This is a genomic window from Bradyrhizobium sp. CCGUVB4N, from assembly GCF_024199945.1.
Taxonomy (GTDB): Bacteria; Pseudomonadota; Alphaproteobacteria; order Rhizobiales; family Xanthobacteraceae; genus Bradyrhizobium.
Map to the genome: position 1 here is coordinate 1 of NZ_JANADP010000001.1, position 57,671 is coordinate 57,671.

Consider the following 57,671-nt stretch of genomic DNA (forward strand, 5'->3'; position numbering starts at 1 on the left):
ATGACGACATCGGAACAGGATCGCTGGTCACGCGTGAAGAGCCGGCTGCGCTCGAACGTCGGCGAAGACGTCTACACGAGCTGGTTTGCGCGCATGGATCTCGAAGGCGTGCAGGAAGAGAGCGTGCGTCTCTCGGTGCCGACCCGCTTCCTGAAGAGCTGGATCCAGGCCCATTATGCCGAGCGCGTGCTGTCGTGTTGGCAGGCCGAGATGCCGGAGGTGCATCGCATCGATCTCACCGTTCGCTCCGCGGTGCGCCCCGTGGTGCAGCCGAAGGAAGCGCCCGCGCCGGTCGAAGCACGCCGCGCGCCGGCACCCGAGCTGCGCTCGACCGCGACCGCGCCGGTCTCGGCCAATCATGATGCGCTCGGCGGCTCGCCGCTCGATCCGCGCCTGACCTTTGCGAGCTTCGTCGTCGGCCGCTCCAACACGCTGGCGCATGCCGCCGCGCGTCAGGTCGCCGAAGGTCGCCGCGGCGACCCCGTGATGTTCAACCCGCTCTACATCCATGCCGGCGTCGGCCTCGGCAAGACGCATCTCCTGCAGGCCGTGACCTGGGCCGGCAATTCCGGCAACGAGCGCAAGGTGCTCTATCTCACTGCGGAAAAATTCATGTACGGCTTCGTCGCCGCGCTGAAGACGCAGACGGCACTCGCCTTCAAGGAAGCGCTGCGCGGCATCGACGTGCTGGTCATCGACGACCTGCAGTTCCTGCAGGGCAAGTCGACGCAGGCCGAGTTCTGTCACACGCTGAATGCGCTGATCGATGCCGGCCGTCAGGTCGTGATCGCGGCCGACCGTCCGCCGTCCGATCTGGAAAGCCTGGATGACCGCGTCCGCTCGCGCCTGGCCGGCGGTCTCGTGGTCGAGATGGCCTCGCTCGGCGAAGAGCTGCGCCACGGCATTCTCAAGTCGCGCGTCGCAGCCGCCCGCGCCCATCATGCGACCTTCGACGTGCCGGAAGAGGTGCTGCACTATCTGGCGCGCACCATCACCCATAACGGCCGCGACCTCGAAGGCGCGATCAACCGCCTGCTGGCGCACTCGAAGCTCAACAACCAGCCGGTGACGCTGGAGATGGCCGAGCGCGAGGTGCGCGACCTGATCCGGCCGCAGGAGCCGAAGCGGATCAAGATCGAGGACATCCAGCGCGTGGTGGCACGGCAGTATAATGTCAGCCGCTCCGACCTCCTGTCGTCGCGCCGGACCGCCAATGTGGTGCGTCCGCGCCAGGTGGCGATGTACCTCGCCAAGACGCTGACCCTGCGCTCGCTGCCCGAGATCGGCCGGCGCTTCGGGGGCCGCGACCACACCACGGTGCTGCATGCCGTGCGCAAGATCGAGGCACTGGTTTCCAAGGACAATGCGCTGTCCGAGGAGGTCGAGTCGCTCAAACGCCAGCTTCAGGAATAAACGCCTAGGCGACCTCCTGCCATTCTCCCGCCGCCCCGGCCCCGCCCGGGCGGCGGTCGCGTTTCTGCGGGTAAATCGTGGGGAACTGGCTCCCGATCCCTTGAATCCCCCGTCCATCCGCGCCACCTTGCGCGACCCTGACGGCTTTGGTCATATCGGCTGGATGATCCGGCTTTCCGGGGTCTTCGGTGCCGCGGCGCACTTTCCTCCGCCCGGCTTTTTCCATCTTTTGGGGATCGGGCGAGTAGTGCAATGAAGGTTACGGTCGAACGCGCGCAACTCCTGAAGTCGCTGGGCCATGTCCACCGCGTGGTCGAGCGCCGCAACACGATTCCGATCCTGGGCAACGTGCTGGTGCGCGCCGAGAACGCGAAATTGTCGCTGAAGGCGACCGACCTCGACCTCGAGGTGACCGAGACGCTGCCGGCGGAAACCGCCACGGCAGGCTCCACCACCGTGCCGGCGCACATGTTCTACGACATCGTGCGCAAGCTGCCGGACGGATCGCAGATCGTGCTGGAAGCCGACGGCGACCGCGCCGTGCTGGCGATCCGCGCCGGCCGTTCGCGCTTCACGCTGCAGACCCTGCCCGAGAACGATTTCCCGGATCTCGCCGCCGGCGATTTGTCGCATTCGTTCTCGCTGGCCGCCAAGGACGTCAAGCGGCTGATCGACCGCACCCAGTTCGCGATCTCGACCGAAGAGACCCGCTATTACCTCAACGGCATCTATCTGCATGCGGCCGGCACGGCGAAGGCCGCGACCCTGCGCGGCGTCGCCACCGACGGCCACCGCCTCGCCCAGCTCGACCTGGTCCAGCCCAAGGGTGCCGAGGGCATGCCCGGCGTGATCGTGCCGCGCAAGACCGTCGGCGAGGTGCAGCGCCTGATCGAGGACAACGAGGCCGAGGTCACGATCGAGCTGTCGCAGGCCAAGATCCGCTTCACCCTCGGCAATGTGGTGCTGACCTCGAAGCTGATCGACGGCACCTTCCCCGATTACGGCCGCGTCATTCCGCAAGGCAACGACAAGGAGCTCGTCGTCGACAAGAAGGATTTTGAGAACGCGGTCGACCGCGTCTCGACGATTTCGAGCGAACGCGGCCGCGCGGTCAAACTGTCGCTGTCGCCGGGCAAGCTGGTGCTGTCGGTGACCAATCCGGATTCCGGCAGCGCCACCGAAGAGATCGAGGTCGAGTACGCCTCCGACGCGCTCGATATCGGCTTCAACTCCCGCTACCTGCTCGACATCGCCGCCCAGATCGAAGGCGACGTCGCGACGTTGAAGCTCGCCGACCCCGGCTCGCCGACCCTGGTGCAGGACAAGGACGACAAGAGCGCGCTCTACGTGCTGATGCCGATGCGGGTGTGAGGGGCTACCGGCGTTCCTCCGCATCGACTACATCCGTCCTTGCCGGGCGCAGAGGCCCGGCGATGACAAAGACAGCATGACCCCCTCCCGCATTCACCGCCTGACGCTGACGCATTTTCGGAACTATCGGGCGGCGGGGCTCGAGACGGCGGCTGACATGGTGGCGCTGGTCGGGCCGAACGGGGCGGGCAAGACCAATTGCATCGAGGCGATCTCGTTCCTGTCGCCCGGACGCGGCTTGCGGCGCGCCACGCTGGAGGACGTCGCCGACAACCAGGGCGACGGCTCCTGGGCCGTGTCCGCGCAGGTCGAGGGCGCTTTGGGCTTGGCCACGCTCGGCACCGGCATCGAGCCGCCGCGCGCGGATACCGCCGTCAACCGCCGCTGCCGCATCGACCGCGAGCCGGTGACTTCCGCGGCGGCCTTCGGCGATCACATCCGCATGGTGTGGCTGACGCCGGCGATGGACGGGCTGTTCATGGGCGCGGCTTCCGAGCGGCGGCGCTTCTTCGACCGCCTGGTGCTCGCGATCGACAGCGAGCATTCCAGCCGCATCAACGCGCTCGAACGTTCGCTGCGCTCGCGCAACCGCCTGCTCGAGACGCGCAATTACGACGACCATTGGTGCGACGCGATCGAGCGCGAGACCGCCGAGCTCGCGGTCGCCGTCGCCGCCACGCGCGGCCAGACCGCGGCGCGCCTCACCGGCATGCTCAACACGCGCGCACAGCAGTCCGCATTTCCCTCGGCGCAGATCGCGCTCGACGGCTGGATGGAGAACGCGCTGCTGACCGAGACCGCGACCTCGGTCGAGGATCGCTACCGCCAGATCCTGCGTGACAACCGCCCGCGCGATGCCATTGCCGGCCGCACCACCGACGGCCCGCATCTCACCGACCTGCAGGTGGTCTACGCGCCGAAGAGCATGCCCGCGCGCGATGCCTCGACCGGCGAGCAGAAGGCGCTCCTGATCGGTCTCGTGCTGGCGCATGCGACGCTGGTCGCCGAGATGACCGGCATCGTGCCGCTGCTGCTGCTCGACGAGGTCGTCGCGCATCTCGATCCGAACAGGCGCGCCGCGTTGTTCGACGAGCTGCGCAAGCTCGGCGCGCAGGTGTGGCTGACCGGCGCGGACCCGGCCGCGTTTGCCGAGATCGGCGCGGGCGGCGAAGTCTTTGACGTCGAGAGCGGACGCGTTTCCGCCCGGCGATAGAGCCGTCGTTGAACCCGGTCATTTCCAGTCGCGACTAGCTCCCTGAGGCCGCGCCGACGGTGTCGCAGCCGTTGCAATCGCGGCGATCTCACATCGCGCGATGTCCTGAGGAGTGACCATGCGGACGGTAAGGCTCGGAGCGAAAGCTCCGGCACGATGGCGAGCGTTTGTGTGCGGCCTCGCCCTCCTCGCAGGCTGCACGCTCGCGGCCACTGCCGGCGTCTGGATGCCGCATCTCGCGACGCTGGTCTCGCCTACGCTGACACCGGATCCGGAGGCAACTCTGCCCGCGCCAACCCGGTACAGCTTCAGAGGGATCCACACCACCATCATCCGCGGCGTTGAAGCGCCGCTCCGCACCACGCTGGAGGCCACCATTCCCGCGGAGCTCAGCGACGTCCTCGCTTTCTATCGCACCGAGCTCGGAAAGCGCGGCTGGCAGGAGACGCCGGATGGTCGCGTGGTCGCCGCCGACCATGCCCACGTCGCCTTCGTCTCCCCGCTGGGGCCGGGAATGCTCGAGCTCGGCCGCAGGAACAGCAGCACCATCGTCAATCTCGTCCAGCGCAACCGCGATGTCGCGATCCAGGGCAACGTCCTGCCCGAGCCCGGCCAGGCGATGCTGGTGTTCTCCAATATCAGCGAGACCGACGCCGCGCTCACGATCAACGATCGAACCATCAAGCGCGCCGCCGGCACCCGTGCCGTGTCGCTGGATCTGCCACCCGGCAAATATTCCTACGAGCTGAGCGTGCCGGGCCATCCGGCCACCACCCATGTCCTTGAGTTCGCCGCCGGCGATACCTGGGAGCTCACGGTCGGGCGCGACGGCGAGGCCTGGTCGCCCCTCCTGCTGTACTGAGCCGATTTGAACCTCACGGGTTCCCGCCGCGACTAGTCGTCTGAGGCCGCGTCGACGGTGTCGCAGCCTGCAATTGCGCGATGGATCAAGGCCCGCGCAAAACCCAGGAGTTTTCACGATGTCGACGATCAAGCGCGGGGCGCAGGTCCCGGCCCGCTGGCGGCTGCTTGCCTGCGGCCTTCTGCTGATGGCGAGCGCTTCGTTGCCCGCGCGCGCCGATGATGGCTACGTCGACGTTCACACCCTGCCGCAGCTCGAGGGCGCGGTGGACGATCCGTCACTCAAAAATCGCGACCGCGTCGAATATCGTATGCCGACGCCGGAAACCGTGACCGCGCCGGCCGTGAAGAAACTCCTCAGCGCGGACGGCTGGGTGCCCTATGTGCGACCGCTGGAGGAAAAGAGCGACACGCTGAATTTCAAGAAGGGCCGGCAAGGCCTGTCCGTCCATTTCACGCAGGCCCTCGGCCGGCCCGACCAATCCGTGGTGTACTACACGCCCGACCGGATCTATGGAAACGTGCCGTTCCCCGACGGCGCGCTCGGCATCGTGTTCGATGGCACCAGGCCCTATCTCGGCTGCATCGCGCCGACGGTGCTCGAGGCGACGCTTGATTTCTACACCAGAGAAATGGCCGCAATCGGCTGGCAGAAGCTCACGCCGGAAACGGCCGCGCGCTGGACCAATGCCGGCCTCGACGATGCCGTTCCGAACGGCGTGCGCGTCTACTACGAGCATCCCGACAGCGAAGTGACCGGCTTCTACAGGCAGAAGCCCGTGATGCTGACGATGACACGCCGCGACGACGGCAAGACCAATGTCGAGATCCGGACGGCCGTCTTCGCCCTGCCCGCCGAGCTCAAGCTCGACGGCGATTCCGCAGGCTTTCCACGACCGGACGCGACAAAGACGTCCATGGGCAAGGGCAACGCCACCACCGCCAAGCGCGAAATGTCGGCCGCCGTGATGGCTAATCTGCCTGCCGTGCTCGCCTTCTACCATCGCGAGCTCGCCGCACGCGGCTGGCGCGAGGATGGCAACGCGCCGCTCGCCCCCGGCGACGAGGTTGCGATCAAGGTTTCCACGGCGGAGGAGACCGGCGTGCTGCGGCTCGGCCGCAAATATGATTTCACCATGGTCAGCCTGGCCACGCAGCTGACGGACACGGCGATCGCGGCACGGATCAAGGCCAAGAAGGATGCCGACGACAAGTTCATGAAGGACGCCGAGGCGATGGCAAAACAGGTCATCGCCGCCGACGAAGCCCGGCGCAAGGTGCAGGCCGCCGCGCTCTCCGATGCGCCGCTGCAGGCGCTCGCCGACAGCAAGACGCCGGTGCCGCTGCCCGAGAACGCGCAGGAGGTGACGTTCAACGGCGACGACGGCCGGCTCGAATTCAATGCAGCCTCCAGCGTCAAGGCGCTGACGGCTTTCTACCGGGCCTCGCTGAAGCCCGCAGGCTGGAAGGAGCAGCCCTCGGTGATCAACCAGCCGAACATGGCGGTGATGGAGTTTTCGAAGGGCGGCAAGTCGATCTCGATGACCGTGATGCAGATGGGTCCGAAGGTGAATGTCAGCGCCGATGGCTCGGGCCTCAAGATGGCTGCGGCCAATCCTGCGTCCAAAGCCAGGCCGGCGGGCAGCGATCCTGCCGTCGCCCAGGCCAAAGCGTCCGCCCCGCTGGAAGCGGATCCGGACTCTGCGCTGCCCGTGCCGAAGCAGCGCACATCGACCTCACTCGGCACGGCAAAACTGCCCGGAATCGAGGTGCCGTTCCGCCGCGAGCTCGAGGCCAGCGTACCTGCCGCACTCAGCGACGTGCTGGCGTTCTATCGCAGCGAGCTGACAAAGCTCGGCTGGCAGGAGAAGCCGGACGGCGCGGCCGTCAGTGCCGATCGCGTCCAGCTCGCCTTCACGTCCGCTCAGGGACCAGCCGTGTTGAAGCTCGGCCGCGCCAATGGCGAGACGTCGGTCAATCTGGTGCAGAAGAACCCGGATGCCGCGACCAAGGCGGACATCATGCCCAAGCCCGGCCAGGCCAAGCTGCTGTTCGGCAACATGGGCTCCCAGGACGCGCAGCTCACGATCAACAAGCAGACCATCAAGGTTGCGGCCGGTGCCGGTGGCCCTCAATCGCCGAAGGGGCCGATGCTCGATCTGCCGCCGGGCAAATACCAGTACTCGCTTAAAATGGCAGGTCGCCCGGCCCGCAACGACACCCTGGACATCGCCGCGGGCGATGCCTGGGGCCTGATGGTGGGGCCGACCGGCGAAGTGCTGCCGCTGCAAATGTATTGATCCGATCGCCAAACCCTTGATGCGGAGAGCAAGCATGACGACGGTCAGGCGCAGGACGAAGGTCCCGGCACGGTGGTGGCTGCTGGTGTGCGGCCTCACGCTTCTTGCGGGCTGTTCGCAGGAGCCGCTGACCGCAGCGGATCCCCACGCCGACATGCCCGTGCCGACGCGAGCCAGCCACTCGAGCTTCAGCACCTCGCACGCGTCCGGCATCGAAGTCCCGTTCCGGGTCGAGCTCGAAGCCCAGGTGCCCGCAGAGCTCAACGACGTCTTGGCCTTCTACCGTGCGGAACTCGGAAAGCGCGGCTGGCAGGAAAAGGCGGAGGGCGCGACGGTCGCCGCCGATCGCGCGCGGCTCGTGTTCGCTTCCCCGAAGGGACCGGGCACGCTGACGCTCGACCGTGCCAAGGGCGAGACCACGATCGACCTGGTCCAGCGAAATACGGAGGTCGCGGCCAAGGCCAACTTCCTGCCCGCATCAGGACAGGCGCGGCTGATCTTCGGCTATCTCGTACCTGATGTGGCCTCGCTCGCGATCAACGATCAGATCATCGAGATCGCGGGCGGCGTCAACCATCCACAAATGCTCGATCTGCCGCCCGGCACGTATCCCTACACGCTGCTCGTATCGGGCCGTCGGGTCCGCACCGATAGCATCACCGTGGCCGCCGGCGAGACCTGGGGCCTGAGGTTGGATGACGGCGACAGGAAGTCGGACCGGATTTACTGAACTCCGGAGGGCCGCCCCGCGGCCCCGCGGCCCCACGGCGCCTTCCGAACAGGCCGCTGCAACCCCGCAAAATCCACGCCTTCAGGGGTCAAAAACAGGGCCTCGAATCGGGCTTTTCGAGGAGCCCTGAATCGGCCCTCAAAAGCCTTGAAAACTCGTTGAAAAACCCTATGTGCTCAAAGGGTTGCCGGAGGATACTTTGCGCTAGGCGCAAGCGGTCTTTCATGGCACAAATAGCCTGCAAATCAGCGCCTTTTGCGCCGCTGATTCGGGCGACATTTCGAAGGCCTCTCATGACAGAACCTGCTCGGCAGACGCCTGCCGAAAACGAGCCCTCAAATCCGAGCGATTACGGGGCGGAATCGATCCGCGTGCTCAAGGGGCTCGATGCCGTTCGCAAGCGTCCGGGCATGTATATCGGCGACACCGATGACGGCTCGGGCTTACACCACATGGTGTACGAAGTCGTCGACAACGCGATCGACGAAGCGCTGGCAGGGCACGCCTCGCGCGTCGACGTCGTGCTCAACGCCGACAATTCAGTCACGGTGCGCGACGACGGCCGCGGCATCCCCGTCGACATCCACAAGGGCGAAGGCATTTCGGCGGCCGAGGTCATCATGACCCAGCTGCACGCCGGCGGAAAGTTCGACCAGAACTCCTACAAGGTCTCCGGCGGCCTGCACGGTGTCGGCGTCTCCGTCGTCAACGCGCTGTCGAGCAAGCTCGGCTTGCGCATCTGGCGCGACGACAAGGAACATTACATCGAGTTCGCCCATGGCGATGCGGTCGCACCGCTCAAGGTCGTCGGCGATGCGCCGGGCCGGCGCGGCACCGAGGTGACGTTCATGGCGTCCACCGAGACCTTCAAGAACGTCGAATATGATTTCGCCACGCTCGAGCATCGCCTGCGCGAGCTCGCTTTCCTCAATTCTGGCGTCAACATCGCGCTCTCCGACATGCGTCACGCGGTCGAGAAGCGCGAGGAGATGCACTATTCCGGCGGCGTCGAGGAGTTCGTCAAATATCTCGACCGCAACAAGAAAGCCCTGGTGCCCACGCCGATCATGGTGCGTGCCGAAGCCAACGGCATCGGCGTCGAGGCCGCCTTGTGGTGGAACGACAGCTACCATGAGAACGTGCTGTGCTTCACCAACAACATCCCGCAGCGTGACGGCGGCACCCATCTCGCCGGCTTCCGCGGCGCGCTGACGCGCCAGGTCAACGGCTATGCCGAAGCCAATGCGAAGAAGGAAAAGATCGCGCTGACCGGCGACGACTGCCGCGAAGGCCTGACGGCCGTGCTGTCGGTGAAGGTGCCGGACCCGAAGTTTTCGTCGCAGACCAAGGACAAGCTGGTGTCCTCGGAAGTGCGCCCCGTGGTCGAGAACGTGCTCAACGAGGCGCTGCAGGCCTGGTTCGAGGAGCACCCGTCCGAAGCCAAGATGATCGTCGGCAAGGTGATCCAGGCTGCGGCTGCCCGCGAAGCCGCGCGAAAGGCGCGCGAGCTGACGCGCAAGAGCCCGCTGTCGGTCTCCTCGCTGCCCGGCAAGCTCGCCGACTGCCAGGAAAAGGATCCGGCCAAGTCCGAACTCTTCATCGTCGAGGGTGACTCGGCAGGCGGCAGCGCCAAGCAGGGCCGCAACCGCGAATTCCAGGCCGTCTTGCCGCTGCGCGGCAAGATCTTGAACGTCGAACGCGTCCGCCCCGACAAGATGCTGGGCAGCGAGCAGATCGGCACGCTGATCACCGCGCTCGGCACCAGCATCGGCGACGAGTTCTCGGTCGAGAAACTGCGCTATCACAAGATCATCGTGATGACGGACGCCGACGTCGACGGCGCCCACATCCGCACGCTGCTGCTGACCTTCTTCTACCGGCAGATGCGCGACATCATCGACGGCGGCTATCTCTATATCGCCCAGCCGCCGCTCTATAAGGTCTCCCGCGGCAAGTCCGAGCAATATCTGAAGGACGAGCGCGCGCTGGAAGATTACCTGATCGACGCCGGTCTGGACGATTGCGTCTTCATTCCCGGCACCGGCGGCGACCGCACCGGGCGCGATCTGCGCGCGCTGGTCGACGACGCCCGCGTCGTCCGCAGCATCCTGCGCAACCTCCACAGCCGCTATAACCGGAAGGTGGTCGAGCAGGCTGCCATCACCGGCGTGCTGAACAAGTCGGTCTACGGCAACCCCGAGAACGCCGCAGCCGCCGCGCAGTACATCGCGACCCGGCTGGACAACCAGGCCGAGGAGGTCGAGCGCGGCTGGGTCGGACAATTCGTCGAAGGCCAGGGCTTCCTGTTCGAGCGCACCGTGCGCGGCGTCAAGGAAGCGGCCATCATCGATGATGCGCTGCTCGGCTCGGCCGAAGCCCGCAAGCTCGACGAGTACGCGCCCAAACTCCAGGACGTCTACGCCCGCTCCGGCAAGCTACGCCGCAAGGACAGCGAGCATGTGGTGCACGGTCCGTCCGACCTGTTCGAGGCGGTGACCGAAGCCGGCCGCAAGGGCATCTCGCTGCAGCGCTACAAAGGCCTCGGCGAGATGAACCCGGAGCAACTCTGGGAGACGACGCTCGACACCGACGTGCGCTCGCTGCTGCAGGTGAAGGTCAAGGAGGTCGACGAGGCCGACGACATCTTCACCAAGCTGATGGGCGATGTGGTCGAACCGCGCCGCGACTTCATCCAGGAACATTCGCTCAGCGCGACGATCGATATCTAGCACTCGGCCCAAGCCCCGGGCGCATGTCACCTCTCCCCGCTGGGGAGAGGTGCACTGAGACCGAGCCCCTGAACCTCCCCGCCCGCGATCGCGACGAAATGGCGTGAACCCATTGGCCAATTCCGGCCGGGAAACGCGATGCCATGAGTGCGCCTGCATCGAAGTCAGCTATTCCCTCCCGCCGCCTTGGCGTGATCGGGAGCCTCGTTGGCATGCTGGCCTTCATTGCGGCCGTGCTGCCGCACTGGGTCGTGCCGATGGTGTATCCGCCGCCACCGGCTGACCAGGTCATCGTCGACACCGGTCATCGCATCAAGGACCGCATCGTCGCGCGCGTGAAGGGCGTGGAGTATCAGGCGCCCAAGGTCGAAAAATCGGCTGGACGGAGCTGGAGCGAAATTGCCTCGGTAGCCGCGATCTCGCTCGGCCTGCTCGCCATCCTGTTCTCGGTCCTGTCGCTGATCTTCCGGGAAGAGCGCCTTCTGGCCGCCGTCGCCGCCACGCTCGGCACCGGCGCCATCGCGATTGAAATCTCCTTCGTCATGATCGGCGCACTGATCCTGATCGCGATCCTCTATGTGGTGGGAAATATCATCGGACTGTTTTGACGGGCGCCTTTGGCAGCCTTCCCGGGACTGACGGACGAGCCCCGAACGACGGCCGGCGCATTTGCTACCGCGCTCAATTCCCTATAGTTTCCGCCTCCAAAGCAGCCCGCCCCAACCCAACAGGACGGAGAGATCCAAGTGGCGCCCATCCAATACATCGTCGAGGGCGGTCACCGGCTCTCGGGCTCGATCGAGCCGGCCGGCAACAAGAATTCGGCGCTGCCGATCATCGCGGCCGCCCTGCTCACCGAGCATCCGGTGACGCTGGAGAACGTGCCGCGGATCCGCGACACCGAGACGCTGGTCGAGCTGGTCCGCTCCGTCGGTGCGTCCGCGGAATGGACCGCCCGCAACACGCTTCACATCCACGCCAAGAGCATTCGCGCCGCCGATCTCGATCCCGAGCTCTGCGTTCGCATCCGCGCCTCGATCCTGCTCGCCGGGCCCCTGCTCGCGCGCTGCGGCGAGGTGATGCTGCCGCCGCCCGGCGGCGACGTCATCGGCCGGCGCCGGCTCGACACCCATGTGCTCGCGCTGGAGCAACTCGGCGCCAAGGTCACCGCGACCGACCGGCTCGAATTCCGCGCGCCGAAGCTCACCGGCGCCGACGTGTTCCTCGACGAGCCGAGCGTCACCGCGACCGAGAATGCGCTGGTCGCGGCCGTCGCGGCCGACGGCGTCACCTATTTGCGCAACGTGGCCTCCGAGCCGCATGTGCAGGACCTCGCCAATTTCCTGGTCGCGCTGGGTGCCAAGATCGAGGGCATCGGCACCAACACCATGATCGTGCATGGACCGGCGACGCTGGGCGAAACCACCTACCGGATTCAGCCCGACCATATCGAGGTCGGCTCGCTGATCGGTCTCGCCGCCGTGACGCGCTCGCCGCTGCGCATCGTGGGCGCCGGCGTCGAGCATCTGCGCTCGATCCGCATGGGTTTCGAGCGGCTCGGCATCGTTTGCCGCGTCGAGGGCGACGACCTGATCGTGCCATCGAACCAGACGCTGAAGATCCAGGACGATTTTGGCGGCCACGTGCCGAAGCTGGAAGACCAGCCCTGGCCGGCCTTCCCGGCCGACCTGATGTCGATCGCGATCGTCACCGCCACGCAGTGCGAAGGCGTGATCCTGATGTTCGAGAAGATGTTCGAGTCGCGGATGTTCTTCGTCGACAAGCTGATCGGGATGGGCGCGCGCATCGTGCTGTGCGATCCGCATCGCGCGATCATCGCGGGTCCCAGCCGGCTGCACGGCGCGACGCTGAGTTCGCCCGACATCCGCGCCGGCATGGCGATGCTGCTCGCCGCCGTCTGCGCCGAGGGCACCTCCACCATCAACAACGCCGACCAGATCGAGCGCGGCTACGAGCGCATCGACGAACGGCTGAACGCGCTGGGGGCGAAGATCCGGCGCGTGCCGGAACGGAAGGGGTGATCTTCGCCTCTCCCCGCTTGCGGGGAGAGGCCGGAATGCGCGCCCCGGCGCGCGTTCCGGGTGAGGGGGACTCTCCGCGAGTCCAACTCTCACCGTCCCCGCGGAGACTCCCCCTCACCCCGACCCTCTCCCCGCAAGCGGGGCGAGGGAGAAGACGCCCGAGCCATGTTTTCGTCGCCCTGCGATGATAATGGATAGCCATGCTCGACACCGTCGAACCACATCCGCAGCCGCAAACCGGCGTGCAAAGCCATCTCGCGCAGGAGTTCGCCGAGACGCTGCGGCTGGCCCTGCCGATGATGCTGACGCAGCTCGGGCAGATCGCGATGATCACGAGCGATCTCGCGCTGATCGGCAGGCTCGGCGAGGATTCGGTCGCCGCTGCGGCACTTGCGCACACCGTCTATTTCGTCAGCTTCACCTTCGGGCTTGGATTGATGGCTGTGGTATCGCCGCTGGCAGCCCAGGCATTCGGCGCAGGCGACGTCAGGCGCATCCGCCTGTCCTTGCGCGTCGGCCTCTGGGTCGCGCTGCTGATCTCGCTGCCGATGATGGCTTCGCCCCTCTATGGCGAGCACATCCTGATCGCGCTCGGACAGGCGCCGCATTCGGCCGCGCTCGCCCAGCGCTACCTGAATGGGCTGGCCTGGGGCATCGCGCCGGCGCTCGGCTTCATCGCGTTGCGCAGCATGATGAGCGCCGTGAACCGGCCGCAGGCGCCGCTGTGGATCACGCTCGCGGCGATCCCCGCGAATTTCGTGCTGGTCTACTGCCTGATCCATGGCCTGTTCGGCCTGCCCGAGCTCGGCCTGTTCGGCGCGGGACTGGCGACGACACTGGTCAATCTCGGCACCTTCATCGCTGCGCTCGCCATCGCAGGCCTGCGCAAGCCGTTCGCGGATTATCATCCGCTGGTCCAGCTATGGCGGATCGACTGGCCGTTGACGCGCCAGCTGATCGCGATCGGCGCGCCGATCTCGTTCTCCCTGCTGCTGGAATACGGCCTGTTCTCTTCGGCTGCGCTGTTGATGGGACTGATCTCGACGACCGCACTCGCCGCGCACCAGATCGCGCTCCAGGTCACGGCCATCCTGTTCATGGTCCCGCTCGGCATCGGCATGGCCGCGACGGTGCGGGTCGGCCACGCCTTCGGCCGTAACGACCCGGCGGGCGTCCGACGCGCGGGCCTCGTCGCGGCGGTGCTCGGGATCGCGTTTGTCGCCGGCCTGACGGTTGCCATCGTCCTCGGCCGCTACGAGCTCGGACGGCTGTTCTTCGGCCGCAGCGAAGCCAGCGCGCCGACTGTCGAGCTCACCGCAACGCTTCTGCTGGTCGGCGCGACCTTCTTCATCGCCGATGCGCTGCAGACCATCATGGGCGGCGCGCTGCGCGGCATCAATGACACACAGATGACACTGGTGTTCGCCGCGATCGGCTATTGGTGCGTGGGCTTCCCGATTGCCTGGGCGCTGGCCTTCCACGCCGGTCTCGGCGCGGTCGGCGTCTGGATCGGACTGTCGATCGGATCGTTCGTCTATGCCGGACTCTTGATCTTGCGATTCCGGATGCTGACGCGCAAACTGGCGGGATGACCAGCCCAGTCCGCGAAGTCACCCCCAACGTCGATGCCGGCACGGTGCTGTCGGGCGCGCAGTTCATCGACGCGTTTCGTGTCGATATCGGCCCGGCGGCGGTGAACGCCCGCGAGGCCTGCACCAGGATGGTGCTGAACGGGCCACGCTGGGTCGAGGCGCTGACACGCCTGCGCAACATTCTCGTGACGCCATTCGGCCTGAAGCAATCGGGCGAAGGCGCGCCTGCGCCCGGCGGCCTGATCGGCCTGTTTCCGGTGTTGAGCGAGACGCCGGAGCGGCTGATCGCCGGCTTCAATGATTCTCACCTCGATTTTCGCATCGTCGTCGACGTAGCCGGGGATGCAGCGAGCCGCCAGGTCACCTTGACCACCCTGGTGAAAACGAACAATTTCCTCGGGCGGACCTACCTCACGCTGATCACGCCGTTCCACAAGCTCGTGGCCCGCGGCATGATGGGGAGGATCGCGGAGCCGGTGCGATGACGCTGTCCGTCGACCTGTTCTTCTCGTTTCGCAGCCCCTTCAGCTATCTGGCGCTGCCGAAGACGCTGAAGCTGGTCGCGGACTATGATCTCGCGGTGAACCTGCGGCCGGTCTATCCGCTCGCGGTGCGCGTGCCAGGTTTCTTCAAGAAAGCGAGCCCGAATTTCATTCGCTATGTGGTGCTCGACAGCACGCGCGTGGCGCAACACGAGGGCATTCCGTTCCGCTTTCCGCGACCGGATCCGATCGTGCAGGACAAGACGACGTTCGATGTCGCGACGGAGCAGCCCTATATCCATCGCCTGACACGGCTCGGTGCCATGGCGCAGCTCGAAGGCCGCTCGCTCGCATTCACGGATGCGATCGCGCGCGTGCTCTGGGACGGTTCGGTCGCGGGCTGGAACGAGGGCGATCATCTCGCGCGCGCCGCCGCGACGGCCGGCTTCGATCTCGCGGCGATGGACGCTGCGATCGGCGCCGATCCGGATCGCTACGAGCAGGTGATCGCCGAGAACGAGAAGGACCACGCCGCCTCCGGCCATTGGGGCGTACCGACCTTCACGTTCGAGAACGAGCCGTTCTTCGGCCAGGACCGCATCGATCTGCTGGTCTGGCGCCTGCAAAGCAAGGGCCTGACGAAACGATAGCTCACTCCGCGAGCTTCACCGGCCCATCGGCCGCGGCTTCCGACCATTCGCCGACGACGCGATCGAGATCGCAGAGATTCTGGTGCATCTGCTCCAGCGAGAAGCCGAGCGCGAAGAAGCGCTCAGCGGTATCGCCGGGATGGCCGCGGATCACGCCATCCTGGCGCACAGCCGCGACCGCCTCGGCATAATGCTGAAGCGCGACGTGCACCGGGTGGATCGGCGGCGCGCCGGCGCCCGCGCGGATGGCTTCGGCCGCGGACTTCAGGAAGCGCACGATTGCCGCGCTGACCTCCGCGAGAGGGCCTGCGAGCCTGACCTGCACCTCGACCGGCAGCGGCACCACCGTGGCGCGGCCGATCATCACGACGTCGTGGCGCAACCGCAGGATCGTGCGCAGCAGCGGGCCGGTGTCGGGACCGCTCGACAGCCGCGCCGAACGTTCACGCTCGGCCTCGGCACCGATGGTATTCATGCCCACCATGGCGGTGCCGATCCCATCCTGGATCCGATGCAGCGCATCGTTGTCGCGGCCACGGGTGAGACCCGCGAGCAATTCCGTGAACGCCTCCGCGATCAGCTCGAGCAGTTTCGCCGCGCTGGCGCGGATCTGGCGCACCGCGCGCGACGGCAGCACCAGGAACGAGACCAGGAGCCCGGTGATGGCGCCGACCGAAACCTCGCTGACGCGGTCAATCGCCGACGCCATCGGATCGGCGTGATGCATGCTCGGAAGCACCAGCACGATCACGGCCGTCACCGTTGCAGAGCTCAGGTTCGGATAGATCGACGAGAGAAAGGCAAGCGGCGCGACGGCCAGCACCAGCAAGCCCAGAAGACCGAGTTCGCTGGAATAAGGGATCAGGATTGCGATCGCGCCACCATAGACCGCGCCGCCAATCGTGCCGAGCATGTAGTCGCGCGTCGCCTTCAGCGAGCGCCCGACGCTCATCTGGGTCACGATGATGGAGGTGAGGACGGCCCAGAGCGGCAACAGCAGATGCAGCGCGGTGGCAAGCGCATAGGCCCCGGTGGCCGCGACCGTGACCCGGACCGCCAGGCCCAATTGCGTCTTGCGCGACCAGATCCAGTCGAACAGCTCCTTTGCGCCTGCCATCGTCGAATATCCCGATCCTCGCAACCAACCAAAAGCATAGCTGATGCCCGCGGCCCCAAGGCCGCTTGAAAGGCCAAATCACCCCGCCTAACTTGCCGGCCAAAACGAGGAAACACGATGGCTCACGAAACCGCAACGCTGGCTGCCTATGTCGCCAACCTGAAATTCGCAGATATTCCGGCGGAAGTGCTGGATCGCGCCAAGGTGCTGACGCTGGATTTCCTCGGCAGCGCCATCCGGGCGCGGAGCGAGGCGGAATCGACCCCGTCGCTGCTGAAGATGCTCGAAGCGCTCGCGCTCGACACCAAGGGCGACTCCACCGTGTTCGGCGATGCCAAGACCTGGACACCGGCGGTGGCCGCCCTGCTCAACGGAGCGCTCGGCCATTCCCTCGATTTCGACGACACGCACGCCGATTCCTCGCTGCATCCGAGCGCGCCGGTGGTTCCGGCCGCGTTTGCCGTCGGCGAGATGGTCGGCGCCTCCGGGCGCGACGTGCTGACCGCGATCGTGGCCGGCTATGAGGTGTGCTGCCGGCTCGGCAACGCGCTCGACCCGACCTCGCACTATGCGCGCGGCTTCCATCCGACCGCGACCGCCGGCACCTATGGCGCGGCCGCGGCCGCGGCAAAGCTGTTCGGCCTCTCCGAGGCGCAGATCATCGCCGCCTTCGGCGTCGCCGGCAGCCAGGCCGCGGGCTCGCTGCAATTCCTGATGAACGGCGCCTGGAACAAGCGCTACCAGGTCGGCGCGGCCGCGATGAACGGTGTGATCGCCGCGACGCTGGCGCGCAACGATTTCGTCGGCGCGACGGAATCGGTCGAAGGCAAGCACGGCCTGCTCGCCGGCTACACCGACGATGCGCATCCCGACAAGGCGGTCGCCGGGCTCGGCAAGACCTATGAGACCATGAAGATCGGCGTCAAACCCTATCCGAGCTGCCGCTACACCCATGCCGCGATCGACGCGCTGATCGCGATGCGGCGCGAGCACAATCTGACGCCCGACCAGGTCAAGCGCGTCGAGATCGGCCTGCATCGCAACGGCATCACGCTGACGGGCGATGCGGCCACCAAGCGGCATCCGACCTCGATCGTCGGCGGCCAGTTCTCGATGTTCTTCACCGGCGCGCTCGCGCTCGACCAGGGCTCGTTCGGCTGGGACGATTACAACCGCTTGGGTGACGCCGCCATCGACGCGCTCGCCGACAAGTTCGACGTGGTGCAGGACGACCGGCTCGAGGTCGGCCGCACCCATCCGTTCGGCGCACGCGTGAGCATCACCACCGATGACGGCGTGCACGAGCGGCTCTATGCCGATCCCTCGGGCGAGCCGACCTCGTTCCCGGATGCGCAGGCGATGCAGCAGAAATTCCTGACGCTGGCGCGGCCCGTGCTGAACGCCCGGGCCGACAAATTCGCCGACGCGATCATGACGCTGGAGCGCTTCGATCGCGTCGCGAAGGCGACGGAGCTGGGGCGGCAGTAGCCGCCTAATTCGCGCCCGCCAGTTTCCCATTCTCGCGCGTTATCGCCACGACATCGCGCACGAGGTCGAACACACCGTCCACGTCCGGCGGGAAGTTCGGCGAGCGGCCGAGGCGCACGATCACCAGCCTCTCCGACGGGATCACGATCGTGTATTGCCCGATCGTGCCCTTGGCGAAGAAGGCATCGCCCGGCCAGCCATGGTCGACGCGAAATTTCGCGCCGAAACTGTTGCCCTGGTTGGTCCAGAAGCCTGCACCGATGCCGACCCACGCGTGGGGCGTGGCCGTCGCGGAGTAGTTCACCCAGCCCTCGGGTAGGATGCGCTTGCCGCCGACGACGCCGTCGTTGAGATAGAGCTGGCCGAACCGCGCCCAGTCGCGTGCGGACGCCATCATTTCGCCGGCGCCCTCGATCGTGCCGGCGCCATCAAGCTGAAGCGTGACGTCGTGCATGCCGAGCGGCGCGAACAATTCGCGGCGCGCGAAGCGGAGCGCATCGGCGGGCTTGCCGCCGGCGGCGTCACGCAGCAGTTGCGCGAGGATGAGGAAATTGCCGTCGTGATAATTCCACGCCGTGCCCGGCGCGGTTGCGAGCGGCGCGCGCTCGGCAAAGCCAGCCATATCGTCCTCGGCATATTTCATGGTGTTGACCGGCTCGAGCACGGAGCCAAGCTTGGCCTCCAGCGAGCTGCCGAGCGCGAGGCCTGCGGTATGACGCAGCAACTGGTCGACGGTGATGGCATGGCGCGGATCGTCCGGATTTTGCCAGGCGGCAATTGGCGCGGGCCCGTCCAGTCTCAACTTGCCCTGGCGCACGAGAATGCCCGTCAGCGCTGACATCACCGACTTCGTCATGGAGAAGCCGAGCAGCCGCGTCTCCGGTCCGATACCGTCGGCATAACGCTCGGCGACGATGCGGCCCGCCTTCATGACGACGATCGCGCGCGTGCGGCGATAAGGCGGCTGCGCGGGCTCGGCGAAGGCACGGTCGAGCGCGGCGGACAGCCCCTCGCTTTGCGGCGGCACGAGTCCCGGACCGGCAATGTCGGGCAGTAAGGCGGGCTGCTTGTCATCCGGCGGCAACGCGACGTCGGCGATCCCCCGGCCGTGCTCGAGCGAGCAACCGAGACCTTCGCGATAGACGGCATGGCTGCGGCCGATCCCGAACAGGGACACCGTGACATCCTTGCGCGTGCGATCGATCTGCAGATTCATTGCCCAGCTCAAGAGACCTGTGCCCGGCATCGCGTCGATGGTCTCGTTGAGATCGCGCATGGGATCGAGGCCGGAGACGAAGGTCTCCGAGCAGAGCGTATGGGCGATGAAGCCGGTGGCAACCTTGGGCACGTCACGCGCCCGCGCCGCGCCGAGCGCGAGGCCGGCACAGGCGATGGCGGTGGTGAGGAGGACGATCTTACGGCGACGGGTCACGGGCTTTCTCCGGCTACGGGGCATGTGCGGGAGAGCAAGGCCGGATGCGGGCGAGACACGCTCGCCGGATTTGAAAATCGACCTCGTCGAAACTGATCGGGACTAGTCGATTTCGAAATTCATACGTGATTTCAGGTGCTTAAAAATCTAAGCCGCGTCGGCCTTGAGCCGCCGGTATTCCGTCGGGGTCACACCCGTGACCGCCTTGAAGGCGCGGTTGAACGGGCCGAGCGACTGGAAGCCGGCGTCCATCGCGATGGTGATGACGGGAACCTCGGCCTGGGTGGGGTCGGCGAGCGCGGCCTTGGCCTCCTCGATCCGGTGGTTGTTCAGGAACACATTGAAGTTGCGGTAGCCGAGCCGCTGGTTGATCAGCCGGCGCAACCGGTATTCCGGAATCTTCAACCGGCCCGCCAGCACGCCGATGGTGATGTTCTCCTGGCGGTAGATGCGCTCGTCCGCCATCAGACGCATCAGCGCATCGATCAGCTTTTGGTCGGCGGCAGCATCGGCCGCAGGCTGGCTGAAAACAGTCGGCGGTGCGGGCGCCATTGCTGCCGGAAACAGATCCGCGCCGTCAACGCGCATCATGGCATAGACGATCGCCGCGACGGTGCCGGTGAGCACGCCGGCATTGATGGTTTCGGCGACAGCGCCGACGTGGTGGCCGGCGACGGCGATCTGGAGCACCGCGTTCAGCCCGCCATAGAGCGCGATGGCGCAGACGATGAAGACACGAACGCGGCGGCGGCGCTCGACCAGGTCAGTTGGCCAGGAGACGATCATCTGCCCGACCGCAAGGGCGATGAAACCGAGCACGATCAGATTGACCACCGTCACCGAGAATCGCACATGGCCGCTGGGTGCGATCCAGACGCAGCCTGCGAAGCTGAAGGCCGCCACCAGCGCCCAGATCAAGCCGTGCCACCAGCGGAGGCGAAACTCGTCGTCGAACAGGGCGCGCGTGAACAGCCAGAACACCACGATGGTCCCGGTCGACAACGCGATCAGCGGTGCATGCCAGAGCGGGATCCGCGACGTGACATCCAACGAATAGCTCACGGCATGCGCAACCGTGCTGAGCACGAAGACCGCACCGAGGCGGGCAGCCAGTACATTGCGAAAATCAGAGAGGAGCGACGCCGCCAGCACCAGCAGCAGCGCGACGCTGGCGGCGCGGAAGGCGAGGTCGAGATTGGTCAGCAGCATCCCATCGATCCGGTCGTCGGCGTCGCGAACTTAAGTCAGATCGGCGATCGATTCAATTTCGCCGCCACGCGGCGCGCGTCGTGATCCAGGCGTCGGCGGGCTTGCCGAACAGGTCGATCACGCGATCCTTCCGCGCACCCAGCCTGCGCGCCACCGCCTGCGACGGCGCATTCACGCTTTCGATACAGTGCATGATCTCGTCGACCTCAAAACTGTCGAACGCCCAGTCGATCGACGCGCGGGCCGCCTCCACCGCATAGCCCTTGCCGCGAAATTCCTTGGCAATGCCCCAGCCGACCTCGAAACCGGGCCAGCCCGGCGGACACCACGGGCCGACGCGGCCGACATAGTTGCCGCTCGACTTCTCCTCGACCACGAACATGCCGAAGCCGTAGAGCGCCCAGTGTCCGGAGATCACGGCTGCATTGCGCCAGCCGGCGATCGCGGTGGTGACCGGATTGCCGTCGGCCGCGATGAACCGCGCCGTGCCGGGGTCGCTCAGCATCGCGGCGTTGGGCGCGATGTCGCTGGCGCGCCATGGACGCAGGATAAGACGTTCCGTCTCGATTTCGGGGCCGGTGACCTCGAGCAGCCTGGCGCCTGGCTTGAGCGGCGGAATCATCTGTCTCCTCCCGTTCCCATCGATGTTCTGCTACGATCATACCAGCAAGAAACAGGAGTCCACCATGAGCTGGCAACCCTCCAACGATCCCGTGCTCGGCGATCCCATGTCCTGCGACGCGCTCGATCTCGTCATCGTGCCGCGCACCCGCGATCTCGGTGACGGATTCGTGGTGCGGCGCGCGCTGCCGCATGGCAAGCGGCAGATGGTCGGGCCGTTCATCTTCTTCGATCATTTCGGGCCGGTGCAGTTCGTGTCCGGCAAGGGCATGGACGTGCGGCCGCATCCGCATATCGGGCTTGCGACCGTCACCTATCTGTTCGACGGGTCGATCATGCATCGCGACAGCGAGGGCAACGTGCAGGAGATCGCGCCCGGCGCGATGAATCTGATGACCGCGGGCCGCGGCATCGCGCATTCCGAGCGCACGCCGGATGCCCAGCGCGCCTCGGGCCAGCAGATGCTCGGCCTGCAAAGCTGGATCGCGCTGCCGGCCGGCTCCGAAGAGATCGATCCCTCGTTCCAGCATTATGCGGCGGGCGATCTGCCGATGATCTCCGAGCGCGATTTCACCGCGCGCGTGATCGCCGGATCCGCCTTCGGCATCGCCTCGCCAGTGAAGATGGTCTCGCCCTGGTTCTACACCGAGGTCACGGCGGTCGCCGGCGCGACCGTGCCGCTCGACCCCGACCATGAGGAGCGTGCGATCTATGTCGTCGATGGCGAGGTCGAGATCGCGAACGAGCGCTACGAAGGGCCGCGGCTCCTGATCTTCCGGCCCGGCGACCGCATCACCGTGAAGGCGCTCAAGGCCACGCAGATGATGTTTCTCGGCGGCGATGCATTGGAGGGCCCGCGCCACATCTGGTGGAATTTCGTCTCCTCCAGCAAGGAGCGGATCGAGCAGGCCAAGCAGGACTGGAAAACCGGCCGCTTCGCCGCGGTTCCGCAGGAACATGAGTTCATTCCGCTGCCGGAATAGGCTAATCCGGCTTTCGGCCGCGCCATCAGACGCGGCCGGACGCCCTGTCTTGAAGCCTTCTGCCTGAAAGCTCTGCCGATGACCGCCATGCTCTCCAGCGACCTGCCCCTGACCAAGATCGGCCGCGGCAAGGTGCGCGATATCTACGCCGTCGACGACGACCGCCTGCTGCTCCTCACCACCGACCGCATCAGCGCCTTCGACGTCGTGATGGGCGAGACCATCCCGATGAAAGGCGCAGTGCTGACCCAGATCAGCGCGTTCTGGTTCAATAAGCTCGAAGGCGTGGTGCCGCATCACATGATCAGTGCGGATACCGACGAGATCATCGCGGCCGTGCCGGCACTGAAGCCGCATCGCGCCGAAATCCTCGGCCGCGCCATGCTGTCCCGCCGCACCACCGTATTCCCGATCGAATGCGTGATCCGCGGTTATCTCTCGGGCTCGGCCTGGAAGGAATATGCCGGCTCCGGCACGCTGGCGGGCGAGAAACTGAAGGCCGGCCTCGTCGAGAGCGAGAAGCTCGAGCCCTCGATCTTTAGCCCCGCGACCAAGGCCGAGACCGGCCATGACGAGAACATCACCATTGCCAAGATGCGCGCGGTCGTCGGTGACGACGTCGCCTATACGCTCGAGAGCATGACGCGCGCGATCTACACGCTCGGCGAGGAGCTGGCGCGCGAGCAGGGCATCATCATCGCCGACACCAAGTTTGAATTCGGCCGCGACAAGGACGGCCGCATCATCCTGATCGACGAGGTCATGACGCCGGACAGCTCACGCTTCTGGGCCGTCGATGCCTACAAGCCCGGCCAGCCGCAGGCGAGCTTCGACAAGCAGCCCTTGCGCGACTATCTCGACGTCGAGCGCCGCGCCGGGCGCTGGAACGGCGACGCCCCGCCGCCGCCGCTGCCCGCGAGCGTGGTCGATGCGACCAGCAAGCGGTATCTGGAAGCGTATCGACGCGTCACGGGGACGGAGCTGAAGATTTAGGCTGAGGATTGTCGTCCCGGCGAAGGCCGGGACCCATACCGCGGAATCTATCGTTTGCGGATGATAGGCGTACCGAACTCCTAGTCTTCGCCAAACTGCTCCCTGTGGTTAAGGGTCCCGGCCCCCGTGCGCAATTGCGCACTCGGCCGGGACGACACCGATGAGCGATTTCGGTTTTTCACATCAACCATATGGCTGACCGTTCACACGCGGAGCGCCGCAGAACTGTCGGATACTTCATATTTACAAGAATCCTGTTGCGCTAGGCTCGCACTCGTCTACCTCTCCGGGCGGGTATTTTCATGAGCGAGTGTCACGGCGTGACAGATCCTGCAATTGACTTCGATCCGGTCACCGGGGTCAGCCCGTCCGCCAAGCGTGCGCTGAATGATATGCTGGGTGGAGGTGCTGCGAGCATCCTCACCGTCACGTTCGGGCTGTCCTATTCGCTGCTGATCTTCGCCGGCCCGCTCTCACCCTATTTGTCCTACGGCATCGCTGCGACCTTCATCAGCTCGGCGGTGCTTGCGCTCGTAATCGGGCTCGGCAGCTCGCTTCCCTTTGCGATTGCCGCCCCCGACAGCTCGACGGCTGCGGTCACAGGAATTCTGGCGGCCTCGCTGGTCGAGCACATCGAATCGGCCAATCTTTCGGCGCCGCTGCTCTCGCCCGTTCTGATCACGCTCGGCCTGTCGACCGTGCTCACCGGCATCGTGCTGTGCGGGCTGGGCCTGACACGAATGGGCCGCGCCATCCGTTACGTGCCTTATCCCGTGGTCGGCGGCTTCCTCGGCGCCACCGGACTTCTCATCGCGCTGGGTGCGATCAGGGTCATCACCAATTACCCGGTGCAGCTCGCGACATTGCCGCGCTTTGCCAACGGCACCACGCTGCTGGAGCTCGGCGCCGCCTGCGCCATGGCACTGGTGCTCTACCTGACCTGGCACCGCTCGCGGAACCCGTTCGGTCTGCCGATCATCCTGGTCGGCGGCGTGATCACGGCGCATCTGGCGTTCTGGATCTCGGGTGTTTCGCTCGACGAGGCTCGTAGCATGGGCTGGACATTTCAGCCTCCGCCGCAAGCCGCGTTCATGCTGCCCTGGCACACCGACGAACTCGCCCAATATCCCTGGTTTGCCGTGCCGGACCTGCTCGGCAATCTCGTCGCCGTCATCTTCGTCACGGCATCGAGCACGCTGTTCAACACCACCGGCATCGAGGTCGCCGTGCATCGCGAGGCCAATCTGGAGCGCGAGCTGAACGTCACGGGTGCCGCCAACATCCTGACCGGCGTGCTCGGCGGCTACACCGGCTGCAGCTCGATCAGCCGATCGATCCTCAATTTCTCCAGCGGCGGCCGCGGACGGTTGTCCGGCCTCACCGCTTCGGCACTATCGCTGCTGATGCTCGCGATCGCGCCCGAGCTGCTGGGCTTCATTCCAAAGTTCGTGCTCGGCGGCCTGCTGCTCTATCTCGGCGCCGACCAGCTGCACAAATGGATCATCGAGTCGCGCAAGCGGCTTTCGAAGCTCGAATATCTGTCGCTGGTCGCCATCATCGTCATCATCGTGGCCTGGGGTTCGTGCCGGGCATCTTGATCGGCGTGATCATCGGCTGCGCGACCTTCGCCTTCAGCGCGGCACGGGTCGAATCGATCAAGTACAGTTTTGACGGCTCCGAATATCGCTCCTCGCTCGACCGCTCGCGCGACGACCAGGAGGTGCTGCTGGCTCATGGCGGCAAGATCCAGGGGCTCAATCTCCAGAGCTATCTGTTCTTCGGCTCCGCCAACCGACTCTATCAGCACGTCAAGCGGCTGCTCCAGGAGCGTCCGGAATGCCGCTATCTGCTGTTCGATTTCAAACTCGTCACCGGCGTCGATTCCTCCGCGGCCTATAGCTTTGCGCAGATCAAGCGCAGCGCCGCCGACCTCGGCGTCGAGCTGATCCTGGTGCATCTGTCGGCGGCGGCCGAGAAGGTGCTGCGCTCCAGCGACTTCGTCGGCGACGGCGTCACCATCATTCCCGAGCTCGATCACGCGCTGGAATGGTGCGAGAACGAACTGATCTCGCAGCATCAGGGTCTGGCGCAGGAAGAAGCGAGCCTGCGCGACTGGTTCGCAAGCATCCTCGCCAGCGAGGACGACGCCGACGAGCTGATCCGCCGCTGCCAGCGCATCGAGGTCGAAGCCGGCGAGGTCATCGTGCAGGCCGGCGACCCCGCCGATTCCATGCACTTCATCCTCGACGGCCGCGTCGGCATCATGGTCCCCGCCGACGACGACCGCACCACGCGCGTGCGCAGCCTCGGCCGCTACACCACCATCGGCGAGATGGGCCTGGTATCGCACACGCCGCGCAGCGCCACGATCCAGGCCGAGGTCGACAGCGTGCTCTACGTGCTCAACACGCACCAGTTCGACGAGATCAGGGAAGAAGACCCCGCGCTCAGCCACAAGCTGCTGACCTATTTCGTGTCTGTCATGGCGGAGCGGCTGACGTTTGCGAACAGGACGATCGCGGTGCTGCGGCGGTAGGGCCCGGCGGCGTCCTGGCGAAAGCCAGGACCCATACCGCGAGGTCTATCGATTGCAAACGGTCGAAGTACCGAACGACGTGTCTTCGCCAAACTACTCCCTGGGGTAACGGGTCCTGGCTTTCGCCAGGACGACCAGGGAGAGCCGCGGCCTTACACCCCTGCCATCATCACGTATTTGATCTCGACATATTCTTCCATGCCGTGACGCGAGCCTTCACGGCCGAGGCCGCTTTCCTTGACGCCGCCGAAGGGCGCGACTTCCGTCGTGATCAGGCCGGTGTTGACGCCCACCATGCCCGACTCCAGCGCTTCTGCGACACGCCAGACGCGGCCGAGATCGCGGGAATAGAAGTAGGACGCCAGACCAAACGGCGAAGCGTTACACATCGCGATGACGTCGGCTTCGTCCTTGAAGCGGATCACCGGCGCGAGCGGGCCGAAGGTTTCCTCCTGCGACACCAGCGAGTCCGGCTTCACATCAGCCAGCACCGTCGGCTCGAAGAAGGAGCGTCCGAGTTCGCTGCGCTTGCCGCCAGTGACGACCTTGGCGCCGCGCTTGACGGCATCGGCGATGTGGCGCTCGACCTTGTCGATCGCCTTCATGTTGATCAGAGGGCCCTGCGTGACGCCGCTCTCGGTGCCGTCGCCGATCTTCATGGCCGCGACCTTCGCCGACAGCTTCTTGACGAACTCGTCGTAGATCTTGTCCTGGGCGTAGATGCGATTGGCGCAGACGCAGGTCTGGCCCATGTTGCGATATTTCGAGACGATCGCGCCCTCGACCGCCGCGTCGATATCGGCGTCGTCGAACACCACGAACGGGGCGTTGCCGCCGAGCTCGAGGCCGAGCCGCTTCACGCCGACGGAGGCCTGCTGGTAGAGGATCTTGCCGACCGCGGTCGAACCGGTGAAGCCGACGAAGCGCACGGCCGGATGCTCGCACAGCACCTTGCCGATCGGCGGCGCGTCACCGGTGATGATGTTGAGCACACCCTTGGGGATGCCGGCCTTCTCGGCGAGCACGGCCAGAGCCAAAGCCGAGAGCGGCGTCTCATTGGCGGGCTTCAGCACCACGGTGCAGCCCGCGGCCAGCGCCGGCGACACCTTGCGCGTGATCATCGAGTTCGGGAAGTTCCACGGGGTGATGGCGCCGCAGACGCCGATCGGCTGCTTGATCGCGAGCAGCCGCGCATCGGGCCGCTGCGACGGAATCGTCTCGCCATAGACGCGGCGGGCTTCCTCCGCAAAGAACTCGATATAGGCGGCGCCGATGTCGACCTCGCCGAGCGCCTCCGTCAGCGGCTTGCCCTGCTCGGAGGTCAGGATCAGCGCGAGGTCCTCGCGGTTGGCGGTGATCAGCTCGAACCATTTGCGCAAAATGTTGGAGCGCTGCTTGGCGGTGTGCTTGGCCCAGGCCGGGAAAGCGCGCTGGGCGGCTTCGACCGCCTTGGTGGTGTCGTCCGCGCCAAGCTGCGGGACCTTTGCGATCTCGACACCGGTCGCGGGATTGTTCACGGCAAAGACCGGCGTGCCGACCCAGGCGCCGTCGATGTAGCAGGCCTCCTTCAGGAGCGAAGGGTCCTTCAACCGGTCCCGCAGGGTGGCGGTGGCGTGCTGGGCGCGTGCGGCGGCGGTCGGCGTCATGGCGTTGCTCCTCAGACGATCATTTGGGGGCGATCGGATCGGCCGGAATATAGGGACAGACGGCGCACAATGCACCGTCCCGCAACGCACAGCTGATCGGAATTAAGCTGAGATCGGCGCGTTACGCCGCGCCGCTCATATAGGTCTCGCGCCGACCGATCATGCGCTCGGCGGCGGCCTTGGCATCGGCCTTCGAGGAGGTCGCACAGGTCCGATATTCGAGATCGGGCGCATCGGAGGTGTCGCGGCGACCGAACCAGGACTTTGAGCCGACCGGCAGCAGCGCCAGCGACTGCGCCAGATTGTCGACCGCACCGAAAGAATAGAGCGCACCGGTGCCGGCGATCCGGACCTCGTAAACGCCGGGCGAGATCGGCGCTTCGAGATTGTCGCCCCGTCCGGGACGGGGATAGCGCTTCCATTCGCTCCAGGTCGAAATCATCTGAGGTCCCCTCGCAGCCGGCTAAGCGGCCGCCAAATTTGTTTCAAGTCTTAACGTCAGCCGCCCACTGGGCCCAATTCCGAACGCCGCAACGCACAAAATGTTTCGAGTGCTTCAAACACTCGAAACATATCGCCTCAGCCCATCCATGGTCACGGCGAAGTGCGGCCATCCACCGCAGATTGTGAAGACGTGTTGCAAATCAGTCGTCCCGCGCCACGCCGGGACCGTCAAGTCACGACATCGCGACCGCAGGGTGCATATGGCCACGCTTGCCGTTCAGCGGATGCAGGAGGACAATCGATCGCTTCCAACAATAATCAAACCGGAGGAAATGCGTATGCAAAGCAAAGCCCAGATCGATGAGACTCTGCGCAAGACAAGCGACGCCAAGGAGATTCCCGGCGTTGTTGCGATCGCCGCCAGCGGCAAAGACGTGATCTATCAAGGTGCGTTCGGCAAGCGCGATCTGTCCAAGCCCGATGCGATGACGATGGATAGCGTGTTCTGGATCGCCTCGATGACGAAGGCGGTGACATCAGCCGGCGCAATGCAGCTGGTCGAGCAGGGCAAGCTGTCGCTCGATGCGCCGATCGGATCGCTGCTGTCCGATCTCGCCAAGCCGCAGGTGCTGGAAGGCTTTGATGCCAAGGGCGAACCAAAATTGCGGCCGGCGAAGAGCGCGATCACGCTGCGCCAGCTGATGACCCACACCGCCGGCTTCGCCTACAATATGTGGAACGGCGATCTCGCGGTCTATCTTGAAAAGAAGGGCATCCCCGCGATCACCACCTGCCAGAATGCCGCGCTGAAGACGCCTGTCATGACCGATCCCGGCACGCGCTGGGAATACGGCACTAATATCGATTTCGTCGGCAAGGCCGTCGAAGCCGTCAGCGGCAAGCGGCTCGACGCTTATCTGCGCGACAATCTGTTTACGCCGCTCGGCATGAGCGACACCGGCTTCAAGATCACCGACGATATGCGCAAGCGCCTGGTCGGGATGCATGCGCGCGGCGAGGACGGCCAGCTCGCCGCGATCCCGTTCGAGCTCGAGCAGAACCCGGAATTCCACATGGGTGGCGGCGGCCTGTATTCGACCGCGGCCGACTATATCAGGTTCACCCAGATGATCCTGAACAAGGGCCGCGGCAACGGCAACCAGGTGCTGAAATCAGAGACGATCGCCATGATGGGACAGAACCAGATGGGCGATCTCAAGATGACCAAGATGACGACGGCGGCGCCGCCCTACACCAACGACGTCGATCTCTATCCGGATCAGGTGAAGAAGTGGGGCCTCAGCTTCATGATCAACACCGCCAAGACCGCAGAGGGCCGTAGCGCCGGCAGCCTCGCCTGGGCCGGGCTTGCCAACACCTATTACTGGATCGACCCGGCGCGCGACGTCACCGGCGTGATCCTGATGCAGCTGTTGCCGTTTGCCGACGCGAAATGCCTGCAGGCGTTCGCGGGATTCGAGCGTGGCGTCTATGCCGGGCTCGATGCGGGCAGTGGCAAGAAGGCAGCCTAACCCCATAGTATGAGGCGCCCGGCATCGCGCGCCTCTCTGGCAACGGATAACCTCGTGCCGAAAGCCATCGGCTTCAGGCACGAGGCAACAATTTCGAGGAGACGAACTTGGCGGACGATCTTGCAGGCAAAGCCGACAGCTACGTTTGCGGCATTTCGGACACGCCGCTGCTCGGCGACACCATCGGTCGCAGCCTCGATCACGCCGTGCGGCGCTGGGGCAATCGCGAGGCGCTGGTCTCGCCCAGCCACGGCGTGCGATGGACCTGGAGCGAATTCGCCGAACGCGTCGACGCGCTTGCCGCGGGCTTTCTCGCGCTCGGTCTGGAACGCGGTGAGCGCATCGGCATCTGGTCGCTGAACCGGCCGGAATGGACGCTGACGCAGTTTGCGGCGGCCAAGGCCGGCCTGATCCTGGTCACGATCAATCCCGCCTATCGTCTCAGCGAACTGGAGTTCGCGCTGAAGAAAGTCGGCTGCGCCGCGATCGTCACCGCGACCGCGTTCAAGACCAGCCAATACATGGAGATGCTCAACACGCTGCTGCCGGAGCTGGCGAGCGCCACGCCGGGGAAGCTGCAGGCGGCGCGGCTGCCGGCCCTGCGGATGGTGATCCAGATCGGCGGACCTTCTGCGCCCGGGACGATCTCCTTCGAGAACGTCGCGCGCATGGGCGGGCCTGCGCATCGCGAGCAGCTTGCCGTGCTCGGCGCGGCGCTTCAATTCGACGATCCCGTCAACATCCAGTTCACCAGCGGCACCACGGGCTCGCCGAAGGGCGTGACGCTGACGCACCACAACATCCTCAACAACGGCTATTTCACCGGGCGTGCGATGCGCCTGACCGAGCAGGATCGGATCTGCATCCCCGTGCCGCTCTATCATTGCTTCGGCATGGTGATGGGCAACCTCGCTTCCGTCACGCTCGGCACGACCATGGTCTATCCCGGCGAGGGCTTTGATCCACTGGCGACGCTGCGCGCGGTCGAGCAGGAGAAATGCACCGCGCTCTATGGCGTGCCGACCATGTTCATCGCGGAGCTCGATCATCCCGAATTCGCGACGTTCAATCTGAAATCATTGCGCACCGGCATCATGGCGGGCGCGCCCTGCCCGATCGAGGTGATGAAGCGCGTCAACACCGAGATGAACATGCGCGAGGTCACCATCGCCTACGGCATGACCGAAACCAGCCCGGTCAGCTTCCAGAGCGCGACGGACGACCCGCTCGAGCGGCGCGTCTCTACTGTCGGGCGGATCCATCCGCATGTCGAGGTGAAGGTCGTCGACCTCGAAGGCAAGATCGTCAGCCGCGGCGAACGCGGCGAGCTCTGCACCCGCGGCTACAGCGTCATGCTGGGCTATTGGGAGGAGAGGGAAAAGACCGGCGACGTGCTCGACGCCAACGGCTGGATGCACACCGGCGATCTCGCCACCATCGACGACGCGGGCTATTGCAACATCGTCGGCCGCATCAAGGATCTGGTGATCCGCGGCGGCGAGAACCTCTATCCGCGCGAGATCGAGGAATTCCTGTACCGGCACCCCAAGATCCAGGACGTGCAGATTTTCGGCGTCGCCGACACCCGCTATGGCGAAGAGCTCTGCGCTTGGGTCCGCGTCAGGCCCGGCGAGACGCTGACGGCAGAGGAGGTTCGCGCCTTCTGCGACGGCCAGATCGCGCACAACAAGATCCCGCGCTACGTCGAGTTCGTCGACGAGTTCCCGATGACCGTGACCGGCAAGATCCAGAAATTCGTGATGCGCGATGCGGTCGAGCAGCGACTGGGGCTGAAGGCGGCGAAGACGGCGTGAAGCGCTGACGCTCTCACTCCACGACGACTGTCATTCCCGCGAAAGCGGGGAATCAAGTACGCCGTGGCCTCTCGATTAGATCACAATCGTCTCTGGAATACTGGGTCGCCCGGTCAAGCCGGGCGACGACAGCGGAGTTAAACCGTCAGCCCGCGCTGCTGCGCCAATTCCTTCAACGACACCTGCGGCCGCGCGCCGATGTGCTGGATCACTTCGGCGGCCGCGAGCGCGCCGAGCTCGCCGCACTGCTTGTGCGACAGATCACGCGAGAGGCCGTACAGGAAGCCGGCCGCGAACAGGTCGCCGGCGCCCGTGGTGTCGACCAGTTGCTTGATCGGGGAGGCCGGAGCTGCGACGGCGTCGGTCGGCGTCACCACCACGCAACCCTTCTCGCTGCGGGTGACCACGCCGAGCTTGACGTCGTTGCGCAGCTGCTTGAGCGCGGTGTCGAAGTCGGAGGTCTCGTAGAGCGAGTGCAGCTCGGATTCGTTGGCGAACACGATGTCGGCCGTGCCGTTGCGCATCAAGCCCAGGAACTCGTCGCGATAGCGGCCGACGCAGAAGGAGTCCGACAAGGTCAGCGCCACCTTGCGGCCGGCCTCGTGAGCGATCTTGGAGGCCTTCAGGAAGGCTTCCTTGGCGCCCGGCGGATCCCAGAGATAGCCTTCGAGATAGACGATCTTGGCGGCCGCGATCTCGGCCGGATCGATATCGGCGGGCGACAGATCCTGCGCGGCACCGAGATAGGTGTTCATGGTGCGCTCGCCGTCACCGGTCACCAGGATGTAGGAGCAGCCGGTGGCGGGGCCGTCCTTCGCAGGCGGCGTGTTGAAGGCAACGCCGGCGGCGCGGATGTCGTGGACATAGAGTTTGCCGATCTGGTCGTCCTTGACCTTGCCGACATAAGCGGCACGCGCCCCCAAACTGCCGACGCCGACGATGGTGTTGGCGGCCGAGCCACCCGAGACTTCCGTCGCCGGACCCATGTCGTTGTAAATGGCGGCGGCGCGCGCTTCGTCGATCAGGGACATGCTGCCCTTGGCCATGCCGTGCTTGACCAAAAAGGCTTCATCGGTCCGGACCAGCACGTCGAACAGCGCGTTGCCGATGCCGAGAACGTCATATTTCACGTCAGCCATTCACCTTGATCCTGTTTGCCGGATTGCGATTGCCGGGGAAATCAGCTTCCTGTCGGCCTGAAATCTGGCTCGCGGCCTATCACGACCGGGCCGCCACGGGCAAGCAACGAGAGGCTTCTTTTGACGCGTTTTCTTCACGCGAACCGGGACCACTTCGCTCGAAAACGCTATGGTATGTCGACCCGATGATCCGCTCCTTCCTGACAGTTTCGACGGGAACACTGGCCTCGCGGCTGCTGGGCTTTGCCCGCGATTCCCTGATCGCGGCGCTGCTCGGCACCGGCGCCGTGGCGGACGCCTTTCTGGCCGCGTTCCAGCTCGTCAATGTGGTGCGACGCCTGCTCAGCGAAGGGGCATTGAATGCGGCCCTGATCCCGGCCTGGCTGCGCGTCCGCGACCGCGATGGCGAAGCGGCCGCCTCCGCATTTGCGGGGCGCGTGCTCGGCACGGTCAGTGCGGCCTTGATCGTGATCTCGATCGGCATTGCCGTCGCGATGCCGCTGATCATCATGATCATCGCGCCGGGCTTCGTCGGCAGTCCCACGCTCGATCTCGCCGTCCAGAATGCGCGGCTCATGCTGCCCTATCTCGCCTTCGCCGGCCCGGTCACGGTGCTGATGGGGCTGCTGAACGCGCAAGGGCGATTTGCGCTCACGGCGTTCTCGCCGCTGCTGTTCAACATCGCGCTGATCGCAACAATCGCCGCGCTGCTGCTGTGGCACGCCGATGCGTCCTCGGCTGCGTGGATGCTGGCGGCGACCGTCGGCATTGCCGGCCTGCTGCAGCTCCTGATGCTGGTGTCGCAGCGGAGTGCGCATCTCGCGACACCGTTGCGCGCAAGATTCGACAAGGAGATGCGCGGCTTCTTCGCCAAGGCGATCCCCGGCATGATCGCAAGTTCCGGACCGCAATGGCTGATGGTGGCCGGCGCGATCATCGCGTCGGCGACGCCCTCCGCCGTATCCTGGCTCTATTTCGCCAACCGCCTGATCGAGCTGCCGCTCGGCATCGTCGGCGTCGCCATGGGCACGGTGCTGGTGCCGGAGCTGACACGCGCCGTCGGCGGCGGCGACCGCGACGCGGTGGCCCATGCGGAATCGCGCGCGCTCGAGCTTGCGACCGGGCTCGCCCTGCCCGCGACGCTCGGCCTTGCGGTGCTGGCCGAACCGATCGTGCGGCTGTTGTTCGAGCACGGCGCATTCGGCGCGGAAGACAGCACCGCGACTGCGCATGCACTGATGTGGCTGGCATTGGGCCTGCCCGCGCATGTGCTGATCAAGGCGCAGTCGCCGGCCTTCTTTGCCCGCAGCGACACGATGGCGCCGCTGCTCGCGACCGCCAAGGGTTTTATGGTCGCGATCGCCCTCGCCGTCCTGCTCGGCCACTTCTTCGGCGCAAGCGGGATTGCCGCGAGCATCGCGGCGGGCGCCTGGAGCAGCGCGCTCTCGCTGCTTCGGAAAGGCACGCGCGAGTTCGGCTTCTCGGTCGACGCCGCCGCGCGAAAACGGCTGCCGCGGATCGTGCTTGCCGCCGCCGCGATGGGCGCCCTGCTCTGGCTGACGACAGGGCTGATGCCGGTCGAGGCCCACGGCCTGATCCGCTTCGTCGCGCTGGGCCTGCAGATCACAGCCGGCATCGCCGTCTACGGCCTGCTCCTGCAGTTTCTCGGCGTTGTCGCCCTGCGCGAGGCGGTTAACGCCCTGAAACGGCCCGCCTGACCGCAAGGCCCTCGAATTGCCCTTGACGGGGCAGCGCCGCTGTTGGAAACGACGGCCGGCGACTTCTCAGGAAAACTGACCATGCCATTTGTTGAACGGGTTTTTTCGGGCGTCCAGCCGACGGGCAATCTGCACCTCGGCAATTACCTCGGCGCGATCGTCAACTTCGTGAAGATGCAGGAAACCCACAACTGCATTTATTGCGTCGTCGACATGCACGCGATCACGCAGGGCGTGGACGTCTGGGGTGGCCCGGCCGAGCTCGCACGCAACACCCGCGAGGTGACCGCAGCGTTCATCGCGAGCGGCATCGATCCCAAGAAGCACATCGTGTTCAACCAGAGCCAGGTCTCCGGCCACGCCGAGCTCGCCTGGATCTTCAACTGCGTCGCGCGCATGGGCTGGCTCGGCCGCATGACCCAGTTCAAGGAGAAGGCCGGCAAGGATCGCGAGAACGCCTCGGTCGGGCTGTTCGACTATCCCGTGCTGATGGCCGCCGACATTCTGCTCTACCGCGCCACCCACGTGCCGGTCGGAGAGGACCAGAAGCAGCATCTCGAGCTCTCCCGCGACATCGCGCAGAAGTTCAACAATGACTTCGGCGATTCCATTCGCGCGCAGGGCGCCAATGACGGCCTGTTCTTCCCGCTGCCGGAACCCTTCATCACGGGGCCGGCGACGCGCGTGATGAGCTTGCGCGACGGCACCAAGAAGATGTCGAAGTCGGACGCTTCAGACAATTCGCGCATCAACCTGACCGACGACGCCGACACCATCGCGCAGAAGATCCGCAAGGCGAAGACCGATCCGGAGCCGCTGCCGAGCGAGGAGAAGGGCCTGGAGCCACGCCCCGAAGCCGACAACCTCGTCGGCATTTTCGCCGCGCTCTCCGACCGCTCCAAGGCCGACGTGCTGCGCGAGTTCGGCGGCGGCCAGTTCTCCAGCTTCAAGAACGCGCTGGCTGAGCTGTGCGTGACAAAGCTCGCCCCGATCGCGGGCGAGATGAAGCGCCTCGTCGCCGACCCCGGCCATATCGATGCGATCCTGAACGATGGTTCCGACCGGGCACGTGCGATTGCCGAGGAGACCATGAACCTCTCCAAGGACATCGTCGGCTTCATCCGCCGTCGCTGACGATTGCGATCGCGAACTTGGGCCTGCGCCACGGCGCGGGCCGCTTCGCCTCTCCCCAAGCGCGAACGAGTGTGGCAGCATGCGCCCCGTGCACACTCCGGGATAGGCATGACCAGCAAGCGACTTTGCTTCGAGCCGGGTCACAAGCCCAAATGCCTCGTCATCGTCGACGACACCGCCGAATGGGATCGCGCGGTCTATTACGCCAGCCGCTGGGCGATCCGTGCCGGCGGCGGCGTGGTGATGCTGCGCATCATCGAGATCGAGGACCAGAACCAGCAATGGCTGGGTGTCGCCGACATCATGCGCGCCGAGGCGCATGAGGCGGCGGAAGCCGCGCTCGACCGCGCCGCCGGCCGCGCCAACGGCATTGCCGCGATCACGCCGGAACGGCTCATCCGCGAGGGCGCCGCGATGGAGCAGCTGCTCGCGGTGATCGATGAAGACCCTGACATCGCCATGCTGGTGCTCGCCGCCAGCCCGGGCGCGGAGGGGCCGGGACCGTGGGTGGCGCTGCTCTCGCATGCGCTCGGCACGTTCCCGGTGCCGGTGACCATCATTTCCGGCGCGCTGAGCGACGGAAGCGTGGATTCGCTGGCGTAGCGACGCCGCCTCTTACCCTCCCCTGGAGGGGTCCGAGACGAGCGTAGCTCGCTCGTGGGTCGGCTCGCATCTGAGCGCAGCGAAGATGAGAGACGGGGTGGGGTGACGGTCTCTCCGCGCCCAGCAGTGCCCGTGTGGAGAGATCACCCCACCCCGCTCGCGCTTTGCGCGATCGACCCTCCCCCTCCAGGGGAGGGTAAGCGAGGACCTAACCCGCTGAAATAACAGCGAAACGATCGTCCGCCCCCTTGACCGTGCGTTCCGCGTCGCCATCTGCTAGTGGATAGCCCACGCGCCGGCCTTGAACCGGCGACGTCTGGAGAAAACCATGTTCATTCAAACCGAAGCCACCCCCAATCCCGCCACGCTGAAGTTCATTCCCGGCCGCGTCGTAGCCGACAGCCCGGTGGAATTTGCGAGCCGCGAATCCGCCACGCGTTCGCCGCTCGCGGAAAAGCTGTTCGAGGTGCCCGGCGTCACCGGCGTGTTCTACGGATCGGATTTCATCACCGTCACCAAGGCGAACGGTGAATGGCAGCAGCTCAAGCCCGCGATCCTCGGCGCCATCATGGAACACTACATGTCCGGCGCGCCGCTGCTCGCCGACGGCGCGGCACAAGCCGATGTCGATCTCGATGACGAGGACGAGTTCTTCGACGAGGCCGACGCCGAAACGGTCGACATGATCAAGGACCTGATCGAGACGCGCGTGCGTCCGGCGGTCGCCAATGACGGCGGCGACATCACCTTCCGCGGCTTCAAGGACGGTATCGTCTATCTCAACATGAAGGGCGCCTGCTCCGGCTGCCCGTCATCGACCGCGACGCTCCAGCACGGCATTCAGAACCTGCTGAAGCATTTTGTGCCCGACGTGGTTGAAGTCCGGCCGATGTAAAAAGGTGCCGTAGGGTGGGCAAAGGCGCGAAGCGCCGTGCCCACCTTCTTTCGCCAACGATCAAGAATGGTGGGCACGGCGCAAGAGCGCCTTTGCCCACCCTACGAGATCTCGCTACGCCGCCTGCCCGATGCTCGCGGCTTCCTCGGCCGCCTTGCGCATGCTCGCCGACATTTCCTGGGTGACCGTGCTCTGCTCCTCGACGGCGGCGGCCGTTGACGAGACATATTCGCTGACGCCCTGGATCGCGCTCTTGATCGCATCCAGCGCCCCGACGACGTCGACCGAGATGCCGTTGAGATTGCCGATCTCCTGCTCGATCCGGTCAGCCGCCTGCTTGGCCTGATTGGCGAGGTTCTTCACCTCGGATGCGACCACCGCGAAGCCACGACCGGCCTCGCCCGCACGCGCGGATTCGATCGTCGCATTGAGCGCCAGCAGATTGATCTGGCCGGTGATGTTGCCGATCAGCTGCACGATCATGCTCATCGACTCCGCCGCCTGCGTCAGCCGCTGCGCCTGCTGATCCGCCGCCTCGACCCGATCGACCGCGGTCGACGCGGTCTCGCGCGAACGCGTCATCGCTTCGGCGATCTCGCGCACCGAGGCATTCAGTTCCTCGGCCCCGGCGGCGACCGATTCCATCATGTCGCGCACCTTCTCGCTGCGCTTGCGCGCGATCACCTGCGCGGTCGTGTCGGAGGCGTATTTCACGACCTTGAACGGCTTGCCGTTGAGATCGCGGATCGGATTGTAAGAGGCCTGGATCCACACCTGCCGGCCGCCCTTGCCGACGCGCTGATATTCGCCGGACTGGAATTCACCGGCGTTCAGCCTGGCCCAGAAGGCGCGATAGGCGTCGCTGTCGCGCTCGCTGGAGTCCACGAACATGCTGTGATGCTTGCCGACGATCTCGGAGAGCCCATAGCCGAGCGCGCCGAGGAAGTTTTCGTTCGCGGTCAAAACCTTGCCGTCCATGTCGAACTCGATCACGGCCTGCGACTTGCCGATCGCCTCGATCTGGCCGGCGAAATTCGCGTTCGACAGCTTCTGCGCACTGACGTCGGTGGCGAACTTCACCACCTTGAACGGCTTGCCGGCGTCATCGAGGATCGGATTGTAGGACGCGAGGATCCAGACCTCCTTGCCGCCCTTGCCGAAGCGCTTGTATTCGCCGGCCTGGAATTCGCCGCGGCCAAGCCTTGCCCAGAACTCCCGATAGGCCGCGCTGTCGCGCTCGCCTGCGGCCACGAACAACTTGTGATGTTGGCCCTGGATCTCCTCGAGCCGGTAGCCGACGGTATCCAGGAAATTGTCGTTGGCGGTGATGATGGTGCCGTCGAGATTGAACTCGATCACGGCCTGAGCCCGGCCGATCGCGGAGATCTTTCCGGCATCCTCGAGGCTGCGAAACTTGCGCGCGGTGATGTCGGTCGCGAACTTGACGACCTTCACCGGCTTACCGGCCTCGTCGATGATCGGATTGTAGGACGCCTGGATCCAGATCTCGCGGCCGCCCTTGCCGAGCCGCTTGTATTCGGCGGACTGATATTCGCCGCGGCCGAGGCGGGCCCAGAACTCGCGATAGGCCGGGCTGCCGCGCTCTTCCGGCACGACGAACATGCCGTGGTGCTTGCCCGCAATCTCGTCGAGCCGGTAGCCCATGGCGTCGAGGAAATTCTGGTTGGCCGTGAGGATGGTGCCGTCGAGATTGAATTCGATGACCGCTTGCGACTTCCCAAGTGCAATGACCTGCGCCAAAGCCTCCCTAGCCGAAGAACCGCTTCGCCAAAAAGACATAAATGAACCTTTCAAAATGACCGAAACGGGCGCGGCTTGATCTGCCGAAACGCCCCGTCCGAGTCGTCGTTGACTCGCTCTCCCGCTCGTTGACGGTGTCACCGGTTTGCTAATGATTGATTAAAATGGCAATATTTCAAATACTTAGCTATCCGGGAGGTTGCAAATCGATGCACCCGCATCAAAAATGGGGCGCGAAAATCCTGCCAGCTCCCGTACACGTAGAATTACGGGGATGATCGTGCGCCTGTCGAGAAATCAAACTTGGACTGGTTCGACCGCGGCGGGACCGACTAAGCTGATTCGATGCTGATCCTTGCCATCGATACCGCGCTGGAGGCGTGCGCGGCCGCCGTTCTCGACACCGACGCCGGCGAGCTCCTCGCGCAGGAGCAACAGCTCATGAAGCGCGGCCATGCCGAGGCGCTGATGCCGATGATCGCGCGCGTGATGCAGTCGGCCGATCTCGCATTCACGGCGCTCGACCGCATCGCGGTGACGGTCGGCCCCGGCAGCTTCACCGGCTTGCGCGTCGGCATTTCGGCGGCCCGCGGTCTTGCGCTCGCGGCCAAGCGGCCGGCCGTTGGCCTCACGACCCTCTCGGCCTATGCGGCCGCCATTGTCGGCCAGAGCGGCGTGGTGCCGGTGATTTCGGCAGTCGATGCGCGGCATGATCACGTCTATTTCCAGATCGTCGCCGGCGACGGCAGTCTGCTGGTACCGCCGGCCGTCGCTTCCATCGACGAGGCGATCGCGGCCTCGCAATTCGGCGCGCCGCATCTGGTCGGCAATGCCGCAAGGATTCTCGCCGAGCGCTGGCCGCAGGATATGCCACAACCTGTTTCGGTCGACGCGCAGCCCGCGCCTGACATCAGCTGGGTCGCCTGGCTCGGCGCTGCGGCAAATCCCGACACCAATCCGGCGCGACCGTTTTATCTGAAGGCACCCGATGCAAAGCCGGCGGCCCAGCCGCTGTTCGCAGCTCAAGCCGCAACGTCATGATAAGATGGTTTTCGGAATGGTGGCGCGGCGGCACCGCCGCCGTCGAACCCGCGTCGGCGCGCGACGCGGCGCGGCTGGCACAGCTCCACGGCGCCTCCTTCGCGCACGGCTGGGGCGAAACCGAGTTCGAGACGATGCTCACCGAGCGCAACACCCTCGTCCACCGCTTGCGGCTCGGTCGCAAGACGATCGGCTTTGCGGTGTCGCGGATCGGCGCGGACGAAGCCGAAATCCTCTCGGTCGCGGTCGACCAGTCCCATCGCGGCCGCGGCCTTTCCCGCACGCTGCTGATGACCCATCTCGGGCACCTCGCGGGGCGCGGCGTGCGCACGATATTTCTGGAGGTCGAGGAGAACAATCAGCCGGCACGACGGCTCTATGACGGAGGCGGATTCGTGGTGGTCGGGCGCCGCGAACGCTACTATAAGCAGGCCAACGGGGAACAATTGAACGCACTTCTGATGCGGCGTGACTTGTCGTAATATTGATGGCAGAAAGCGCCCCCTCAGGCGGACACAATATGACTGGACTCAAACCTTCTTCCGCATCCAAGGCGACCGGCATCGAGGCGCGCTGTGCCGCCACCGGCATGCGCATGACCGAGCAGCGCCGCGTCATCGCGCGCGTGCTTGCTGAAGCGGTCGATCACCCCGATGTCGAGGAATTGTATCGGCGCTGTGTCGCGGTCGACGACAAGATCTCGATCTCGACCGTCTATCGCACCGTCAAATTGTTCGAGGATGCCGGCATCATCGAGCGTCACGATTTCCGCGAGGGCCGCGCGCGCTACGAGACGATGCGCGACAGCCATCACGACCACCTCATCAATCTGCGCGACGGCAAGGTGATCGAGTTCACCTCCGAGGAGATCGAGAAGCTTCAGGCGGAGATCGCCCGCAAGCTCGGCTACAAGCTGGTCGATCACCGGCTCGAGCTCTATTGCGTTCCGCTCGACGACGACAAGCCGACGTCTTAAGTCTCGTGGCGATAGACCTCATCATCTTCGATTGCGACGGCGTGCTCGTGGACAGCGAGGTAATCTCCTGTCGCGCGCATGCGAATGTGCTGACCCGGCACGGCTATCCGATCACGGCGGAGCAAGTGTCCGCGCGCTTCCTCGGCCGCGCCACGAAACAGGCCAATCTCGAGATCGAGACCGAGCTCGGCCGCAAGCTGCCCGAGGCCTATCACGACGAGCTGCAGGACGAGCTGTTTCGCGCATTCGAAGCCGACCTCGAAGCGATCCGCGGCATCCACGACGTGCTCGACGTCGTGACGCAACGTGTCTGCGTTGCCTCGAGCGGCACGCATCCGCGCATGCAAGTGAGCCTCGGAAGCACGGGGCTCTATGAACGCCTCGCGCCGAACATCTTCTCGTCCTCGCAGGTGACAAACGGCAAGCCCGCACCGGACCTGTTCCTGTTTGCTGCGAAGGAAATGGGCGTGCCGCCCGAGCGCTGTGTCGTGATCGAGGACAGCCTTGCCGGCATCGCCGGCGCGCGCGGCCGGAATGAAAGTATTCGGCTTTTACGGTGGCAGCCATTGCGGGGCCGGCCATGCCGAGACCCTGCGCCAGGCCGGTGCCGACCTGACCTTCTCGGACATGCATCAATTGCCTGAGCTGGTCCGGCGGGTCGCAGCCGACGCCCTGACGGGCTGAATCCGGCACCAAACCTCTCGATTCCGCCCTTCGCGGCTGCCTCGCCCCCAGGAACGCTGCTTTTCGGCCCCCGATCGCTGGATTTTCAGCCCCTCAGCCTATATTTGAGGGCCGTCCTCCACCTCAATTCCGGGTTCCATGACGCCGCCGCGCAAGCTGCACATCAAATCATATGGTTGCCAGATGAACGTCTACGATGCCCAGCGCATGGTGGACACGCTGGCTCCGGAAGGATTCGTGGAGACGGCCAACGCCGAGGACGCCGACCTCGTCATCCTCAACACCTGCCACATCCGCGAGAAGGCCTCCGAAAAGGTCTATTCCGAGCTCGGCCGGTTGCGCGTCGCCAAGGACGAGGCCGCGCGCGAGGGCCGCACCATGCAGATCGCGGTGGCAGGCTGCGTCGCGCAGGCTGAAGGCGAGGAGATCGTACGTCGCGCGCCCACGGTCGACGTCGTGGTCGGTCCGCAGAGCTATCATCATTTGCCCGAGCTGTTGAAGCGCGCCGGTCATGAAGGCCGCGCGATCGAGACCGAGTTTCCGGCGGCCGACAAATTCGGCTTCCTCGCCCAGCCCAGGCCCGATGCGATTCGCGCACGCGGCATTTCCGCTTTCGTCACGGTGCAGGAAGGCTGCGACAAGTTTTGCACGTTCTGCGTCGTGCCCTACACGCGGGGCTCGGAAGTCTCGCGCCCCGTGACGAAGATCGTCGACGACGTGAAGCGCCTCGCCGACAATGGCGTGCGCGAGCTCACGCTGATCGGCCAGAACGTCAACGCCTATCACGGCGACGGACCGGACGGAAAAAGCTGGGGACTCGGCCAATTGCTGGAGCGCCTGGCGCAGATCCCCGGCGTCGCGCGGTTGCGCTACTCGACCAGCCACCCCCGCGACGTCGACGACGGCCTGATTGCGGCCCATCGCGATCTCGATGCGCTGATGCCGTTCGTGCACCTGCCGGTGCAGTCGGGCTCGGACCGGATCCTGGCCGCCATGAACCGGAAACATACCGCCGATGATTATCGGCGTGTCATCGACCGTTTCCGGTCGGCGCGCCAAGACATTGCTTTTTCATCAGATTTTATCGTCGGCTTCCCCGGCGAGAGCGAGCAAGATTTTCTCGCCACACTCGCGCTTGTCACGCAAATCGGCTACGCTGCGGCATATTCGTTCAAATACTCCGCCCGGCCGGGAACGCCGGCCGCGGATATGCAGGAGACGGTGTCCCCCGCCGAGATGGACCAGCGATTGGAGCGGCTCCAGGAATTGATCGACAGCCAGCAATCGGCCTTCAACAAGGCTGCGATTGGCTCAACGGTCGACGTGCTGTTCGAACGTCCGGCGCGCAAGGACGGCCAGATCGTCGGCCGCACCGCCTTCCTTCAGCCTGCTCATGTGATGGCCTCGCCCGACATCATCGGACAGATCCTTCCGGTGCGAATCGACAGCCTCGAGCGCTACAGTTTCCTCGGCGAGCTCGCGACGCCACGCAGTGCGCGCGAGCCCGCTTTATCATCCATCGCCACCGGAGCCTGAACCCTTGCCCAAAAGCGCATCGGATTCGTCTTCTATCGCTCCCAGCCGCAAATTTGACCGCGACATGCAAGTTCCGCCCGAGACCCAGGTCGTCATCGACTTCGACGACAACCGCGCCGCATCCGCGCTGGTCGGCCCTTATGGCCAGAACCTGGCGCAGATCGAACGGCGGCTCGGCGTCGTGGTGGACTCCAAGGGCAACCACATCACCATCGGCGGCACCCGCGACGGTTGCGACGCGGCGCGCCGCGTGCTGGAGACGCTCTACGCGCACGCCGTGAAGGGGCAGGATGTCGACCAGGGCGAGGTCGAAGGCGCGATCCGCGCCGTCATCGCCCAGGGCTCCCTGTTCGAGTTCGACGCCAAGTCCGCGAAGTCGGCCTTCGACAGCATCAATCTGCGCAAACGCCCGGTGCGCGCACGCACGGCCGCGCAGGACTCCTACATCCGCGCGCTGAAGCGCCATGAGCTCGTGTTCGGCATCGGCCCCGCCGGCACCGGCAAGACCTGGCTTGCGGTCGCCCATGCCGCGCAATTGTTCGAGCGCAAGGAGGTCGACAAGATCATCCTGTCGCGTCCGGCGGTCGAAGCCGGCGAGCGGCTCGGCTTCCTGCCCGGCGACCTTCGCGAGAAGGTCGATCCCTATCTGCGCCCGATCTACGACGCGCTTTATGACCTGATGGATGCGCGCATCGTCGAGCGCGCACTGCAGACCGGCGAGATCGAGATCGCGCCGCTCGCCTTCATGCGCGGCCGCACGCTGACCAACGCCGCGATCATCCTCGACGAGGCGCAGAACACGACGTCGATGCAGATGAAGATGTTCCTGACCCGTCTTGGCGAGAACAGCCGCATGATCGTGACAGGCGATCCCTCGCAGATCGATTTGCCGAACGGCCAGACCTCGGGTCTGGCCGAGGCGACGCGCCTGCTCGATGGCGTCGAAGGCATTGCGCAAGTTCATTTCAAAGCCGAGGACGTGATCCGCCACGAGCTCGTGGCGCGGATCGTCTCTGCCTATGAAGGGCAGCCGCAGCGGCCGGCCGCCGGTAAATCCTGACGGGACAACAGCCGGACCCGACGGGCGCGGACGAAGCGCCCTTTCGTTCCGAACAAAGACAATGTCACATCCCAATCTTCCCATGACCGAGGTCCTCGTCGTCGCCGATTGCTGGCAAAGCGAGCCTGACGCCGAAGCCGTGATCCAGCGCGCCGTTGCGGCCGCCGCCGAATCCGTCGACGAAGACGTTGCCGACGCGGAAGTGGCTGTGATGCTGACCGATGATGCCGGCATCCGCACGCTGAACAGCAACTGGCGCGGCATGGACAAGCCGACCAACGTGCTGTCGTTCCCCGCGCTCCAGCCGGAGGGCGAGTGGAAGCCGGGCGATGCGCCGCGCATGCTCGGCGACATCGCGATCGCCTACGAGACCATGCGGCGCGAGGCGGACGAGGAACACAAGCCGTTCGATCATCATTTGAGCCATCTCGCGGTGCATGGTTTCCTGCATCTGATCGGCTACGATCACGAGAACGACGACGACGCTGAAGAGATGGAAGCGCTCGAAACCGAGATCCTGGCTCACCTCGGCATCCCCGATCCCTATGCAGACCGCGCGGGGACGCACTGAGATGCCGGATTCAGAGCCTACTCACGACAATCCGCGTAACACGGCCAATCTGCCGGCCGTGGTCGCGCCCGGCGAGGTGCTGCGTCCGACGGCGGACGGCTGGCTGCTGCGCGCCATCCGCACGCTGTTCGGCTGGAAGGCGGGATCGGTGCGCGACGATCTCCAGGTCGTGCTCGATGCGACCACGCCCGACGACACCGGCTTCTCCGCGGTCGAGCGCACCATGCTGCGCAACATCCTCGGCCTGCACGAGCGCCGCATCGCCGACGTCATGGTGCATCGCGCCGACATCATCGCGGTGAAGCGCGACATCCCGCTCGGCGAATTGATGGACCGCTTCGAGAGCGCCGGCCACTCGCGCCTCGTGGTCTACAACGAGACGCTCGACGACCCCGTCGGCATCGTCCACATCCGCGACCTGCTCGCCTTCATGACCGTGCGTGCGCGCGTGTCGGAGGCCACCAAGACCAAGCGCAAGAAGCCGCTGCCGGCCGGACTCGATTTGCGCGCCGTCGATCTCGCATTGCCGCTGCACGACGCGCGCATCATCCGCAAGCTGCTCTATGTGCCGCCGTCGATGCGGGCGATCGACCTGCTCGCGCAGATGCAGGCGACGCGCGTTCACCTGGCGCTGGTCGTCGACGAATATGGCGGCAGCGACGGGCTGGTGTCGCTCGAGGATATCGTCGAGCAGATCGTCGGCGAGATCGACGACGAGCATGACAGCGACGAGCCGCCGTCGATCGTGCGGTTGCCCGACAACGCCTTCATCGCCGATGCCCGCGCCAGCCTCGACGACGTGCGCACCGTGATCGGCGAGGACTTCGTCACCGGCGAGGCCGGCGAGGAAGTCGAGACGCTCGGCGGCTATCTCGTCAGCTTCGTCGGACGCCTGCCGGTGCGCGGCGAGGTGATCTCGGGCCCGGGCCATTACGAGGTCGAGGTGCTCGATGCCGATCCGCGCCGCGTCAAGCGGCTGCGCATCTCGACGCGGAAGGAACGCCCCGCGCCCCGCACCCAGCGCGAGAGCCGCCGCCGCGAGGCCGCGCCCGAGAGCGGCCAGCCGCCGGCCAGCGACACGCCGACCCCGCCGCCAGCCGACGGGACCGGCCCGCAGTGACGGCATTCCAACGACTTCGACAGATTGCGCTTGCCATCATCCTGACCTGGGGATGGAAGCGCGCGCTGCTGGCCATGGCGTGCGGTGCGCTGTCGGTGTTCGCGCTGGCCCCGTTCAATTTCTTTCCGGTGCTGTTCATCACCTTTCCCGTGATGGTCTGGCTGATCGATGGCGCCGGGGCCGGGCGGTATGGCGGCGTCCCCGCCGCCGCGCTGACCGGCTACTGGTTCGGGCTCGGCTATTTCGTCCCCGGCCTCTACTGGATCGGCATCGCCTTCTTCGTCGACGCCGACGTGTTCGCCTGGCTGACGCCGTTCGCCGTGCTGGGCCTGCCGGCCTATCTCTCCATTTTCACCGCGATCGGCTTCGCGCTGGCGCGCCTGCTCTGGACCAAGGATGCCACCCGCATTCTCGCGCTCGCGGCAAGCCTCACCGTCGGCGAATGGTTGCGCGGACACGTGCTCACGGGCTTCCCCTGGAACGCGTTCGGTTATGCGCTGTCGGAGCCGCTGGCGCTGGCGCAGACCGCCTCGCTGATCGGCCAGTGGGGCATGACGTTCCTCACGGTTGCGATCTTCGCGAGCCCTGCGGTGCTGATCGACCGCACACGCGATCGTCGCCTCGCCTGGCGCGTGCCGGCGGCGGCCGTTGCGCTGCTGGTCGTGATGGGAATCTTCGGCGCCATCCGCATGGCGCTGCATCCGACCACGATGGTTGCGGGTACCAAATTGCGCCTGATGCAACCGAACCTGCAGCAGGACCTGAAGTTCAACTACTCCGCCAAGGCGGAGGTCATGAAGAAATATCTCGCGCTGTCGGACCGCGCCTCCGGACCGCAATCAACCGGCGTGAGCGCGGCCACGATTCTGATCTGGCCGGAATCCGCCTTTCCGTTCTTCCTGACCCGCGAAGCCGACGCGATGGCTGAGATCGCCGAGCTGCTGCCCAAGGGCACGGTGCTGATCACCGGATCGGTTCGCGCCCCCGATGTGCCGCCGGGCACGCCGATCACGCGGGCCTACAATTCGATCTACGTGATCGATCACGACGGCAGCGTGCTCGCGGTCTACGACAAGCTGCACCTCGTTCCGTTCGGCGAATTCCTTCCCTACCAGGGTTTGATGGAGAAGCTCGGCTTCGAGCAACTGACGCGGATGCGCGGCGGCTTCATTCCCGGCACGGTGCGCCACGTGCTGCCGATACCGGGGGCACCGTCCGCGCTGCCGTCGATCTGCTACGAGGCGATTTTCCCCGGTGAAGTCGGGACGCGCGACGAGCGCCCGGGCTGGATGGTGAACCTCACCAATGACGGCTGGTTCGGCATCTCGACCGGTCCGTACCAACATCTGGAGCAGGCGCGGATGCGCGCCATCGAGCTCGGACTGCCGCTGGTCCGCTCCGCCAATACCGGCATCTCGGCCGTGGTCGATCCGGTGGGACGCACGGTGGCCAGCCTCGGTCTCGGTATCGAAGGCATTTTGGATGCAAGCCTGCCGACCGCAATCCCGCCCACCATCTATGCGAGAGTCGGTGACATCCCCGCAGCCATGCTCGTCGCGCTGGCTGTGATTTTGGCGGTGCGACGGCGTGTTGCCAAACGGCACCCCTGATCGCGCGGTCGCTAGCGGTTTCCGGCGAGGCGGCCGGAAACTTTTGACAACCGCAGTCCCACGGTTGACAGACTGCACGCGGGCTCCCCATTCTGCACCGGCTGCACAAGACAGCGGTGCATTGCTAAATTTCTCCGCAATGTTTCCCCAATCAGGGTGAAGTTTTGACGTCGCTGTCACCTGAGGCAATACAATCATTGCGCCGACGGTGGTGTTTGGAGGGCTGAGGAAATGTCGAAAGCGCCCAACCCTGTTGACAAATATGTCGGCAGTCGCGTGCGCATGCGCCGCATCATGTTGGGCATGAGTCAGGAAAAGCTCGGTGAAGCTTTGGGCCTGACTTTCCAGCAGATTCAGAAGTACGAGAAGGGCACGAACCGCGTCGGCGCAAGCCGAATCCAGCAGATCGCCGAGATTCTGCAGGTGCCGGTGTCGTTCCTGTTCGAGGGCGGACCGAGCGGCGTCGCCGGCCCCGACGGCTTCGCGGAAGGTGCATCGCCCTCTTATGTCTCCGACTTCCTCGCGACCTCCGAAGGGCTCGCGCTGACCAAGGCGTTCACCCGAATCACCGATTCGAAGCTGCGCCGTTCGATCGTCGATCTCGTCGAGCAGATCGCCGCCCGCGAAGGCCCGGACAAGCGCTGAGGCGCCAACTCATTCCGATTTGAGACTGCGCCAAATCTGGCCTATGTCGTCATTTGCGGGTGCGCTTTGCGTCGCCTCCGCCAAGATGATGCGATTCGAAGGCACAGATACGTTCATGGCGAACTCCAACTCGTTCGATTCCCAAACTATTCTCGCAGGTATCCGCCGCTGGGTGGAGATCGAGACGCCGACGGAAGTGCCTGACCAGGTCAACCGGCTGGTCTCCGTGGTTGCCGATCATTACCGCGACCTGCCCGTCACGCTCGAACGCGTCGCCGGCGTCGATGGCTGCGGCGATCATCTCGTGGTGCGTTCGACCTGGGGCCAGGACCGGCCCGGTATCCTGGTGCTCAGCCATCTCGATACCGTTCATCCCATGGGCTTCATCGAACGTCTGCCGTTCAAGGTCGACGGCGACAGCGCGTTCGGTCCCGGCATCTACGACATGAAGGGCGGCGCCTACATCGCCTATCACGCCTTTCGCGAGCTTTGCGCAAAGCCCGACCGTCCGCCGCTCGGCATCACCCACATGTTCACCGCCGACGAGGAGATCGGCAGCCCGACCTCGCGCGCGCTCATCGAGGCCGAAGGGCGCAAGGCCAAATACGTGCTGGTGACGGAGCCGGCGCGCGACGGCGGCAAGATCGTCACCGGACGCAAGGGCGTCGGGCGATTCAAGGTTTACATCAAGGGAGTGCCCGCCCATGCCGGCTCGCGGCCCGAAGACGGCCGCAGCGCGGTGCGCGAGCTCGCCAACGTCATCCAGACGCTGGAAGCGATGAACGATCTGAAGCGCGGCGTCACCGTCAATGTCGGCGTGGTGCGCGGCGGCACGCGGCCCAACGTCACGCCGGAAGAGGCCTATGCCGAAGTCGATCTGCGCGTGCCGAGCTCCAACGATGCCGACGAATTCGTCGGCAAGATCCTCGGACTGACATCGAAGACCGACGGCGTGACCGTCACCGTCACCGGCGAGCTCAACCGTCCTCCTTACGAGAAGGGCAATGCGGGCGCCTCACTGTACGAGCACGCCAGGACGCTCGCCGCGGAGCTCGGCTTCGAGCTGATCGACACCCACACCGGCGGCGGTTCGGACGGCAATTTCACCGCGCCGCATACCGGCACGCTCGACGGGCTCGGCGTCGACGGCAAGGGCGCGCACACCCATTATGAGCAGCTCTACGTGTCCTCGCTCGAGCCGCGCGCGCGGCTGCTGCACCGCCTGTACCAGACACTGCGATGAGCGAACGCAAATCAGACCCCGATCGCGCGAACGACGAGCGCGCATTCTTCGGGCGGCGCAAGGGCCACAAGCTCAGGCAGCACCAGGCCGAGCTGGTCGATCATCTGCTGCCGCATCTTTCGCTCGACATCACGTCAGAGAGGCCGGCGAACGCCGCCGAGATCTTCGATCCCGCGGCCGAAGATTTACGGCTCGAGATCGGCTTCGGCGGCGGCGAGCATCTCGCCGCGGAAGCGCAGAACTTCGCGACGACCGGCTTCATCGGCTGCGAGCCCTATGTCAACGGCATGGCCAAGATCCTCGCGCAGATCGAGGCCGCCAACATCGCCAACATCCGCCTGTTCGCCGGCGATGCCGCCGAGCTGCTGGCCTGGCTGCCGGACGCCTCGCTGTCGCGGATCGATCTGATCCACCCCGATCCCTGGCCGAAGCGGCGGCACTGGAAGCGGCGCTTCGTTCAGGACCGCACGATCGTCGCAATGGCACGCGTGCTGAAGCCGGGCGGTGAATTCCGTTTCGTCTGCGACATCGACGATTACTGCGCCTGGACGCTGTCGCATCTGGCGCGTGCGCCGGATTTTCAGTGGCTTGCGGAACGCGCCGACGATTTCCGTCAGCCCTGGGAAGGCTACACCATGACGCGCTACGGTCGTAAGGCCGCGCGCGAGGGACGCAAGGCGGCGTATTTGCGATTTCGCAGAAGCTAGATCGTTCGGCGGTTGCGCCAGAAATTCACGACGCGCTCGGCGGTCGCCGGCATCAGGCGGGTGAAATTCGTGCGCGCCTGCTCGAGATCGGCATCGGCCGGCATGCGATGCGGCCCGTACCACATCAGGATCAGCGCGCGCACCGTGGGCCAACCGAGATTCAGGACACGGCCGAGGATCAGGATCGGATCATAGCGGTCGCCCGCGATCAGGCGATCGAGCATCGAAAGCCTGACGCCGGCCATCGCCGACAGCGTGGCGACCGATTCCTCGTATTTATGCGCCTTGGCAAAACCAAGCAGCGCGCTTTCGCCGAGATGGCCGCCGCGATGCAGGCCAAGCACCGTGCGTTGCGCGGCGGAGAAATCGCGCCGCGGGCCGGGCGGCAGCGCGGCTTCCTCGATCGAAGCCATGGCGCGCTTGATCTCGACCTGGCGCGCCGGATTGACCACGCTGGACAGGCGACGACGAATGACGTCGAGCGTGCCGTCCAGGAGTTCCTTGAGATGCTCGCCGGAGAGATCTTCGCGCTGGCCGATCTTGAGCGTCAGCACGCCATCCTGGCTCGCGCGCTTGATCAGCTCCGAATAGCCGCCGGGTGAGAAGATCGCGCCGGCGTTGCCGGCGGCACGACGCACCACGTCGCGATCGCCGCGCTCGACCAGCACGTCGGTGATCTCGGCGGACAGGGTCGGCCGCTCCGTCATCGCCAGGAGATGGCCCTGGCCCTTGAGCCGGGCGATCTCGACGAGCGCGGCTTCATCGAGCACCGGAGACCGGCGCAGCACCGGGGCCGCCACCAGGATTTCATTTTCACGCGCGAGCTGGCCGACCAGATGACGCGGCGCGTTGTCCAGCCGCGAGAAGCGCTCGGCGAGATCGACGCGCGAGGCGAGCTCCGCATGCGGGACGAGATCGATCAGGAGATTGTCGAACAGATCGATGAGCTCGGGACGGAGTCTCGAGGCGTCCTGAAAGAACAGCGCGGCGATGGCGTTTGCGATCTCGCCACGACGCCGGGGATCGCCGCGTTTGACGATATCGTCCAGTCCGGGAATGAGCGACGTGGCAACGGTCATGAAACGCAACTCGAAATCTGGCACGCCGTGGGCGCGCCATAGGCTCAAGCCGCCCCACAACCGGGAAATTTAGGCCCGCTTCATGAAAGAAGCGTTGCTCTTTGGGGCGCCTGTCGGCGCTCCCAGGGGGCCCGCCGGGACGCAAAAAGCCCGCATCCGGCTGCGATGGGCCTTGTCCGGGCAGGCGGAACGGGCTATATGAGCGCCAATTCATCTTCTCATACGATCCGCGTAGTGAGAGTGGGCCCGAAAGGACCCGCTCTTTTTTATTACCTGAACGCGGCTTGGCGGAAGATGCGGCCCGACGGAGTGTCGGGAAAGTTCCGAAGCGGGCTTTGACGTTTTAACCAAGCCTTAACCATCGAGACTATCGAGCGCCTTGACCCCTGCTATGACCGAACCGAACACTGGTTCCACCGATGCCGAGTTGCTTGCCGAGCCGAGGCTCGTGGTCGAGCCGGGCGCGGCGGCGCGGGTGTCTGCGGTCGCCGCTCCCGTGCTCGAGGGCATGGGTTATCGCCTGGTGCGGATCCGCATTTCCGGCGAAGCCGGCTGCACCGTGCAGATCATGGCCGAGCGGCCGGACGGCTCGATGCAGCTCGAGGATTGCGAGGCGATCTCGCGCGCCCTGTCGCCGGTGCTTGACGTCGCCGACCCCATCGATCGCGCCTATCGGCTGGAAATCTCCTCGCCGGGGATCGACCGTCCGCTGGTGCGCCGCTCCGATTTCGAGCGCTATTCCGGCCATCTGGTGAAGATCGACATGGCGGTCGCCCATGAGGGGCGCAAGCGGTTCCGTGGCACCCTCGGTGCCGTCGAAGGCGACCGCGTGCACCTGCATCGCGACGACGCCAAGGCAAGCGACGATGCCGACGTGCTCCTGACGATGGAAGATATCGGCGAGGCACGGCTGGTGCTGACCGATGAGCTGATCGCTGAATCCATGCGCCGCGGCAAGGCCGAGGAGCGCCAGATGCGCAGGGATCTCGGCATTGAGCCGCCGCAGCCGGCGCACGCGAAAATCAGCGAAAAAACCACCAAGAACACCAAGCCGCAAAAGCAAAAGAAGCCGGCCCCGACCAATACCAAGAAACATCGCCTTGCCGCCGAACGCGCGCGACGCGGCGAGATCGAGCCTGACGAAGGAGATTAGCCATGGCAGTCAGCGCCAATCGACTTGAATTGCTCCAGATCGCCGACGCCGTCGCCCGCGAGAAATCGATCGACCGCGGCATCGTCATCGCGGCGATGGAAGATGCCATCGCCAAGGCTGCGCGGGCCCGTTACGGCAGCGAGACTGACGTTCACGCCGAGATCGACCCGAAGAAGGGCGAGCTGCGGCTGTCGCGCCACATGCTGGTGGTCGACAAGGTCGAAAATCACTCCAACCAGATTTCGCTGGTCGACGCGCAGCGCGCCAATCCCGGCGCCCAGGTCGGCGACACCATTGCCGACACCCTGCCGCCGCTCGAATACGGCCGCATCGCCGCGCAGTCGGCCAAGCAGGTGATCGTGCAGAAGGTGCGCGAGGCCGAGCGTGACCGGCAGTATCAGGAATTCAAGGACCGCATCGGCGACATCGTCAACGGCGTCGTCAAGCGCGTCGAATATGGCAGCGTGATCGTCGATCTCGGTCGTGGCGAAGCCATCATCCGCCGCGACGAGATGCTGCCGCGCGAAGTGTTCCGCAACGGCGACCGCGTCCGCGCCTACATCTTCGACGTCCGCCGCGAGACCCGCGGTCCGCAGATCTTCCTGTCCCGCACCCATCCGCAGTTCATGGCGAAGCTGTTCGCGCAGGAAGTGCCGGAGATCTATGACGGCATCGTCGAGATCAAGGCGGTGGCCCGCGATCCGGGCTCGCGCGCGAAAATCGGCGTGATTTCCCGCGATTCCTCGGTCGATCCGGTCGGCGCCTGCGTCGGTATGCGCGGCTCGCGCGTGCAGGCCGTCGTGAACGAACTGCAGGGCGAGAAGATCGACATCATTCCCTGGTCGCCCGACATCGCGACCTTCGTGGTCAACGCGCTGGCGCCGGCCGAAGTCTCCAAGGTCGTCATCGACGAGGACCGCGAGCGCATCGAGGTCGTGGTGCCCGACACCAACAACCAGCTTTCGCTGGCGATCGGCCGCCGCGGCCAGAACGTCCGTCTCGCCTCGCAGCTCACCGGTTGGGACATCGACATCCTGACCGAGCAGGAGGAATCGGAGCGCCGCCAGGCCGACTTCGAGAACTCCACCCGCGTCTTCATGGAATCGCTCAATGTCGACGAGGTGGTTGGCCAGCTGCTCGCCTCCGAAGGCTTCACCTCGGTCGAGGAACTCGCGATGGTGGACCTCAAGGAGCTCGCCGGGATCGAGGGTTTCGACGAGGAGACCGCACAGGAACTCCAGAACCGCGCCCGCGAATATCTCGATCAGCAGGAAGCCGAGATCGAGGCCCGCCGCAAGGAACTCGGCGTCGAGGACGCCGTGAAGGACGTGCCCGGCGTCACCTCGAAGATGCTGGTGAAGTTCGGCGAGAACGACATCAAGACGGTCGAGGACCTCGCGGGCTGCGCCACCGACGATCTGGTCGGCTGGACCGAGCGCAAGGAAGGCGGCGAGCAGACCAAGTTCGCCGGCGCGCTCGACGGCCTCGGCATCTCGCGCGACGATGCGGAAGCCATGATCATGCAGGCCCGCGTCAAGGCCGGCTGGATCACCGAGGCTGACCTCGCCAAGCCGGCCGAAGAGGCCGACGCGACCGAAGATCAGCCGGCTTAAGGGCAAAGGAGAATGTCGCCCGGATGCTTGCCAGCTTTGACACCGACCTTGACCATGGACCGCGGGCCGAAAGGTCCGCGACCATGCGCATGTGCGCTGTCAGCCGCGAGGTCCGGCCGATCGACGAGCTGATCCGCTTCGTCGTATCGCCGCAAGGCGACATAGTTCCCGATCTCAAGCGCAAATTGCCCGGACGAGGCATGTGGGTCACGGCATCGCGACGGGTGGTTGCGGAAGCCGTCCGTCGTCACCAATTTACCAAAGCCTTCAAGCGCGACCTGCGCATTCCCCCGACGCTTCCCGACGACATCGATGCGCTCCTGGTTCGGAGCGTGACCGAGGCCCTTGGGATTGCCGCCAAGGCGGGCCAGATCGTTGCCGGCTTCGGCAAGGTCGAGAGCGCCCTGCGGGAAGGTACGGTCGAGGTCCTGATCCACGCCAGCGACGGGGCCGCGGACGGAATCCGCAAATTGGACATGCTGGCGCGTCAAAATGCCGGAAATCGCGGTGCCGAGCCGCAGATTCCCGTCGTTACGGCCCTGAAATCGATAGAATTGGATTTGGCACTTACCCGGTCAAATGTGATACATGCTGCCCTGCTCGCGGGCCCGGCGAGCAAGTCATTCCTGTCACGTAGCCAGATGCTGGTCCGATACCGGATGGCGGACGCTGACAAGACTGCCGAAAAGCCCGGCCAGGATTTCTGAAGATAACGACGACCCGATAAGACGGTGCGGCAACGCACAACACTGATAAATCAGGATTAGGACTGCTGAATGGTTGATACCAAGACCCCTGACGACAAGAAGCTGAGCGTTCCGAGCAAGACGCTATCGCTCAAGCCGCGCGTCGAAACGGGCACTGTGCGCCAGAGCTTCAGCCATGGCCGCAGCAAGCAGGTCGTGGTCGAGAAGCGCGGCAAGCGCCGTATCGACGGCAGCCCTGAGCCACAGGCACCGACCGTTGTTGCAAAGCCGGCGCCCGCTGCCCCTGCGCCCGCCCCGTCGCGCCCGGCTCCGCCGCGCAACGCCGGCTCCGGCGTCGTGCTGCGCACGCTGACCGAGGACGAACGTTCCGCTCGCGCCAGCGCGCTCGCGGACGCCAAGGTGCGCGAAGTCGAAGAGCGCCGCCAGGCCGAGGAAGAGGCCCAGCGCCGCTCGGTTCGCGAGGCCGCCGAACGCGCCGAGCGCGAAGCCGCCGAATCCCGCCGCAAGGCCGAGGAAGAGCGTCACCGTCACGAGGACGAAGCCAAGCGCAAGGCCGAGACCGAAGCCAAGAAGCGCTTTGGTGAAGGCGAGCAGCCGGCTGCCGCGCGTCCCGCAGCAGCGGCCGCCCCGGCGACCAGCGCTCCGCGCCCCGCGCCGACCACCACCACGCGACCGGGAGCGACCACGACCGCTCGCCCGGCAACCATCGCGCCGCGGCAGGGTGTCCCAGCAGCTCGTGCGCCCGGTGTCGCAGCCGGCCCGGACGAAGATGACGGTCCGCGCCAGATCCGTCGCGGTCCCGGCGGCGCCGCGCGTCCTGTGGTCGCGCCCAAGCCGACCCATAAGCCTGGCCCGCAGAAGGAGCGCGGCCGACTGACCGTCGTCACCGCGCTCAATGCCGACGAAGTGCGCGAGCGCTCGATCGCCTCGTTCCGCCGCCGCACCCAGCGCCTGAAGGGCCACGTCTCGAACGAGCCGAAGGAAAAGCTGATCCGCGAGGTGATCATTCCGGAAGCGATCACCATTCAGGAACTCGCCAACCGCATGGCCGAGCGCGCGGTCGACGTCATCCGCATGCTGATGAAGCAGGGCGCGATGCACAAGATCACCGACGTGATCGATGCCGACACCGCGCAGCTGATCGCCGAAGAGCTCGGCCACACCGTCAAGCGCGTTGCCGCGTCCGACGTTGAAGAAGGCCTGTTCGACGCCGTCGACGATTCCACCGACACCGAGACCCGCTCTCCGGTCGTCACCGTTATGGGCCACGTCGACCACGGCAAGACCTCGCTGCTCGACGCGCTCCGCCATGCCAACGTGGTGTCCGGCGAAGCCGGCGGTATCACCCAGCATATCGGCGCCTATCAGGTCGTCTCGCCCGAGAGCGGCAAGAAGATCACCTTCATCGACACGCCCGGCCACGCCGCGTTCACTGCGATGCGCGCCCGCGGCGCCAAGGTCACCGACATCGTCGTGCTGGTGGTCGCGGCCGATGACGGCGTGATGCCGCAGACGATCGAAGCCATCAACCACGCCAAGGCGGCGCGGGTGCCGATCATCGTTGCCATCAACAAGATCGACAAGCCCGATGCCAAGCCCGAGCGCGTGCGCACCGAGCTGCTCCAGCACGAGGTGCAGGTGGAATCGTTCGGTGGCGATGTCGTCGACGTCGAGGTGTCCGCCAAGAACAAGACCAATCTCGACAAGCTGCTCGAGATGATCGCGCTCCAGGCCGAAATCCTCGACCTCAAGACCAATTCGGAGCGTCCGGCCGAAGGCACCGTGATCGAAGCCAAGCTCGATCGCGGCCGTGGCCCGGTCGCGACCGTGCTGGTCCAGCGCGGCACGCTGCGTGTCGGTGACATCATCGTCGCCGGCGCCGAAATGGGCCGTGTCCGCGCGCTGATCTCCGATCAGGGTGAGACGGTGCAGGAAGCCGGTCCCTCAGTGCCGGTCGAAGTGCTCGGCTTCAACGGTCCGCCGGAAGCCGGCGATCGTCTCGCGGTGGTCGAGAACGAAGCCCGCGCCCGTCAGGTCACCAGCTACCGCGCGCACCAGAAGCGCGAGAACGCGGCTGCCTCGATCTCCGGCATGCGCGGCTCGCTCGAGCAGATGATGTCGCAGTTGAAGACGGCGGGCCGCAAGGAATTCCCGCTGATCGTCAAGGCCGACGTGCAGGGCTCGCTGGAAGCGATCCTCGGCTCGCTCGAGAAGCTCGGCACCGACGAAGTCGCCGCCCGCATCCTGCATGCCGGCGTCGGCGGTATCTCGGAATCCGACGTGACGCTCGCGGAAGGCTTCAACGCCGCGATCATCGGCTTCTCGGTCCGTGCGAACAAGGAAGCTGCCGCGGCTGCCAAGCGCAACGGCATCGAGATCCGCTACTACAACATCATCTACGACCTCGTGGACGACGTGAAGAAGGCGATGAGCGGTCTGCTCGCGCCGACCTTGCGCGAAACCATGCTGGGCAACGCCGAGATCCTGGAGATCTTCAACATCTCCAAGGTCGGCAAGGTTGCCGGCTGCCGCGTCACCGACGGCACCGTGGAACGCGGCGCCAATGTGCGCCTGATCCGCGACAACGTCGTCGTGCACGAAGGCAAGCTGTCGACGCTGAAGCGCTTCAAGGACGAAGTGAAGGAAGTCCAGTCCGGTCAGGAATGCGGCATGGCCTTCGAGAACTATCACGACATGCGTGCCGGTGACGTGATCGAGTGTTATCGCGTGGAGACGATCCAGCGCTCCCTGTAAGTCCAAATCTTACCGAAGCGCCCGGATCTTTTTGAACTGAAATAGCGGGAGTGAGATGGCCGGATTTTTTCCGGCCATCCACGCCCCATTCGTTCCAGCAGGACAAATGACAATGCTCGTGTCCCATACGCGGGCACGACGAGGTGATTTTCGACTATGCCGCGCCATCATCAGAAGAAAAGTTCCGCGCCCGGCGGCTCGCAGCGTCAGCTGCGCGTCGGCGAGCAGGTTCGCCACGCGATAGCCGAGATTCTGGCGCAAGGCAGCGTGCATGATGCGGACCTCGAAGGTCACATCATCACCGTGCCGGAGGTGCGGATGTCGCCCGACCTGAAGCTCGCGACAATCTACGTGATGCCGCTTGGTGGCCGCGATACCGAGCTCGTCATCACTGCGCTCGATCGCAACAAGAAATTCCTGCGCGGCGAAGTCGCGCGGCGCGTTAACCTGAAATTTGCACCTGATATTCGTTTCCGCGTCGACGAACGATTCGACGAAGCGGAACGGATCGAGAAGCTTTTGCGAACGCCTGCGGTGCAAAAGGATTTGGAACAGGATCCGGATTCGGATCGGGAAGAAGAGCAATGATGATGGACCCGGCTCACGGCACGATCGGCAGCGACGAGGCCGATACCCGCGACATGCAGCAAAATAATTTTGCAGATGTCGGCGGCAATGCTCAGCCGCATCAGGAGGCGCGTCGGGTCAACAACGATCCGCGCGC

The 57,671-nt window shown here is 65.4% G+C and carries 47 protein-coding genes and 2 pseudogenes (1 of these 49 running past the window's edge); 40 read left to right on the top strand and 9 right to left on the bottom strand.

Annotated features, from left to right (window positions below; all coding sequences use genetic code 11):
- The 12 genes from dnaA to NLM31_RS00060 form a co-directional block, all read left to right on the top strand.
- Positions 1-1,413 (top strand): chromosomal replication initiator protein DnaA (gene dnaA, locus NLM31_RS00005; RefSeq protein WP_254127079.1); only part of this gene is annotated, 1,413 nt, incomplete at its 5' end.
- A 252-nt stretch (positions 1,414-1,665) separates the two neighbouring features.
- A complete protein-coding gene (dnaN, locus tag NLM31_RS00010; RefSeq protein WP_254127081.1) occupies positions 1,666-2,784 on the top strand; it encodes a DNA polymerase III subunit beta in 1,119 nt (372 codons plus the stop codon).
- 76 nt (positions 2,785-2,860) lie between these two features.
- On the top strand, positions 2,861-3,997 hold the full coding sequence (gene recF / locus NLM31_RS00015) for a DNA replication/repair protein RecF (RefSeq protein ID WP_254191116.1): 1,137 nt from the start codon (positions 2,861-2,863) through the stop codon (positions 3,995-3,997).
- Positions 3,998-4,115: 118 nt separating this feature from the next.
- Positions 4,116-4,859 carry a hypothetical protein gene (locus NLM31_RS00020; protein WP_254127083.1) on the top strand — a complete coding sequence of 248 codons (744 nt, stop codon included), beginning with the start codon at positions 4,116-4,118 and terminating at the stop codon, positions 4,857-4,859.
- A 118-nt stretch (positions 4,860-4,977) separates the two neighbouring features.
- Entirely contained in the window at positions 4,978-7,158 is a 2,181-nt protein-coding gene (locus NLM31_RS00025; RefSeq protein WP_254191117.1) for a hypothetical protein, read from the top strand.
- Positions 7,159-7,192: 34 nt separating this feature from the next.
- The gene (locus NLM31_RS00030) at positions 7,193-7,888 is read left to right on the top strand and encodes a hypothetical protein (protein WP_254191118.1); all 696 of its coding nucleotides are present in this window, start codon (positions 7,193-7,195) and stop codon (positions 7,886-7,888) included.
- A gap of 293 nt (positions 7,889-8,181) precedes the next feature.
- Positions 8,182-10,617 (top strand): DNA topoisomerase (ATP-hydrolyzing) subunit B, encoded by a 2,436-nt coding sequence (gene gyrB, locus NLM31_RS00035; protein WP_254127089.1) that lies wholly within the window; start codon positions 8,182-8,184, stop codon positions 10,615-10,617.
- A gap of 143 nt (positions 10,618-10,760) precedes the next feature.
- Complete coding sequence (locus NLM31_RS00040; RefSeq protein ID WP_254191119.1) at positions 10,761-11,225, top strand: hypothetical protein; 465 nt, start codon at positions 10,761-10,763, stop codon at positions 11,223-11,225.
- 138 nt (positions 11,226-11,363) lie between these two features.
- The gene (gene murA / locus NLM31_RS00045; RefSeq protein WP_254191120.1) at positions 11,364-12,659 is read left to right on the top strand and encodes a UDP-N-acetylglucosamine 1-carboxyvinyltransferase; all 1,296 of its coding nucleotides are present in this window, start codon (positions 11,364-11,366) and stop codon (positions 12,657-12,659) included.
- A gap of 200 nt (positions 12,660-12,859) precedes the next feature.
- The gene (locus tag NLM31_RS00050) at positions 12,860-14,251 is read left to right on the top strand and encodes an MATE family efflux transporter (protein ID WP_254191121.1); all 1,392 of its coding nucleotides are present in this window, start codon (positions 12,860-12,862) and stop codon (positions 14,249-14,251) included.
- Positions 14,248-14,736 carry a DUF2867 domain-containing protein gene (locus tag NLM31_RS00055; RefSeq protein ID WP_254127094.1) on the top strand — a complete coding sequence of 163 codons (489 nt, stop codon included), beginning with the start codon at positions 14,248-14,250 and terminating at the stop codon, positions 14,734-14,736. Before NLM31_RS00050 ends, NLM31_RS00055 begins: the two co-directional genes overlap by 4 nt.
- Positions 14,733-15,383, top strand: coding sequence for a 2-hydroxychromene-2-carboxylate isomerase (locus tag NLM31_RS00060; RefSeq protein WP_254191122.1), 651 nt, complete (start codon positions 14,733-14,735; stop codon positions 15,381-15,383). The genes NLM31_RS00055 and NLM31_RS00060 overlap by 4 nt, the downstream gene beginning before the upstream one ends.
- Before the next feature lies 1 nt (position 15,384).
- Here NLM31_RS00060 and NLM31_RS00065 read toward each other — a convergent pair whose 3' ends face one another.
- Positions 15,385-16,500 (bottom strand): aromatic acid exporter family protein, encoded by a 1,116-nt coding sequence (locus NLM31_RS00065; protein WP_254191123.1) that lies wholly within the window; start codon positions 16,498-16,500, stop codon positions 15,385-15,387.
- Between the two features lie 117 nt (positions 16,501-16,617).
- Here NLM31_RS00065 and NLM31_RS00070 point away from each other — a divergent pair, with 117 nt between their 5' ends.
- Complete coding sequence (locus tag NLM31_RS00070) at positions 16,618-17,988, top strand: MmgE/PrpD family protein (protein ID WP_254127097.1); 1,371 nt, start codon at positions 16,618-16,620, stop codon at positions 17,986-17,988.
- A gap of 4 nt (positions 17,989-17,992) precedes the next feature.
- On the opposite strand, the gene NLM31_RS00075 is transcribed toward NLM31_RS00070, so the two are convergent.
- The 3 genes from NLM31_RS00075 to NLM31_RS00085 form a co-directional block, all read right to left on the bottom strand.
- Positions 17,993-19,420 (bottom strand): serine hydrolase, encoded by a 1,428-nt coding sequence (locus tag NLM31_RS00075; protein WP_254191124.1) that lies wholly within the window; start codon positions 19,418-19,420, stop codon positions 17,993-17,995.
- A 147-nt stretch (positions 19,421-19,567) separates the two neighbouring features.
- Positions 19,568-20,629, bottom strand: a complete 1,062-nt coding sequence (locus NLM31_RS00080; protein ID WP_254191125.1) for a helix-turn-helix domain-containing protein — start codon at positions 20,627-20,629, stop codon at positions 19,568-19,570.
- A 52-nt stretch (positions 20,630-20,681) separates the two neighbouring features.
- Entirely contained in the window at positions 20,682-21,251 is a 570-nt protein-coding gene (locus NLM31_RS00085) for a GNAT family N-acetyltransferase (RefSeq protein ID WP_254127100.1), read from the bottom strand.
- A 64-nt stretch (positions 21,252-21,315) separates the two neighbouring features.
- On the opposite strand from NLM31_RS00085, the gene NLM31_RS00090 reads away from it, so the two are divergent.
- From NLM31_RS00090 to NLM31_RS00100, 3 genes and pseudogenes are all read left to right on the top strand, one after another.
- A complete protein-coding gene (locus NLM31_RS00090; RefSeq protein ID WP_254191126.1) occupies positions 21,316-22,233 on the top strand; it encodes a pirin family protein in 918 nt (305 codons plus the stop codon).
- 78 nt (positions 22,234-22,311) lie between these two features.
- A complete protein-coding gene (locus NLM31_RS00095; RefSeq protein WP_254127102.1) occupies positions 22,312-23,226 on the top strand; it encodes a phosphoribosylaminoimidazolesuccinocarboxamide synthase in 915 nt (304 codons plus the stop codon).
- A 320-nt stretch (positions 23,227-23,546) separates the two neighbouring features.
- Positions 23,547-25,762 (top strand): annotated as a pseudogene (locus tag NLM31_RS00100) (SLC26A/SulP transporter family protein).
- Between the two features lie 152 nt (positions 25,763-25,914).
- On the opposite strand, the gene NLM31_RS00105 reads toward NLM31_RS00100, so the two are convergent.
- Together NLM31_RS00105 and NLM31_RS00110 are read right to left on the bottom strand one after the other, a co-directional pair.
- A complete protein-coding gene (locus NLM31_RS00105) occupies positions 25,915-27,408 on the bottom strand; it encodes an NAD-dependent succinate-semialdehyde dehydrogenase (RefSeq protein WP_254191127.1) in 1,494 nt (497 codons plus the stop codon).
- A gap of 121 nt (positions 27,409-27,529) precedes the next feature.
- Positions 27,530-27,850, bottom strand: a complete 321-nt coding sequence (locus NLM31_RS00110; protein ID WP_254191128.1) for a hypothetical protein — start codon at positions 27,848-27,850, stop codon at positions 27,530-27,532.
- A 340-nt stretch (positions 27,851-28,190) separates the two neighbouring features.
- Here NLM31_RS00110 and NLM31_RS00115 point away from each other — a divergent pair, with 340 nt between their 5' ends.
- Positions 28,191-29,384: a serine hydrolase gene (locus tag NLM31_RS00115; RefSeq protein WP_254191129.1), complete on the top strand. Its 1,194-nt coding sequence runs from the start codon at positions 28,191-28,193 to the stop codon at positions 29,382-29,384.
- Positions 29,385-29,491: 107 nt separating this feature from the next.
- Entirely contained in the window at positions 29,492-31,198 is a 1,707-nt protein-coding gene (locus NLM31_RS00120) for an AMP-binding protein (protein ID WP_254127111.1), read from the top strand.
- Between the two features lie 137 nt (positions 31,199-31,335).
- On the opposite strand, the gene NLM31_RS00125 is transcribed toward NLM31_RS00120, so the two are convergent.
- Entirely contained in the window at positions 31,336-32,337 is a 1,002-nt protein-coding gene (locus NLM31_RS00125; RefSeq protein WP_254127112.1) for an adenosine kinase, read from the bottom strand.
- Between the two features lie 5 nt (positions 32,338-32,342).
- Here NLM31_RS00125 and murJ point away from each other — a divergent pair, with 5 nt between their 5' ends.
- The 4 genes from murJ (at position 32,343) to NLM31_RS00145 (ending at position 36,687) form a co-directional block, all read left to right on the top strand.
- Positions 32,343-34,055 carry a murein biosynthesis integral membrane protein MurJ gene (murJ, locus tag NLM31_RS00130; protein ID WP_375167459.1) on the top strand — a complete coding sequence of 571 codons (1,713 nt, stop codon included), beginning with the start codon at positions 32,343-32,345 and terminating at the stop codon, positions 34,053-34,055.
- Between the two features lie 81 nt (positions 34,056-34,136).
- Positions 34,137-35,189 (top strand): tryptophan--tRNA ligase, encoded by a 1,053-nt coding sequence (gene trpS / locus NLM31_RS00135; RefSeq protein ID WP_254127115.1) that lies wholly within the window; start codon positions 34,137-34,139, stop codon positions 35,187-35,189.
- Between the two features lie 108 nt (positions 35,190-35,297).
- On the top strand, positions 35,298-35,792 hold the full coding sequence (locus NLM31_RS00140) for a universal stress protein (protein WP_254127117.1): 495 nt from the start codon (positions 35,298-35,300) through the stop codon (positions 35,790-35,792).
- Positions 35,793-36,120: 328 nt separating this feature from the next.
- The gene (locus tag NLM31_RS00145) at positions 36,121-36,687 is read left to right on the top strand and encodes a NifU family protein (protein ID WP_254191131.1); all 567 of its coding nucleotides are present in this window, start codon (positions 36,121-36,123) and stop codon (positions 36,685-36,687) included.
- Between the two features lie 114 nt (positions 36,688-36,801).
- Here NLM31_RS00145 and NLM31_RS00150 read toward each other — a convergent pair whose 3' ends face one another.
- Positions 36,802-38,487 carry a PAS domain-containing methyl-accepting chemotaxis protein gene (locus NLM31_RS00150; protein WP_254191132.1) on the bottom strand — a complete coding sequence of 562 codons (1,686 nt, stop codon included), beginning with the start codon at positions 38,485-38,487 and terminating at the stop codon, positions 36,802-36,804.
- A gap of 306 nt (positions 38,488-38,793) precedes the next feature.
- Here NLM31_RS00150 and tsaB point away from each other — a divergent pair, with 306 nt between their 5' ends.
- From tsaB to trmB, 12 genes and pseudogenes are all read left to right on the top strand, one after another.
- Positions 38,794-39,489, top strand: coding sequence for a tRNA (adenosine(37)-N6)-threonylcarbamoyltransferase complex dimerization subunit type 1 TsaB (gene tsaB / locus NLM31_RS00155; RefSeq protein WP_254191133.1), 696 nt, complete (start codon positions 38,794-38,796; stop codon positions 39,487-39,489).
- Entirely contained in the window at positions 39,486-39,971 is a 486-nt protein-coding gene (rimI, locus tag NLM31_RS00160; protein WP_254191134.1) for a ribosomal protein S18-alanine N-acetyltransferase, read from the top strand. The genes tsaB and rimI overlap by 4 nt, the downstream gene beginning before the upstream one ends.
- Before the next feature lie 38 nt (positions 39,972-40,009).
- The gene (locus NLM31_RS00165) at positions 40,010-40,465 is read left to right on the top strand and encodes a Fur family transcriptional regulator (RefSeq protein WP_057746941.1); all 456 of its coding nucleotides are present in this window, start codon (positions 40,010-40,012) and stop codon (positions 40,463-40,465) included.
- 5 nt (positions 40,466-40,470) lie between these two features.
- Positions 40,471-41,149 (top strand): annotated as a pseudogene (locus NLM31_RS00170) (HAD family hydrolase).
- Between the two features lie 138 nt (positions 41,150-41,287).
- On the top strand, positions 41,288-42,685 hold the full coding sequence (miaB, locus tag NLM31_RS00175; protein WP_254191135.1) for a tRNA (N6-isopentenyl adenosine(37)-C2)-methylthiotransferase MiaB: 1,398 nt from the start codon (positions 41,288-41,290) through the stop codon (positions 42,683-42,685).
- A gap of 64 nt (positions 42,686-42,749) precedes the next feature.
- Complete coding sequence (locus tag NLM31_RS00180; protein WP_254127130.1) at positions 42,750-43,745, top strand: PhoH family protein; 996 nt, start codon at positions 42,750-42,752, stop codon at positions 43,743-43,745.
- Positions 43,746-43,827: 82 nt separating this feature from the next.
- Positions 43,828-44,316, top strand: coding sequence for an rRNA maturation RNase YbeY (gene ybeY / locus NLM31_RS00185; protein ID WP_254127131.1), 489 nt, complete (start codon positions 43,828-43,830; stop codon positions 44,314-44,316).
- 1 nt (position 44,317) lies between these two features.
- Positions 44,318-45,436: a hemolysin family protein gene (locus NLM31_RS00190; RefSeq protein WP_254127132.1), complete on the top strand. Its 1,119-nt coding sequence runs from the start codon at positions 44,318-44,320 to the stop codon at positions 45,434-45,436.
- Positions 45,433-47,046, top strand: a complete 1,614-nt coding sequence (gene lnt / locus NLM31_RS00195; RefSeq protein WP_254191136.1) for an apolipoprotein N-acyltransferase — start codon at positions 45,433-45,435, stop codon at positions 47,044-47,046. The genes NLM31_RS00190 and lnt overlap by 4 nt, the downstream gene beginning before the upstream one ends.
- 231 nt (positions 47,047-47,277) lie before the next feature.
- Positions 47,278-47,691: a helix-turn-helix domain-containing protein gene (locus NLM31_RS00200; protein ID WP_057746952.1), complete on the top strand. Its 414-nt coding sequence runs from the start codon at positions 47,278-47,280 to the stop codon at positions 47,689-47,691.
- Between the two features lie 85 nt (positions 47,692-47,776).
- Positions 47,777-48,934, top strand: coding sequence for a M20 family metallopeptidase (locus tag NLM31_RS00205; protein WP_254127141.1), 1,158 nt, complete (start codon positions 47,777-47,779; stop codon positions 48,932-48,934).
- Positions 48,931-49,641 (top strand): tRNA (guanosine(46)-N7)-methyltransferase TrmB, encoded by a 711-nt coding sequence (gene trmB / locus NLM31_RS00210; RefSeq protein WP_254191137.1) that lies wholly within the window; start codon positions 48,931-48,933, stop codon positions 49,639-49,641. Before NLM31_RS00205 ends, trmB begins: the two co-directional genes overlap by 4 nt.
- Here the strand turns inward: trmB and NLM31_RS00215 are convergent.
- Positions 49,638-50,720 (bottom strand): DUF2336 domain-containing protein, encoded by a 1,083-nt coding sequence (locus NLM31_RS00215; RefSeq protein ID WP_254127145.1) that lies wholly within the window; start codon positions 50,718-50,720, stop codon positions 49,638-49,640. The two genes, trmB and NLM31_RS00215, sit on opposite strands and share 4 nt — an antisense overlap.
- Positions 50,721-51,111: 391 nt before the next feature.
- Here NLM31_RS00215 and rimP point away from each other — a divergent pair, with 391 nt between their 5' ends.
- The 6 genes from rimP to truB all read left to right on the top strand — a co-directional run.
- Positions 51,112-51,873 (top strand): ribosome maturation factor RimP, encoded by a 762-nt coding sequence (gene rimP / locus NLM31_RS00220; RefSeq protein WP_254127147.1) that lies wholly within the window; start codon positions 51,112-51,114, stop codon positions 51,871-51,873.
- Between the two features lie 2 nt (positions 51,874-51,875).
- Positions 51,876-53,486 carry a transcription termination factor NusA gene (gene nusA, locus NLM31_RS00225; protein WP_254127149.1) on the top strand — a complete coding sequence of 537 codons (1,611 nt, stop codon included), beginning with the start codon at positions 51,876-51,878 and terminating at the stop codon, positions 53,484-53,486.
- Between the two features lie 23 nt (positions 53,487-53,509).
- Positions 53,510-54,193, top strand: a complete 684-nt coding sequence (locus NLM31_RS00230) for an RNA-binding protein (RefSeq protein ID WP_254191138.1) — start codon at positions 53,510-53,512, stop codon at positions 54,191-54,193.
- 69 nt (positions 54,194-54,262) lie between these two features.
- A complete protein-coding gene (infB, locus tag NLM31_RS00235) occupies positions 54,263-56,947 on the top strand; it encodes a translation initiation factor IF-2 (protein ID WP_254191139.1) in 2,685 nt (894 codons plus the stop codon).
- Between the two features lie 156 nt (positions 56,948-57,103).
- A complete protein-coding gene (gene rbfA / locus NLM31_RS00240; RefSeq protein ID WP_212328080.1) occupies positions 57,104-57,535 on the top strand; it encodes a 30S ribosome-binding factor RbfA in 432 nt (143 codons plus the stop codon).
- A protein-coding gene (gene truB / locus NLM31_RS00245; protein ID WP_254127155.1) for a tRNA pseudouridine(55) synthase TruB crosses the window boundary here: on the top strand, positions 57,532-57,671 show its 5' portion. 979 nt of this gene lie beyond the right edge of the window; only the first 140 of its 1,119 coding nucleotides appear in the window; it begins with the start codon at positions 57,532-57,534; its stop codon lies off the right edge, out of view. The genes rbfA and truB overlap by 4 nt, the downstream gene beginning before the upstream one ends.

Bases quoted from the DNA above. Each gene is read 5' to 3' on its own strand.
- NLM31_RS00090 (WP_254191126.1), top strand. From the start codon at position 21,316: ATGAGCTGGCAACCCTCCAACGATCCCGTGCTCGGCGATCCCATGTCC.
- recF (WP_254191116.1), top strand. From the start codon at position 2,861: ATGACCCCCTCCCGCATTCACCGCCTGACGCTGACGCATTTTCGGAAC.
- ybeY (WP_254127131.1), top strand. From the start codon at position 43,828: ATGACCGAGGTCCTCGTCGTCGCCGATTGCTGGCAAAGCGAGCCTGAC.
- NLM31_RS00095 (WP_254127102.1), top strand. From the start codon at position 22,312: ATGACCGCCATGCTCTCCAGCGACCTGCCCCTGACCAAGATCGGCCGC.
- NLM31_RS00125 (WP_254127112.1), bottom strand. From the start codon at position 32,337: ATGGCTGACGTGAAATATGACGTTCTCGGCATCGGCAACGCGCTGTTC.
- tsaB (WP_254191133.1), top strand. From the start codon at position 38,794: ATGCTGATCCTTGCCATCGATACCGCGCTGGAGGCGTGCGCGGCCGCC.
- NLM31_RS00165 (WP_057746941.1), top strand. From the start codon at position 40,010: ATGACTGGACTCAAACCTTCTTCCGCATCCAAGGCGACCGGCATCGAG.
- NLM31_RS00040 (WP_254191119.1), top strand. From the start codon at position 10,761: ATGAGTGCGCCTGCATCGAAGTCAGCTATTCCCTCCCGCCGCCTTGGC.
- NLM31_RS00200 (WP_057746952.1), top strand. From the start codon at position 47,278: ATGTCGAAAGCGCCCAACCCTGTTGACAAATATGTCGGCAGTCGCGTG.
- NLM31_RS00060 (WP_254191122.1), top strand. From the start codon at position 14,733: ATGACGCTGTCCGTCGACCTGTTCTTCTCGTTTCGCAGCCCCTTCAGC.
- NLM31_RS00080 (WP_254191125.1), bottom strand. From the start codon at position 20,629: ATGCTGCTGACCAATCTCGACCTCGCCTTCCGCGCCGCCAGCGTCGCG.
- NLM31_RS00050 (WP_254191121.1), top strand. From the start codon at position 12,860: ATGCTCGACACCGTCGAACCACATCCGCAGCCGCAAACCGGCGTGCAA.
- NLM31_RS00085 (WP_254127100.1), bottom strand. From the start codon at position 21,251: ATGATTCCGCCGCTCAAGCCAGGCGCCAGGCTGCTCGAGGTCACCGGC.
- rbfA (WP_212328080.1), top strand. From the start codon at position 57,104: ATGCCGCGCCATCATCAGAAGAAAAGTTCCGCGCCCGGCGGCTCGCAG.
- NLM31_RS00065 (WP_254191123.1), bottom strand. From the start codon at position 16,500: ATGGCAGGCGCAAAGGAGCTGTTCGACTGGATCTGGTCGCGCAAGACG.
- NLM31_RS00140 (WP_254127117.1), top strand. From the start codon at position 35,298: ATGACCAGCAAGCGACTTTGCTTCGAGCCGGGTCACAAGCCCAAATGC.
- NLM31_RS00180 (WP_254127130.1), top strand. From the start codon at position 42,750: ATGCAAGTTCCGCCCGAGACCCAGGTCGTCATCGACTTCGACGACAAC.
- NLM31_RS00115 (WP_254191129.1), top strand. From the start codon at position 28,191: ATGCAAAGCAAAGCCCAGATCGATGAGACTCTGCGCAAGACAAGCGAC.
- NLM31_RS00230 (WP_254191138.1), top strand. From the start codon at position 53,510: ATGCTTGCCAGCTTTGACACCGACCTTGACCATGGACCGCGGGCCGAA.
- NLM31_RS00105 (WP_254191127.1), bottom strand. From the start codon at position 27,408: ATGACGCCGACCGCCGCCGCACGCGCCCAGCACGCCACCGCCACCCTG.
- NLM31_RS00110 (WP_254191128.1), bottom strand. From the start codon at position 27,850: ATGATTTCGACCTGGAGCGAATGGAAGCGCTATCCCCGTCCCGGACGG.
- trmB (WP_254191137.1), top strand. From the start codon at position 48,931: ATGAGCGAACGCAAATCAGACCCCGATCGCGCGAACGACGAGCGCGCA.
- NLM31_RS00215 (WP_254127145.1), bottom strand. From the start codon at position 50,720: ATGACCGTTGCCACGTCGCTCATTCCCGGACTGGACGATATCGTCAAA.
- NLM31_RS00190 (WP_254127132.1), top strand. From the start codon at position 44,318: ATGCCGGATTCAGAGCCTACTCACGACAATCCGCGTAACACGGCCAAT.
- infB (WP_254191139.1), top strand. From the start codon at position 54,263: ATGGTTGATACCAAGACCCCTGACGACAAGAAGCTGAGCGTTCCGAGC.
- NLM31_RS00055 (WP_254127094.1), top strand. From the start codon at position 14,248: ATGACCAGCCCAGTCCGCGAAGTCACCCCCAACGTCGATGCCGGCACG.
- NLM31_RS00205 (WP_254127141.1), top strand. From the start codon at position 47,777: ATGATGCGATTCGAAGGCACAGATACGTTCATGGCGAACTCCAACTCG.
- nusA (WP_254127149.1), top strand. From the start codon at position 51,876: ATGGCAGTCAGCGCCAATCGACTTGAATTGCTCCAGATCGCCGACGCC.
- NLM31_RS00030 (WP_254191118.1), top strand. From the start codon at position 7,193: ATGACGACGGTCAGGCGCAGGACGAAGGTCCCGGCACGGTGGTGGCTG.
- trpS (WP_254127115.1), top strand. From the start codon at position 34,137: ATGCCATTTGTTGAACGGGTTTTTTCGGGCGTCCAGCCGACGGGCAAT.
- rimI (WP_254191134.1), top strand. From the start codon at position 39,486: ATGATAAGATGGTTTTCGGAATGGTGGCGCGGCGGCACCGCCGCCGTC.
- NLM31_RS00145 (WP_254191131.1), top strand. From the start codon at position 36,121: ATGTTCATTCAAACCGAAGCCACCCCCAATCCCGCCACGCTGAAGTTC.
- NLM31_RS00070 (WP_254127097.1), top strand. From the start codon at position 16,618: ATGGCTCACGAAACCGCAACGCTGGCTGCCTATGTCGCCAACCTGAAA.
- NLM31_RS00020 (WP_254127083.1), top strand. From the start codon at position 4,116: ATGCGGACGGTAAGGCTCGGAGCGAAAGCTCCGGCACGATGGCGAGCG.
- gyrB (WP_254127089.1), top strand. From the start codon at position 8,182: ATGACAGAACCTGCTCGGCAGACGCCTGCCGAAAACGAGCCCTCAAAT.
- miaB (WP_254191135.1), top strand. From the start codon at position 41,288: ATGACGCCGCCGCGCAAGCTGCACATCAAATCATATGGTTGCCAGATG.
- dnaN (WP_254127081.1), top strand. From the start codon at position 1,666: ATGAAGGTTACGGTCGAACGCGCGCAACTCCTGAAGTCGCTGGGCCAT.
- NLM31_RS00025 (WP_254191117.1), top strand. From the start codon at position 4,978: ATGTCGACGATCAAGCGCGGGGCGCAGGTCCCGGCCCGCTGGCGGCTG.
- rimP (WP_254127147.1), top strand. From the start codon at position 51,112: ATGACCGAACCGAACACTGGTTCCACCGATGCCGAGTTGCTTGCCGAG.
- NLM31_RS00150 (WP_254191132.1), bottom strand. From the start codon at position 38,487: ATGTCTTTTTGGCGAAGCGGTTCTTCGGCTAGGGAGGCTTTGGCGCAG.